The sequence below is a fragment of the Streptomyces sp. NPDC001848 genome (assembly GCF_042891915.1).
GTDB lineage: Bacteria > Actinomycetota > Actinomycetes > Streptomycetales > Streptomycetaceae > Streptomyces.
This window is the reverse complement of sequence record NZ_JBIATP010000031.1, coordinates 1-43,789: the sequence shown is the minus strand read 5'-3', so window position 1 is coordinate 43,789 and position 43,789 is coordinate 1. Positions and strand designations below refer to the sequence as shown.

Genomic DNA, 43,789 nt, shown 5'->3' with positions numbered 1-43,789 from the left:
CGCCCGCGGGGGCGTGGGGGGGCGCCTCGGTTTTCTGCCGGGTGGGCGGGGCGGGGGACGCCCCCCCCGGGGCTTTTGGGGGGGGGGGGGGGGGGCCGGGCGCCCCCCCCCCCCCCCACCACCGTGACGACATCCCCTCCGACTCACCCCGGGCGAGTGTGAGATGCGTCGCCGAACGAGCCCGCCAGGTGAACCAGGCGGGCGGCCCGGACGTGACCTGGGGCAGACCGTTCCAGCCGCCGACCGCGACAGGTCTAAACCATTTTTCGGTCGGCCCTTGTCACCGAGCCCTCCGGTCTGGTGAGCTGTGGCCTGGGACACAACGGACACCCTGGGAAAGGGAGATGTCGTGAGTAACGAAAGCCTGGCCAACCTGCTCAAGGAAGAGCGCAGGTTCCCGCCCCCCGCCGACCTGGCCGCGAACGCCAACGTCACGGCAGAGGCGTACGAACAGGCCAAGGCTGACAGGCTCGGCTTCTGGGCCGAGCAGGCCCGCAGGCTGACCTGGGCCAAGGAGCCTTCCGAGACGCTGGACTGGTCGAACCCGCCGTTCGCCAAGTGGTTCAAGGACGGCACACTCAACGTCGCGTACAACTGCGTCGACCGGCACGTCGAGGCGGGTCTGGGCGACCGCGTCGCCATCCACTTCGAGGGCGAGCCCGGCGACAGCCGCTCGATCACGTACGCCGAGCTCAAGGACGAGGTGTCCAAGGCCGCGAACGCCCTGCTGGAGCTGGGTGTCCGCAAGGGCGACCGGGTCGCCGTCTACATGCCCATGATCCCCGAGACCGCGATCGCGATGCTGGCCTGCGCCCGCATCGGCGCCGCCCACTCCGTCGTCTTCGGCGGCTTCTCGGCGGACGCGCTCGCCACCCGCATCCAGGACGCCGATGCGCGTGTCGTCATCACCGCCGACGGCGGCTACCGGCGCGGCAAGCCGTCCGCGCTCAAGCCTGCGGTCGACGAGGCCATCAGCAAGGTGGACAACGTCGAGCACGTGCTCGTGGTGCGCCGTACGGGCCAGGAGGTCGCCTGGAGCGAGGGCCGGGACCTCTGGTGGCACGAACTCGTGGACCGGCAGCCCGCCGAGCACACGCCCGAGGCGTTCGAGGCGGAGCACCCGCTGTTCATCCTGTACACGTCCGGTACGACGGGTAAGCCGAAGGGCATCCTGCACACCTCCGGCGGCTACCTCACCCAGGTGGCGTACACCCACCACGCCGTCTTCGACCTCAAGCCCGAGACCGACGTGTACTGGTGCACGGCGGACGTCGGCTGGGTCACCGGGCACTCGTACATCGTCTACGGCCCGCTGGCCAACAGCGCGACCCAGGTCATGTACGAGGGCACGCCCGACACGCCGCACCAGGGCCGCTTCTGGGAGATCGTGCAGAAGTACGGGGTCACCATCCTGTACACGGCGCCCACCGCCATCCGTACGTTCATGAAGTGGGGCGACGACATCCCCGCGAAGTTCGACCTGTCCTCGCTCAGGGTGCTGGGGTCCGTCGGCGAGCCGATCAACCCCGAGGCATGGATCTGGTACCGCAAGCACATCGGCGGGGACCGCACACCGGTCGTGGACACCTGGTGGCAGACCGAGACCGGCGGCATCATGATCTCCCCGCTGCCCGGTGTGACCGAGGCCAAGCCGGGTTCCGCGCAGCGGCCGCTGCCCGGGATCTCCGCGACCGTGGTCGACGACGAGGCGAACGAGGTGCCGAACGGAGGCGGCGGCTACCTGGTGCTCACCGAGCCGTGGCCGTCGATGCTGCGCACCATCTGGGGCGACGACCAGCGCTTCATCGACACCTATTGGTCCCGGTTCGAGGGCAGGTACTTCGCCGGCGACGGCGCCAAGAAGGACGACGACGGCGACATCTGGCTGCTCGGCCGCGTGGACGACGTGATGCTGGTGTCCGGCCACAACATCTCCACCACCGAGGTCGAGTCGGCCCTCGTCTCGCACCCGTCGGTCGCCGAGGCGGCCGTCGTCGGCGCCGCCGACGAGACGACGGGCCAGGCGATCGTCGCCTTCGTGATCCTGCGCGGTACGGCCGCGGAGACCGAGGACCTGGTGGCGGAGCTGCGCGACCACGTCGGCACCACGCTCGGCCCGATCGCCAAGCCCAAGCGGATCCTGCCGGTGGTGGAGCTGCCGAAGACCCGCTCGGGCAAGATCATGCGGCGTCTGCTGCGTGATGTCGCGGAGAACCGCCAGCTCGGCGACGTGACGACGCTGACCGACTCCACGGTCATGGACCTGATCCAGGCCAAGCTCCCGGCGGCACCGAGCGAGGACTGAGGATCCTGCCTCCATGGGGCGCCCGGCCGTACGCCGGGCGCCCTGTCATCACGCCCCCCTTTCACACACCCCCGAGTCCCGACTGTAATGATCAGGTAAAATGGTCGGCTCAAGGTGTGCCGGGAAGTCTGGTCGGCAAGCGGTCCGCACGTTCCGTGACGGCCGTCCGTCTGCCGTACCGACCCGGAGGTTCCCACTGTGGCCGCGTCCCGCACCCACACCTTCCTCGGACGTCTTTCCCTGCCCGAGCGCACCTTCGTCGCTGACGCGCTGCGCACCGAGACGGTCGGCGGCATGTTGCTCCTGCTCGCCGCGGTGGCCGCCCTGGTGTGGACGAACACACCCGCCCTCCACAGCAGCTACGAGAGCATCAGCCACCATCACCTCGGCCCCGCCGCCCTCGGCCTGAACCTGTCCGTCGAGCACTGGGCAGCGGACGGCCTCCTCGCGATCTTCTTCTTCGTCGCCGGGATCGAGCTCAAACGGGAGCTGGTCGCCGGCGATCTGCGCGACCCCCGGGCCGCCGTACTTCCGGTGGTCGCCGCACTGTGCGGCATGGCCGCGCCCGCGCTCGTCTACGCCCTGACCAACGCGGCAGGCGGCGGATCCCTCGCCGGCTGGGCCGTCCCCACCGCCACCGACATCGCCTTCGCGCTGGCGGTGCTCGCGGTCATCGGCACCTCCCTGCCCTCCGCCCTGCGCGCCTTCCTGCTCACCCTGGCCGTCGTCGACGACCTGTTCGCCATCCTGATCATCGCGGTCTTCTTCACGGACGGCCTGAACTTCGCGGCCCTCGGCGGCGCCGTCGCCGGCCTCGCCGTGTTCTGGGTGCTGCTGCGCAAGGGGGTGCGCGGCTGGTACGTGTATGTGCCGCTGGCGCTGGTCATCTGGGCACTGATGTACAACAGCGGCGTCCACGCCACCATCGCCGGTGTGGCCATGGGCCTGATGCTGCGCTGCCACCGCCGGGACGGCGAGGAGCGTTCCCCCGGCGAGCACATCGAACACCTTGTACGACCCCTGTCGGCAGGCCTCGCGGTGCCGCTGTTCGCCCTGTTCAGCGCGGGCGTCGCGGTCTCGGGCGGGGCGCTCGCGGACGTGTTCGCCCGGCCGGAGACCCTGGGCGTCGTGCTCGGCCTCGTCGTCGGCAAGGCGGTCGGCATCTTCGGGGGTACCTGGCTGACGGCCCGCTTCACCCGGGCTTCGCTGAGCGAGGGCCTCGCCTGGGCCGACGTGTTCGCGGTCGCCTCCCTGGCCGGTATCGGCTTCACCGTCTCGCTGCTCATCGGCGAACTGGCCTTCGACGGCGATCCGGCGCTCGGGGACGAGGTGAAGGCCGCCGTCCTCACCGGGTCGCTGATCGCGGCCTCCTGCGCGACGGTGCTGCTGAAGATACGCAACGCCAAGTACCGCGCCCTGTGCGCGGAGGAGGACCGCGACGACGACCTGGACGGCGTTCCGGACGTCTACGAGGAGGACGACCCGGCATACCACCTGCGCATGGCGGAGATCCACGAGCGCAAGGCCGCCGAGCATCGCAGGCTCGCCGCGCTGAAGTCGGCCGGGCGCGGCACGGGCGCCGGCCCGCGCGCCGAAGGCGCTGACGGAGCGCTTGCGGAAGTGGCGGGCAGGGCAGGCGAGGAGAACGAGCGTCCGGCATGATCTGACACATCACCACACTCCGCAGCGTCCGCGGAGCCCGTACGCAGAGAGCAGGGAGATCGCGATGAGCGCACCCGACGGCAGCCCGGTCGGCGCCGAACGCAGCATCGGCCAGCTGTTCGCCTCGGCGACGACCGAATTGTCCGCACTGGTGCACGACGAGATCGCGCTGGCCAAGGCCCAGCTCAAACGGGACGTCAAGCGCGGCGCGATGAGCGGCGGCGCCTTCTCGGCCGCCGGCGCGGTGCTGCTGTTCTCGCTGCCGATGCTGAACTTCGCGCTCGCGTACGGCATCCGCACGTGGAGCGGCTGGAACCTGGCCGTCTGCTTCCTGCTCTCTTTCGGCGCGAACGTGGTCGTCGCCGGTCTGCTCGGGCTCATCGGCCTGGTGTTCGCGAAGAAGGCGAAGAAGAGCAAGGGCCCGCAGAAGGTCGCCGCGTCGATGAAGGAGACCGCCGGCGTCCTGCAGAACGCCAAGCCGCACCCGCGTCAGCCCCAGCAGGCCGACAAGGCGGTCGAGCCTGTGGCACGCTCGTCCTCATGACGGACCCCGCCACCCCTTCGGCGCACTCCCCCTCGGTCGTACGGCTGGACGTGCCGGGCGGGAAAAAGGTGACACACCGGGACGTAGCGGCCAATGGCGCACGTTTCCATATCGCCGAACTGGGCGACGGGCCACTGGTGCTGCTGCTGCACGGCTTCCCGCAGTTCTGGTGGACCTGGCGGCACCAACTGGTGGCGCTGGCCGACGCGGGCTTCCGGGCCGTGGCGATGGACCTGCGCGGCGTGGGCGGCAGCGACCGTACGCCGCGCGGTTACGACCCGGCGAACCTGGCACTCGACATCACCGGGGTCGTACGGTCCCTGGGCGAGCCCGATGCCGCGCTCGTCGGCCACGACCTGGGCGGCTACCTGGCCTGGACGGCGGCCGCCATGCGCCCCAAGCTCGTACGGCGGCTCGCGGTCGCCTCGATGCCGCATCCGCGGCGCTGGCGCTCGGCGATGCTCAGCGACGTCAAGCAATCGTCCGCGAGTTCCCACATCTGGGGATTCCAGCGGCCCTGGATCCCCGAGCGCCGGCTCACCGCCGACGACGCCGCTCTGGTGGGGCAGCTGATCAGGGACTGGTCCGGGCCCCGGCTCCCGGACGACGAGGTCGTGGATGCGTACCGGCGCGCCATGCTCATCCCGTCGACGGCGCACTGCTCCATCGAGCCGTACCGCTGGATGGTGCGCTCCCTGGCCCGGCCCGACGGCATCCAGTTCAACCGGCGCATGAAGCGGCCCGTACGGGTCCCGACCCTCCATCTGCACGGCTCGCTGGACCCGGTGATGCGGACGCGGAGCGCGGCCGGGTCCGGCGAGTACGTCGAGGCGCCGTACCGCTGGCGGCTGTTCGACGGTCTCGGGCACTTCCCGCACGAGGAGGACCCCGTGGCGTTCTCCTCCGAGCTGATCAACTGGCTGAAGGACCCCGAACCCGACCGCTGACCCGCCACGCGGTCGGACGGAACCGGCCGGTCGGCCGGAAGGCGGACGGACTCGGCCGGTGACCCCGCGGATGCGCCCGGTATCCGGACGCGAACGTCTGTTCCACGAACGGCCACATGCCCGCCGCATAGGCCAATTGGGCGGCCCGGAGGCGGTTATCGACCTTGGGGCGGGGGCAGACGTCGGGGTATGGGCTGGACGCACGACTACAGTGACGTAGCACGCAACCGCCGCTCGGCCACCGCGCCGGGCTCCCACCAAAGGGGCACCCCGCAACTGGCGGGCACGGACACCCAGGTGGGGATCCCCCGCATCCTGCGCCGCCGGGCCCGCTGGGTCTCGGTACGTCTGCGTCACCCACGCGGCTAGGGCGAAGACAGGCTCCAAGGCCCGCGCCCGGCCTCGGCCGGTCCCGGACCGCCGGGCCTCACAGCGCGCAGCTGTCGCTGTCCACCTGCTGGTTCGCCGCACGCCCCTGGGCGATGTCCTCACGGACCTCGTCCGCCGTCAGCGCGTACCCGGTCTCGGCGTCGTCCAGGGACTTCGCGAACACCACCCCGTAGACCCTGCCGTCGGGAGTGAGCAGCGGGCCGCCGGAGTTGCCCTGGCGGACGGTCGCGTACAGCGAGTACACGTCGCGGCGGACCGTGCCGCGGTGGTAGATGTCGGGGCCGTTGGCCGTGATGCGGCCGCGGACGCGCGCGGGCTGGACGTTGTACGACCCGTTCTCCGGGAAGCCCGCCACGATCGCGCCGCTGCCTCCGCTCGCGTCCCTGGACGCGAACTTCAGCACCGGGGCGTCCAGGTCGGGCACGTCCAGTACGGCGATGTCACGACGCCAGTCGTACAGGACGACCTTCGCGTCGTACTTCCGTCCCTCGCCGCCTATCTGGACGGTGGGCTCGTCCACGCCGCCGACCACGTGCGCGTTGGTCATCACCCGGCGGTCGCCGAAGACGAAACCGGTGCCCTCAAGGACCTTCCCACAGCTCTGCGCGGTGCCCATCACCTTGACGATGGAGCGCTGCGCGCGCACGGCGACCGCGCTCCTGGCCAGGGCCGGGTCGGGCGGCTGGACCTGGTTGATGGGTTCGTTCGCGAACGGGCTGAAGACCTGCGGGAAGCCGTTCTGCGCGAGGACCGAGGAGAAGTCCGCGAACCAGGTGTCCGCCTGCGCGGGCAGGGCGCGGGAGACGCCGAGGAGCACCTTGGAGCCGCGGACCTCGCGGCCGAGCGTCGGCAGCGTCGTCCCGGCCAGGGCGGAGCCGATCAGCCAGGCGACCAGAAGCATCGCCACCACGTTGACAAGGGCGCCACCCGTGGCGTCCAGGGCGCGCGCCGGGGACCAGGTGATGTATCTGCGCAGCTTGTTGCCGAGGTGGGTGGTCAGGGCCTGGCCGACGGACGCGCAGACGATCACCACGACGACGGCCACCACCGCGGCGGTCGTACTCACCTTGGCGTCACCGGTCACGCCGTCCCAGATGACCGGGAGCAGGTACACCGCGACGAGACCGCCACCCAGGAAGCCGATCACCGAGAGGATGCCCACGACGAAGCCTTGGCGATAACCCACGACCGCGAACCACACGGCGGCGACCAGCAACAGGATGTCCAGCACATTCACGAAGGTCACCTTGTCATGCGCGCCAGTCGAGCGGGACCTGCTTGTCGCGGTCCCAGGGGCGCTCCCAGCCGGCGTAGTGCAGCAGGCGGTCGATGACTCCGGCCGTGAAGCCCCATACGAGGGCCGATTCGACCAGGAATGCCGGACCTCGGTGGCCGCTGGGATGGACCGTGGTGGCTCTGTTTGCCGGGTCCGTGAGATCCGCCACGGGCACGGTGAACACCCGCGCCGTCTCGTTCGGATCGACGACGCCCACCGGGCTCGGCTCGCGCCACCAGCCGAGGACCGGCGTCACGACGAAGCCGCTGACCGGGATGTACAGCTTGGGGAGCACACCGAAGAGCTGCACGCCGGCCGGGTCGAGTCCGGTCTCCTCCTCGGCCTCCCGCAGGGCCGCCCGCAACGGTCCCTCACCCTTCGGGTCGCCGTCCTCGGGGTCGAGGGCGCCCCCCGGGAACGACGGCTGCCCGGCGTGCGAGCGCAGCGAACCGGCGCGCTCCATCAGCAGCAGCTCGGGGCCGTGCTCGCCCTCGCCGAACAGGATCAGCACGGCCGACTGGCGCCCCGCGCCGTTCTCCGGCGGCAGGAAACGGCTGAGTTGGAGCGGCTCGACGGTCCGCGCCGCCCGTACGACCGGGTCGAGCCAGCCCGGCAGGCCCTCCGTGCTCAGCCGCAGGCGCCCGCCGTCCGTGTCGTGTCTGTGGCCCGTGTTGCTCGCGTGCGTCATCGCCACCCCCCTTCTGCCGATCCCAACGCCCGCGGTACCACGGATCGTTCCGCGCATCCCTCGTGTGGCTGTCGCAGTCCGCGAACCTGCGGGACACACCCCTCCCCGGGGAGGCGTGCCGCACCGCTCACGGCCGTCATCCGGCGGCCAGCGGCGGGGCGGGCTTTCCGCCCGCGTCCAGGTACGCCTGCGGAGGCTTGAGCCGCTGGCCCGGGAAGCCGCCCTTCTCGTACTTCAGCAGCTTCCTCGCCTTCTCCGGATCGGTCTCGCCCTCGCCGTAGGCCGGGCAGAGCGGGGCGATCGGGCAGGCGCCACAGGCCGGCTTGCGGGCGTGGCAGATACGGCGGCCATGCCAGATCACATGGTGGGACAGGTCGGTCCAGTCGCTCTTCGGGAAGAGCACGCCGACGGCCGCCTCGATCTTGTCGGGGTCGGTCTCGTCGGTCCACTGCCAGCGTCGCACCAGCCGCTGGAAGTGCGTGTCGACGGTGATGCCGGGCCGGCCGAAGGCGTTGCCCAGTACCACGAAGGCGGTCTTGCGGCCGACGCCGGGCAGTTTGACGAGGTCTTCGAGGCGGTCGGGGACCTCGCCGCCGAACTGCTCCACCAGGGCCTTGGAGAGCCCTATCACCGACTTGGTCTTGGCCCGGAAGAACCCGGTCGGGCGCAGGATCTCCTCCACCTCCTCCGGGTTGGCCGCCGCGAGGTCCTCCGGGGTCGGGTACTTGGCGAACAGCCCCGGGGTGGTCTGGTTCACCCGGAGGTCGGTGGTCTGCGCGGACAGGACCGTGGCGACGACGAGCTGGAAGGGGTTCTCGAAGTCCAGCTCCGGGTGGGCGTACGGGTACACCTCGGCGAGCTCGCGGTTGATACGGCGGGCACGGCGGACGAGGGCGGTGCGGGACTCGCTGGTGGGGGGCTTGGCGGCGACGGTCTTCGCGGAAGCGTTCCTGACCGCCACGGTGCCGTTGGTGGCGACGACCTCGGCGTGGGCGGGTTTCCTGGGGGCCCTCTTGACGGGAGCCTTCTTCGCCGCGGCGGCCCTCTTGGCCGGAGCCTTCTTCGCCGTGGCTGCCTTCTTCGCCGTGGCTGCCTTTTCGGCGGGGGCGACCTTCTTCGCCGGGGCGGCCTTCGCCGTCGCCGCCTTCTTTGTCGAAGCGGCCTTCTTGGTGGCGGCCGTGCTCTTCTTGGTGGCGGCCGTGCGCTTCTTGGTGGTCGGCCTGGCGGCAGGGCGCTGCTCCGGCGCCTCCTCGGGCGCCGTCTTCGCCGTCTTTGCCGTTTTTCTTCCGCCGCCAGGACCCTGTTCGCCCATAGCGGAATCGCGACGTGCAACCACCCGTCCAGCCCCCTTGGCCTGTGCTCTCACCGGCGATTTGGACACCCGGCCAGCCTAAGGCCCGGCACCGACATCCGCCCTGCACCCGGAAGATCAGCGTCCAATTGAGCCCCTGCCGCGTACCCGGGCCCATCGGTGCGGCATCCTTGTGACAGATCACACTGTTTGGACCGTCCGGCAAAATGGGGAACACGGTCCCCTGGTATCCGGGGGAGCAAGATCCCCTGAGCAGGTCGACAAGGAGAGAACTCGTGGACGACGTTCTGCGGCGCGCCCCGCTCTTCGCGGCGCTCGATGACGAGCAGGCCGCGGAGCTCCGCGCCTCCATGAGTGAGGTGACCCTCGCCCGCGGCGACTCGCTGTTCCACGAGGGCGACCCCGGTGACCGCCTTTACGTGGTCATGGAAGGCAAGGTCAAGCTCCACCGCACGTCCCCCGACGGCCGCGAGAACATGCTGGCGGTGCTCGGCCCCGGTGAGCTGATCGGCGAGCTGTCGCTGTTCGACCCGGGCCCGCGCACGGCGACGGCCACCGCGCTGACCGAGGTGAAGCTGCTGGGCCTGGGCCACGGCGACCTCCAGCCGTGGCTGAACGCACGGCCCGAGGTGGCCGCAGCCCTGCTGCGTGCCGTCGCACGACGGCTGCGCAAGACCAACGACCAGATGTCCGACCTGGTCTTCTCGGACGTGCCGGGCCGTGTCGCGCGTGCCCTGCTGGACCTGTCGCGCCGGTTCGGCGTGCAGTCCGAGGAGGGCATCCACGTCGTGCACGACCTCACGCAGGAGGAGCTGGCCCAGCTGGTCGGCGCGTCCCGCGAGACCGTGAACAAGGCGCTGGCGGACTTCGCTCAGCGCGGATGGCTCCGCCTTGAGGCGCGCGCCGTGATCCTGCTGGACGTGGAGCGGCTGGCGAAGCGGTCACGCTGACGCTCGGTCTCGGCTGTACGGCCTCGGGCCCCGTTCCTCGGTGAGACGGGGCCCGTGGTCGGTCCCGAGGCTCAGTGGTCGGTCCCGAGGTTCAGTGGTCGGTCCCGAGGCTCAGTGGTCGGTCCCGAGGCTCAGTGGTCGGTCCCGAGGCTCAGATGAGGCCGTGCTCCCTGAGGTAGTCCAGCTGTGCCCGCACCGACAGCTCGGCTGCCGGCCACAGGGAGCGGTCCACGTCCGCGTACACATGGGCGACGACCTCGCCCGGGGTGCGGTGGCCGTTCTCGACCGCCGTCTCGACCTGGGCGAGGCGGTGGGCGCGGTGGGCGAGGTAGTACTCGACGGCGCCCTGTGCGTCCTCCAGGACGGGCCCGTGCCCCGGGAGCACCGTGTGGACGCCGTCGTCGACCGTGAGCGACCTGAGGCGGCGCAGGGAGTCCAGATAGTCCCCCAGGCGGCCGTCGGGGTGCGCCACCACCGTCGTACCGCGGCCGAGGACGGTGTCACCCGTCAGCACGGCCCGGTCGGCCGGGAGATGGAAGCACAGGGAGTCGGAGGTGTGGCCCGGCGTCGGCACGACCCTCAGCTCCAGGCCGCCGACCGTGATCACGTCCCCGGGGCCCAGCCCCTCGTCGCCCAGGCGCAGCGCCGGGTCCAGGGCGCGCACCTTGGTGCCCGTCAGCTCCGCGAACCGGGCGGCGCCCTCCGCGTGGTCCGGGTGGCCGTGGGTGAGCAGGGTGAGCGCGACCCGCTTCCCGGCCTTGTCCGCCGTGTCGATCACGGTGCGCAGGTGTCCCTCGTCGAGCGGTCCGGGGTCGATCACCACCGCCTGCTCGGAGTCCGGCTCGGAGACGATCCAGGTGTTGGTGCCGTCCAGGGTCATCGCCGACGCGTTGGGCGCGAGGACGTTCACCGCGCGCGTGGTGGCCGGGCCGGAGAGAACCGCGCCGCGCGGCTGGCCGGGGAGGGCTGCGGCTTCCGTCATGCCAGGGCACCTTCCGTCGCATGGCTCATGCGGGCGCTCCGCCCGTCGGGATGTGCTTGGTGAACTCGTCGTGCCCCGGCCAGGACAGCACGATCCGGCCGTCCTCCAGGCGGGCGGTGGCCAGGACGGGGGTCAGGTCGCGGCCCGGCGCGGCCTTCAGCGCCTCGGCGGCCGACGCGCAGGGGATCAGCTGGCGCAGGGTCGCGATGGTGGGCGGCATCATCAGCAGCTCGCCCCTGTCGTACGCGGCCGCCGCCTCGGCCGGGCGGATCCAGACCGTGCTCTCGGCCTCCGTGGAGGCGTTGCGGGTGCGCTGCCCCTCGGGGAGCGCGGCCACGAAGAACCACGTGTCGTAGCGGCGGGGCTCGAACTCGGGGGTGATCCAGCGGGTCCACGCGCCGAGCAGGTCGGAGCGCAGGACCAGCCCCCGGCGCTCGAGGAACTCCGCGAACGACAGGTCGCGGGCGACCAGGGCCGCGCGGTCCGCCTCCCAGTCCGCCCCCGTGGTGTCGCCGACGACGGTGTCCGGGGCGGGGCCGGCGAGCAGCACGCCCGCCTCCTCGTACGTCTCCCGTACGGCGGCGCAGACGATGGCCTGGGCGGACGTCTCGTCGACGCCGAGGCGCTGTGCCCACCACGCGCGCGTGGGGCCCGCCCAGCCGATCCTCAGGTCGTGGTCGCGCGGGTCGACGCCGCCGCCCGGGTAGGCGTACGCGCCCCCGGCGAAGGCCATGGAGGCGCGTCTGCGCAACATGTGGACGGCGGGGGCGCCCCCGTCGTCCCGAAGGAGCATGACGGTGGCCGCGCGCTTCGGGGTGACCGGAGTGAGCGTGCCCTCCGCGAGCGCGCGGATCCGCTCGGGCCACTCCGGGGGAAACCACTGCCCATTCGCCATGGGCGGAGGCTATCCCGTAGTGAGCGGATGTTCGAGAGGCAACGATCGGCGCACACCGAAGCACGTCGTCCTCGCCTCTCCACGACGTCACCGCCCACGCATGGTCGGCGAGCGGCTCACGCGTGGTCGGCGAGGGCCGGTCACGCCTGCGTCAGCTCCACCTGGATCTCCACCTCGACCGGTGCGTCCAGCGGGAGCACCGCGACGCCGACCGCGCTGCGGGCGTGCACGCCCTTGTCGCCGAGGACCTCGCCGAGCAGTTCGCTGGCGCCGTTGACGACGCCGGGCTGGCCCGTGAAGTCCGAGGCCGACGCCACGAAGCCGACGACCTTCACCACGCGCGCGATGCGGTCCAGGTCACCCGTCACGGACTTGACCGCGGCGAGCGCGTTCAGCGCGCACGTACGGGCCAGCTCCTTGGCCTCCTCGGCGGTGACCTCGGCGCCCACCTTGCCGGTCACCGGCAGCTTGCCGTCCACCATCGGGAGCTGCCCGGAGGTGTACACGTACGGCCCCGACTGCACGGCGGGCTGGTAGGCGGCGAGCGGCGGCACGACCTCCGGCAGGTTCAGACCCAGTTCCGCCAGCCGGGACTCGACCGCGCTCACGCCTGCTTCTCCCGCTTCAGGTAGGCCACCAGCTGCTCGGGGTTGTTCGGCCCGGGCACGACCTGGACGAGCTCCCAGCCGTCCTCGCCCCAGGTGTCCAGGATCTGCTTCGTGGCGTGGACGAGCAGCGGCACGGTGACGTATTCCCACTTGGTCATGGGGCCGACTGTAGCCGCTGCGGCCCGAGGGCCACTCGCTCGCCCACGACCGTGACGACGACCTGGAACGAAACCGGGCAGAACGGCCCCCGCGCCCCGCTCACGTGCCTCGCCGGGTCGGCGAAGACGACCGGGCCGGAGGCCGACCGGGACCGCGGTTGTCCACAGCCTCCCGCGTAGCCCGCGCGGGAACTGGTTAGGCTCGAGGACGTGAGTAGGCTCCAGGTCGTCAGCGGTAAGGGCGGGACCGGAAAGACCACGGTCGCCGCGGCACTCGCGCTCGCCCTCGCGACCGAGGGCAAACGCACCCTTCTGGTCGAGGTCGAGGGCAGACAGGGCATCGCACAGCTCTTCGAGACGGAGGCGCTTCCGTACGAGGAGCGGAAGATCGCCGTCGCCCCGGGCGGCGGCGAGGTGTACGCGCTCGCCATCGACCCCGAACTGGCCCTGCTGGACTACCTCCAGATGTTCTACAAACTGGGCGGTGCGGGGCGGGCCCTGAAGAAGCTCGGCGCCATCGACTTCGCCACCACCATCGCGCCCGGCCTCAGGGACGTGCTCCTGACCGGCAAGGCGTGCGAGGCCGTCCGCAGGAAGGACAGGACCGGCCGGTTCGCCTACGACTACGTGGTGATGGACGCACCTCCCACCGGCCGCATCACCCGCTTCCTGAACGTGAACGACGAAGTGGCCGGCCTCGCCAAGATCGGCCCGATACACAACCAGGCCCAGGCCGTGATGCGGGTCCTGAAGTCCCCCGAGACGGCGGTGCACCTGGTGACGCTCCTGGAGGAGATGCCCGTCCAGGAGACCGCGGACGGGATCGCGGAACTGCGCGCCGCGCAGCTGCCGGTGGGCCGGATCATCGTGAACATGGTGCGGCCCACGGTCCTGGACCAGGCGGACCTCGACCTCGCGCACGCGGTGCCGCGGACGGCCATCGCCCATACCCTCTCGGACGCCGGGCTCGGCGGCGCGCGGCGCGGCGGACTCGCGGAGCGGCTGGTGGACCCGCTGCTGAAGCAGGCCGACGAGTACGCGGAGCGGTTCGGCCTGGAGCGCGAGCAGCGTGCCGTCCTCACGCAGCTGGGCCTGCCGCTGCACGAACTGCCGCTGCTCGCCGAGGGAATGGACCTGGCGGGCCTGTACGAACTGGCCACGGAACTGCGTCAGCAAGGGATCTCATGAGCTCGGACCCGGCCCCCACGCACGACGACGAGGCCTCCACACCGGCCGACACGGCATCCACGCACGACGACACGGCATCCACGCACGACGACCGGGCCCACCGGCGCGCCGGGGCGGCCCACCATGCGCCGCACGCCCACGACGCGGGCCCCACGCGCGCGTTGAACCCGGTGCCCGTGCTGGAGATCGATCCGCTGCTCGACGATCCGCAGACCCGCATCATCGTGTGCTGCGGCTCCGGCGGCGTCGGCAAGACGACCACGGCGGCAGCCCTCGGGCTGCGCGCCGCCGAGCGCGGCCGCAAGGTGGTGGTGCTCACCATCGACCCGGCCCGCCGGCTCGCCCAGTCGATGGGCATCGACGCGCTGGACAACACCCCGCGGCGGGTGAAGGGCATCGACGACGACGCCGGCGGCGAACTGCACGCCATGATGCTCGACATGAAGCGCACCTTCGACGAGATCGTCGAGGCGCACGCGGACACCGACCGGGCGGCCGCCATCCTGGGCAACCCCTTCTACCAGTCGCTGTCGGCGGGCTTCGCGGGCACGCAGGAGTACATGGCGATGGAGAAGCTGGGGCAGCTGCGGGCGCGGGACGAGTGGGACCTCATCGTCGTCGACACGCCGCCCTCGCGCTCGGCCCTGGACTTCCTGGACGCTCCCAAGAGGCTCGGGTCCTTCCTGGACGGCAGGCTGATCCGGGTGCTGATGGCCCCGGCGAAGATGGGCGGCCGCGCCGGGATGAAGTTCCTGAACGTCGGCATGTCGATGATGACGGGCGCCCTGGGGAAGCTGCTGGGCGGTCAGCTCCTGAAGGACGTCCAGACGTTCGTGGCCGCCATGGACACCATGTTCGGCGGGTTCCGCACGCGCGCGGACGCCACCTACAAGCTGCTGCAGGCGCCCGGTACGGCGTTCCTGGTGGTGGCGGCCCCGGAGCGGGACGCGTTGCGGGAGGCCGCGTACTTCGTGGAGCGCCTGGCCGCCGAGGACATGCCGCTGGCGGGTCTGGTGCTCAACCGGGTCCACGGCAGCGACGCCGCCCAACTGTCGGCCGAGCGGGCGCTCGCCGCCGCGGAAAATCTTGACGAGTCCCGCATTGTGGATCAGCCGGGCGGGAAAGCTGGACTTCGTAACGCTCCCGACACGTACGGCAGTTCAGAATCCCCCTCATCCGGAGCACCTGGTCCCGGCGCGGACTCCCCCACCGCCACGGACCAGGACCGGAGCGTCGAGCACCTGGCCGTGGGGCTGTTGCGCCTGCATGCCGAACGTATGCAGCTGCTCTCCCGCGAGCAGCGCACGCGTGACCGTTTCACCGCGCTCCACCCCGAGGTGGCCGTGGCGGAAGTGGCCGCACTGCCCGGCGACGTCCACGACCTCGCGGGGCTACGGGACATCGGTGACCGCCTCGCGGCCAACCAGCCCGAGGAGCGCGAGGCATACGCGTGAGGGCCCGTCGCAGTCGCCCGGACGCAGCGAAGGCCGGCACATGACCGCCGGGCGCCCGGGGAGCTCGTAGGGCCGGGGCCGCCGGCATGCGGCCGTGCGCGAGCCCTTGGCGCGGCAAGCAGCTCCGCAGCGCCCCGCAGCACGGCTGCTGACGCCTGCTCGCCGACCGTGTGGGCACGCCCAGCTGGTCGTAGCGCACCAACCGCGGCGCCAGTGGCCCAAGTACGCGACAAAGACACAAAGGCACGCCGAACGCGCCACGGAGGCACCTCTGCCCGCGGGCGGCGAGCGGCCGCCCCGGACGGTGGCCGCCTCGGAGAGGCGACGGCCCCGGACGGGTGCGCCCTCAGCTCACCGCCGCGTAGTTCTCGTACGTCTCTTCCTCACCGAGGGGCAGCAGGCCCGCCCCGCGCTCGTACTCCGTACGCGCGGTCTCCAACAGGCGACGCCACGAGGTGACGGTCGGCCGCCTGCGCAGCAGTGCGCGGCGCTCCCGCTCCGTCATGCCACCCCACACGCCGAACTCGACGCGGTTGTCCAGCGCGTCAGCCAGACATTCCGTGCGTACCGGACATCCGGTGCACACCGCCTTGGCCCTGTTCTGCGCTGCTCCCTGCACGAACAGTTCATCCGGATCGGTAGTGCGGCAGGCCGCCTGCGCACTCCAGTCGGTTACCCAGCCCATACCGGCGCCGTCCTCTCCCGAATCGAGGCTCCCCCACGGCGGCAGCGGCATATTCACCGCCGCCAGTTGAGGACGTTACGGAAGGAGGGGACAGCGCAACACCCCCTGCGGGCCCAATCTTGAATGGCCCGAACGGACTATGGGTAAACGACAGATCACCCGTGGGAGTGAGCTGGTAACGTACGCGACTTTCCGGACAGACCAGGGCAATTCAGGGGTGTCACAACGGGCGCCCGGTGACACACAAGGCGAATCCGGGCACGTATCCACCAAAAAAGTTCGGTGAACACCGGAACGATTCGGGGTCGCCGGACGTACTTGATACATGGCCCTACTGCTGTGACAGTTGGGAGCAGCTTAGGCCAAGGCCTATACGCATGTCCGGCGAATGAGAACGTAGGCTGCCCTCATGCCAAAAAAGCGCTCGGGCGGGGGGCGGTCCCCCGTGCAGCAGGCCGCCAAGTTCCTCGGAGTGAGTGTGCTCGCGGGAGCCGTGATGGCCGGCATCGCGCTGCCCGCCGCAGGTGCGCTCGGACTCGTGGCCAAGGGGTCGGTCCAGGGATTCGACGACATCCCGGCCAATCTGAAGAGCCCCCAGCTCAGCCAGCGCACCACCATCCTGGACAGCCAGGGCGGCCAGATCGCCACGGTCTACTCGCGCGACCGCACGGTGGTGGACCTGAAGAACATCTCGCCGTACATGCAGAAGGCGATCGTCGCCATCGAGGACTCGCGCTTCTACCAGCACGGCGCGATCGACCTGAAGGGCGTGCTGCGCGCGCTGAACAAGAACGCGCAGAGCGGCGGAGTGGCCCAGGGCGCCTCCACGCTCACCCAGCAACTGGTGAAGAACTACTTCATCGAGGAGGCCGGCGACGACCCGACCAAGGTCGCCCAGGCCACCCAGCAGACCCTCGGCCGCAAGATCCGCGAGCTGAAGTACGCGATCCAGATCGAGGAGAAGCTCGGCAAGAAGAAGATCCTCGAGAACTACCTGAACATCACGTTCTTCGGCCAGCAGGCCTACGGGGTCGAGGCCGCCTCCGAGCGCTACTTCTCCAAGCACGCCAAGGACCTGAACCTCCAGGAGTCCGCGCTCCTCGCGGGCCTCGTCCAGTCGCCGACGCGCTACGACCCCGTGAACGACGCCGCGGAGGCCAAGCAGCGGCGCAACGTGGTGCTGCAGCGCATGGCCGACCTGCACGACATCTCGCAGGCGGAGGCCGACAAGGCCAAGGCGACCGACCTCGGCCTGCACGTGAGCCAGCCGAGGAACGGCTGCATCACGGCGGTCAAGGGCGCCGGGTTCTTCTGCGACTACGTCCGCGAGGTGTTCCTGAACGACCCGATCTTCGGCAGGACGCAGGCGCAGCGGGCGAAGATCTGGAACCAGGGCGGTCTGACGATCCGCACGACGCTCGACCCGCAGGCGCAGGACTCGGTGCAGAAGTCCATCAAGGACCACGTCAACAAGAGCGACGAGGTGGCCACGGCCGCGACCATCGTCGAGCCCGGCACCGGCAAGATCCTCGCGATGGGCCAGTCCCGTCCCTACGGCTTCGGCAAGGACGAGACGCAGATCAACCTGTCCGTGGACAAGGACATGGGCGGCGGCGCGGGCTACCAGGGTGGTTCGACCTTCAAGCCGATCGTGGCCGCGGCCGCTCTGGAGGGCGGCAAGCCGGCGACCCAGGAGTACTCGTCGCCGTACCAGATGGAGTACCCGAGCCCGGTCGCCGCCTGCGGCGGCAAGCAGTGGAAGAACACGGACGGCACCAAGCTCACGAACGAGAACGAGTCGGAGCACGGCCCGTACCGCATGAAGGAGGCGACCGCCAAGTCGGTCAACACCTACTACGTGCAGCTGATCAGCGACATCGGCATCTGCCCGGTCGTAGACATGGCCAAGAAGGTGGGCTTCCACCGCGCTGACGGCGTGCCCATCGCCCAGGCCCCGTCGATCGCGCTCGGCACCCAGGAGGTGTCGCCGCTGACGATGGCGAGCGCGTACGCGACCTTCGCCGACCGCGGCACGTACTGCACGCCGGTCGCGATCGAGTCGATCACGCAGACCATCGGCAACGAGAAGAAGTCCCTCCCGGTCCCGACGTCGACCTGCTCGCGCGCGATGTCGGAGACCACCGCGGACACGGTCAACACGCTCCTGAAGGGCGTCGTCGAGGACGGTACGGGTACGGAGGCCGGCCTCGGCAGCCGTCCCAGCGCCGGCAAGACCGGTACGACGGACTTCCGGTACGCGGCCTGGTTCGTCGGCTACACGCCGAACATGGCGGGCGCGGTCTGGGTCGGCGACCCGGCGCACAAGCGGCAGATGGTCGACATCACCATCGGCGGCACCACCTATGCCAAGGTCTTCGGCGGCCAGGTCCCGGGCCCGATCTGGCGCGACATGATGACGGGCGCGCTGGCGGGCAAGCCGGCCCCGGGCTTCAACCTCGTCAACATCCCGGACGACCACGGCCGGGACAAGGGGAACGGGAACGGGAACGGGAACGGCAATGGAAACGGCAACGCCAACGGCGGGCAGACGATCGGCGGACTGTTCGGCGGCCTGACCACCGGCGGGGCGGCCGACACCGGCGGAGCCACCGGCGGGCAGGTCCCGACGCCCACCTTCTCCTTCCCCGCCGGCTTCATCCAGGGCAACGGAAACGGCGGCAACGGGAACGGCAACGGCGGCCGGAGGGGATAGCCCTCCACGTCGGCGGGGCGCCCCTCGGACCGAGGGACGCCCCGCCGACGTATTCCGGCTGGCCGGTTCAGCCGCCCGCGAGGAGCTGCTTGACCACGGAGGCGACGCGACCGCCCTCCGCCTGGCCGGCCACCTTCGGGTTCACGATCTTCATGACCTGGCCCATGGCGCGGGGGCCCTCGGCGCCCGCGGCCCTGGCCTCCTCAACGGCCTGGGCGACGATCTGCCGCAGCTCGTCGTCGGACAACTGCTTGGGCAGGTACGTGGCAAGCACCTCGCCCTCCGCCTTCTCCCGCTCGGCCTGTGCGGCGCGACCGCCCTGAGCGAAGGCCTCGGCGGCCTCCCGCCGCTTCTTCGCCTCGCGGGTGATCACCTTGGTGACCTCCTCGTCGGAGAGCTCGCGCTTCTCCTTGCCCGCGACCTCCTCCTTGGTGATCGCGGCGAGCGTCAGCCGGAGCGTCGAGGAGCGGAGCTCATCGCGCTCCTTGATCGCGGCGTTGAGGTCTTCCTGCAGCTTCGACTTGAGCGTGGTCATGCCTCTGATTGTCGCAGGTGCGGTGGACCGACTGCCCGTACATTTCCGGGGCGCGGCGGGCCGGCGGTGACGGCGGGGCCGTCGGTGCCGATCAGGATGGTCCTCGGTCAGGGGTTGTCCACAGGTGAACGCGGGGCGGCCGCCGGTTCTGACACGATGGTCGTATGCGCGCGCGATACGGAGTACCCCTGGGAATCACGGCGGTTGCCGCCGCCGGACTGCTGTACTCGGCCGGGTTCGAGGTCCGTTCCTTCCGGCTGCGCCGGGTGACGGTCCCGGTGCTGCCCCCGGGGGCGCACCCGTTGCGCGTCCTTCAGGTCTCCGACATCCACATGGTGGGCGGACAGCGCAAGAAGCAGCGCTGGCTGCGCTCCCTGGCGGGTCTGCGCCCCGACTTCGTGATCAACACCGGGGACAACCTCTCCGACCCCGAGGGGGTGCCGGAGGTGCTGGACGCACTGGGCCCGCTGATGGAGTTCCCCGGGGCATACGTCTTCGGTTCGAACGACTACTACGGCCCCAGGCTCCGCAACCCGGCCCGCTACCTGGTGGAGAAGGCACGGGGCCGCCACGGGCTGAACGGCAACCCGCCGGTGGTCGGCGCGATCCACAACCCGTGGGAGGAGCTGCGCGACGGCTTCGACGCGGCGGGCTGGCTGAACCTGACGAACACCCGGGGCACCCTGAAGATCGAGGGCCTGGAGATCGAGCTGACGGGCCTGGACGACCCGCACATCAAGCGCGACCGGTACGCGCGTGTGGCGGGCGGCCCGTCCTCCTCGGCGGACTTCTCGATGGGCGTGGTCCACGCGCCGTATCTGCGCACCTTGGACGCGTTCACGGCGGACGGCTACCCCCTGATCCTGGCCGGCCACACCCACGGCGGCCAGCTGTGCATCCCCTTCCACGGCGCCCTGGTCACCAACTGCGATCTGGACACGGACCGGGTGAAGGGCCTGTCACGGCACACGGCGGAGGGCCGGACGTCGTACCTGCACGTGTCGGCGGGCTGCGGCACGAACCGCTACACACCGGTACGGTTCGCCTGCCCGCCGGAGGCGACGCTGCTGACGCTGGTGGAGAGGGAGGCGCAGCCCGAGCCGTAACCGGACCATACCCCACTCGGGCCACCCCATATCGCCCGTTATGCCCCACCCGCTTAGCGTGAGGGCATGATCGCGCCGATACCCAAGGAGATCCCGGACCTCCCCCCGGTGCCGGGCAAGCCGACGCTGGCGCCGTCCATCGTCCCCACCGCGGCCGTGGTCGCTCCCGCGCCCCGCCCGGGAGCAGCCCGCTACCGCCTGCTGGTGGCGCTGACGGCCGCGGCTGCGGTGGCCCTGGACCTGGCCCTCGGCAGCCCCGCCCGGGTCCTCAGCTACTTCACGATCCAGGTCAACGTGCTGTTGGCCCTGACCTTCGCCCTGTCGGCCTGGCGGTCCCGAGCGGCCCGCCACCCGCTTCCGCCACTGGTCACCGGGGGCGCGCTGTTCTACGCCCTGGTCGCCTGCCTGGTCTACCACGTGCTCCTGGTGAACGAGCCGGGCCCCTTCTCGATGACGGACCGGCCCACCATCTGGTCCACACTCGCCAACCACGTACTGCACACGGTCACACCGATCATGGCCCTCGTGGACTGGCTGCTCCTGACCCGCCCGGCCCCCCTCGGCCTACGGCACGCGACGCGCTGGCTCCTCTACCCCCTGGCGTACCTGATCTTCTCCCTGGCCCGCGGCACACTGCTCCCACCGACCGCGGACGCGCGCTACCTGTACCCGTTCCTGGACGTGGCCCACCTCGGCTACAAGAGCACCCTCGCCAACGCGCTCCTGCTCGGCCTGACCTTCTTCGGCCTGGCCCTCCTCCTGATCATCACCGACCACATCCGCCCGGACCCGACGCGCCACCGCCGCCGCCGGAAAACCGGATTTCGTCTCCGGCCACCGGTGGGCTAAAGTAAACGTCGTCGCCGCGACAGCAGCGACACCGGGGTGTAGCGCAGCTTGGCAGCGCGCTTCGTTCGGGACGAAGAGGTCGTGGGTTCAAATCCCGCCACCCCGACGCTGTAGTACCAGGTCAGGGGCCTGATCCACAGAGTGGATCAGGCCCCTGAGTGGTTCCTGGAGATCGTTTGGGAGAAATCTGGGAGAAGATCTTGGTCGGCTTCTCCCAGGGGGTGTCCAGTGAGGCTGCATGGAGTGCGAGAGCGGAGGACACTCGGACCTGCGCGTTCGCGAATCCGGCCCGGCAACTGACCGGGAACACCATGCCCGCCCGCCTCAACCGCCATTAGGATCACGACACATGGCAGGCCATCACTCAGCGCGTCCTCACGACCACGCTCGCGCGCTCGCCCAGCGAGTGCGGGCGCTGCGCGAAGCCCGTGGGTGGTCGCGGGAGCGGCTCGCCAAGGAAGCCTGCATCAATACCAGGACGTTGACCCGCCTGGAGGGCGAGGGAGCGATCCAGCCAGGTTTCTTCACCGTCGGCGCGGTCGCAGAGGCTCTTGAGGTCTCCCTGGATGATCTGTTCCGGGAGGCCCACGTCACGCCCGGCCTGTGGTCCGCCGGATACGAAGGGCGGGACATCGACTCGTTCGTCGCCTCGCTCCTCGACAGCCGTATCGATGTGGTGGCGGACGTGCGACTGACGCCGATCAGCCGCAAGAAGGGCTTCAGCAAGACCCGCCTCGGGCAGGCGCTCGCCGAGGCCGGCATCGAGTACGCCCACCTGCGTGGCCTGGGGAATCCCAAGGAGAACCGGGCGCCGTTCTGGGACGGCCGCCTGGACGTGGGCCGGGCCCGCTTCCGTGATGTGTTGCGGTCCGAGGAGGCGCAGGCCGATCTCGACCGCCTGGCAGAGCACGCCCAGCAGTCGCGCGTCGCGGTGCTGTGCTTCGAGAAAGACGCGCAAGGACCTCCCCCGGGACATCGGTGGTGAAGTAGGCCGACCACTGGGCGAGCGGACTGCTCGGGTCCGTACGGGCGGAGACCTGCCAGGCGATCGGCAGGTTCCCCAGGTGGAACGGCTCATCCGGCAGGACCCACTGCGCCCACCGCTTGGAGTCGGGGCTGATGTGCAGGACGGTGCTGCGCAGGACCTGACGGTCCTCCGGCGCCTCATCCGGCTCCTGACGCCCCCGGACGATCGTCAGGCTCGTCCAACCCAGGCTGGCGAGCGTGTCAGCGACGGCGTCGTGCAGGCGTCCGTCGTCACCGGCCAGATGCCGGGGACCGACCCAGTACGCGGACGGGACACAGGCCGGAGCGGGTGGATCGATCGGGAGATCGGGATGCAGGTGCGCCTCCAAGGGGCTGGGGGGCTGGGGCTTGATGCCGCCAGCGGTGCGTGCGACTGGATGGAGGTGCCGGGCCCACTTCGCGGCGGCCTCGGGTGGCAGATGCCGGGCTACCCCGTCTCGCTCTCACCAGGCAGACGACAGGTTCCCCCAGGGCGCCGACTCGAGTTTCTGGCTGTCACACGCCCTGGGAGGTCTCCAGCACGCGAGCGACTGCGGCGGCGACGACATCGGCCGGCGTCTCGGTGTCGAAGGAGATCTGGTAGCCGCGCACCTTGGCCGTACCGGTGACGGCGATCTTCCAGCCCTCGCCGTCGGTACCAGGGCGGCCGGACGGAAACCATCCGAGATAGAAGGATCCATCCTTCGAGTTGACGTGTACGTCCGCGCGGTCGTCGACGACGAGGTGGAAGTCGTCGGCGGAGAATTGATCCATCACGAGTGTGGCCTGGCCCGGGCCGAGCAGCCACTCACGCAGCCGCAGGGTCTCGATGCTGGTGGAGAATCCGGGGCCCTGGGGTGCCGCAGTCGCGGGCAATCACCTGTTTGACCTGGTATTTTGCGAGAAGGTCGTCCAGGTTCACATGCCGCTGCGGCGTTGGCCAGTCATTCGTGGATCTTTGCTGTCTGCCCCCGGCGAACTGCGACGCAGAGCGCGAGACATCGCGGTGCAGCCGCGGAAAACGGCGTGCGCGCGGTGGGGGCAGTGCTGATAGTTGCCGCATGGATGCGATCGAGGCCGCACGCGCCGTCGTGGACGAACAGCACCCCGAAGCGCGCGCCGCGTTCCTGGGCGGCAGCGTCGTGACGGGCCGTCGAACGGCAACGTCGGACCTCGACGTCGTGGTCCTGCTCCACGGAGCCCCAGGCCCATACCGCGCGAGCCTCCAGTACGCCGGCTGGCCGGTGGAGATGTTCGTGCACACCGAGGCGACGTGGCACGCCTACGTCGAACGGGAGCTGCGCAAGCGCCGGTCACCGCTGCTGTGGATGTGTGCCGACGGGCTGCTGCTCTTCGACACCGACGGACTCGGAGCCCGCCTCGCCGCACAGGCCCGGAAGCTGACCACCGCCGGACCACCCCCGGTGTCGTCGGAAGAGATCGACGACCGCCGCTACGCGATCACCGACCTCCTGGACGACCTCGCGGGAAGCAACGACCAGAGCGAGCGTCTGTTCATCGCGACCGAACTGGTCAGACGCACCGGTGAGCTGGCACTGGCCGTTGGCGGTTCGTGGGGTGGCGGTGGGAAGTGGCTGGCACGCCGTCTTGAGACGACCGCGCCAGGGCTCAGCACACGCCTCCACCACGGCCTACAGGAGGTACTGGCCGGGAGAGTCGAGACCCTCGTGGCCGTCGTGGACGAGGTGCTCGGGCAGACCGGTGGCCGGTTGTGGGTCGGCTACAAGCGTGTCGGGGCGCCCTGAGCGATCCCGCGCTGCGGACGTCTCAACGTCTGTTCCTCCACGTGCAGATCACTTGACGGAGAGCAACGCCCGAACCTCCTCGGCGCACCCCCACGACAGCGTGACGCCAGCACCTCCGTGCCCGTAGTTGTGCACGACCACGGTGCCGTCCTCCCCCACCTCTTCCTCCACACGGACCGTGGCACGGGTCGGTCGAACGCCGACCCTGTGCTCCAGGACACGGGCCTCGGCGAGGCGGGGCTCGACCTCGACACAGCGGGCGAGGATGCCGGCCGCCACCTTGTCGTCGGGGGCCAGATCGCCCTCGCCGTCGATCGCCGTGCCGCCCAGGACCACGGTGTCGCCGTGGGGGTAGAAGCACAGGAGGTCCGGAGAGAGGCCGGTGTCCTCGGAGAAGAACTCGGTCAGCCCGGGGTTGGTGACGACGACGTGCTGACCGCGGATGGGCCGAAGGTCAGGATCCGGAACCAGGTCGCGCGCCCCGAGGCCCGCGCAATTGACGATCACCGAAGCCGGACCGGCGTCCGTGAACGAAGTCAACCATCGCCGCTCGACCACACCGCCGGCATCGCGGAGCCGGCGCAGGAGGTAGTCGAGGTAGGTGGGTATGTCGATCAGTGGCACGGTGAACCGATAGCCCGCCATGAACCCGGCCGGAAGTTCGGCCCGCTCGCACGGCCGGAAACCCGGCAAAGTGGTGGCCCAGTCCGGCGCGGCCTCGGCCGTGCGGGACGCCTCGATGCCACTGGTGAGCCGAACGCCCGTCGCCGGGTCCTGGGCCAACTCCCGGAAGATCTCCAGGGACCGTTGTCCCCACTGGTCGACCTTGTCCTTCGGCTCGACCAGGTAAGGCCCCCACATCGCCCCGGCCGCCAGCGACGTGACCCCCGGCACCTGCTCGGCGATCACGTGCACCGAAGCCCCGGCCTCGGCGAGAACAACGGCCGTGGTGAGCCCAGCCACCCCAGCCCCGACAACGACAACGCGCTCCCCTGCGGCCATGAACCTGACCCTAACGGCCGGGTTGCGTCGATGGGGCGTGTTGGGCAAGGGCGTCCTCCAGAGCTGGCAGGAAGCCACGCACGTGAGGGTTGCGCTGTCGGCGACGGAGGTCGGCGGCAAGCGGGTGGAGCAGCGCCGCGCTGCGAGGCGAGCGGACGACATCAAGGCGGTCGGCGGCGATCTGGCCGATCTCGCAGGCTGCCTCCAGGTCTCCATGCGCGCTGTGTCCCAGGGCCAGCCAGGCTCCCTCGAACATGGCTCGGCGCTGGCTTGGGTCGCTGTCATGCCCGGCGTGGGGCTGCTGCTGGCGGTAGGTGTTCGGGCCGTGCGCCCCCGTCAGGCGGGTGGGTTGTCTGCGGTGTAGCTGACGGGGTAGGTCGTGGTGTACTCCTCCACTGGAATGCCCATCTGTGCGGCGTACTCGGCCCGGGCCTGCCGGTCGGCGTCAGTGAGCTCCGGGTGCACGCCGGGCGCCTGGGGTGCGCGCCAGAGTTGGACCAGGTGGCGCTCCCCACGGTCGCCGATGCCTGGTTCGGAATTGTCAGCGTGGCAGTACAGGCGCATACGCACCCATTCCTCGCCATTGGCGGAGGGCGGGATCTCAAGGGGCGGTTCCTGGTCGGGCCAGGCGTCCCAGAAGTCGCTCTGCCGGATGACGGCGAGACATAGGACAGGGAAGTCGGCACGCAGGCTGATCTCTTCCGCCGGCTCCCAGCCTCCACCGGCCTCCGGTGCTGGCGGTCCGTCGTGGACCTGAATGGTCATCTGCATGGGGCCGGTGTCGGTGGTGGGCAGCACCACGGCGTTGGTGTCGGTGGCTGGACCGCATCGCCAGCCGAAGGGCATCTCCTTCGGCCAGTCATAGTCGTCGTCGAATCCGATGAGGTAGCCATTCTCTCCGAGGTTGACGGTGAACGTCGCTTCACGGACCAGCATGAGCAAGCCTCCTTCAGCGGACAAAGGGTGTCCCCTGCCCCTATCAAGCGGGACAGGGGACACCCCTATCTGGTGGCGAGTGTATCGGCGCTCAGACGATCACGTAGAACGGGTCGCCGTCCATGACGTGCATCTTGTTGCGCCAGGCGGTGATGGTGCCGCCCTGGCTGCGATTCTCCTGGACGTTTACCCAGGTGATCTCCCGCTGGTTCTCGGGCAGGTGGGTGCCGCCTTCATAGGTTGAGGCGAAGGGGTATTCGTCGCAGGAGGTACGGCCGGCGCTCTGCATGTCCGGCGGGACAGGCACGGAGCAGACGGCCTTGCGGTTCTTGTCCTCCTGCGTCGGATTGATCATCCAGTGCAGGGGTTGGCCGCCGTTGGGATCCCCGTAGTGGCCGCCGTTGGCGCGCAACTTGCGGATCCCGTCGTTGATGTAGGGGATCCCGACCATGCTCACTGCGGTGGGAGCTTCTGGAATGGCGCATCCGGACCGGCTGGCGCGGCTGCTGCCGTAGTAGTTGTCGCACCGGTAGACGGCTGAGTCGTAAGAGACACTGCCGGAGATGATGCCGGGCTTGGTGAAGGTGTACGTGTAGTGCGTCTTCGCTTTGGGGTTGACGGTCCCCTTGGGGATAGCGGCGGTCGTGTAGTCGATGCTGCCGTTGGCAGTTCCGCTGTCGAGGATGTGACCCTGCGAGAAGTGGACGGTGGCCTTGGTGCCGCCGCCGGAGGTAGCGGCGATGTTGACGTGGACGTCGTTGCCTTCGCGGGTGACTCGTGCCTTGGAGACGGTGAACGTCTCTGACCAGTTCGCAGAGTTCGCAAGCAGGGTCATTTGGTGCTTGACGTCGTAGTCGACGGTGCCCACGACGGTGGGAGTGCCGTTGACTTCCCTCATGACATCGACATGAACGGCGACCCATTCACACTCGCTGTACCGGTTGACCATGATCTGGTTGATGGTGCACGTGGCATCGGACGCTGAATCAGTGAGTCCGTGCACTTGGGGCTGGGCCGAGTTGACGGTGACGCGCAGATGTTCGGTACCGGGTTGATCGGCCAGAGCTGACGGCGTAGCCGCTCCGAGGAGTCCGAGTGCTGCAGCCCCCGTTATGAGCGGCGCTTTCAATCGCAACTTGTGTCCCCTGTGTTGAAACGCGGTCGGCAGGATGGTGGTCAACTCCACGCTGCCTCTTGTCACATTGGGGCATACAAGCACGCCTTTCACGCAGGCTGCATCTCGATTTGATCAGTTTCGGTCAAGTGTGAGCTGTAGTGCGAAAGTCGAGTCGGGGCTGTGCCCAGCAGGCAGCCCCCGCATCACGGAGGGGCACCAAGCGGCATCGAGGACGCCGTGGTCGGCTCGGAACCGCTGGGCGGGACACCGGCCCTGGGGACGCCGTGGGTGTCGGTCACTTCTTCCTCCGTGCTGCGCGCGCGGCCGCGCGCCGGGTGGCCCGATCTGGACGGGGCGGGGTTGGCTCGTTGTGGTCGTCCGGCGAGGTGGTGGGGAGGTCGCGGTCGACGAACACGGGCGTCTCGCCGCTGGTGTCGATGATGATCTCGCCGTGGAGGATGAGCTGCGTCTGCCAGTTGGTGCCGGGCCGAGGCGTGTGCTCGCCTCTGGGGGTGCTGGATGGCCCGGTCACAGGTAGCTCTCTGCCGGTTGCTGCGCCGAGGGCGTCCGTGAGGATCTGCGCCGGGGGCACCCCGGTACCGGAGGCGAGTGCGCCGGAGTAGGACTGGATGGCGTAGGTGAAGCCGAACAGCAGGATGAAGCCGGCGGCGAGGGAGACGAGGATCGAGCGGACGATGCCCTTGGGGCCGGGGTGGATGTGTCGACGATGTCCTGGCACAGCTCCAGCACCCGGCGGATCAGGTCATCCCCCAGCGCCCACGCGATCTGAACGGCCGACGACATCCGGAACACCAGATCCATGGCCAGCCAGGGCGACCGCTCCTTCGCCATCTCAGTCTTGGGCGACTTGGCCCGTAACACGTTCGGCGAGAGCCGCTGAGAGGTTGACGCTGTCGTAGATCTTGAGTGCGCGTGTTTCAGATCTTGGCTGGAAGGTCGCCGAAACGAGGCGGGGCCGAGAAGCCATGGCGGCTTCCCCGCCCCGCCGGGTAGTGCTGTGATGCTGGGTCAGGCGCCGATTGCTGCGCCGTAGCGGGCGGTGACGTCTTCCCAGTTGACCAGGTCCCAGAGCTTGGTGACGTAGTCGGGGCGGACGTTCTTGTATTGCAGGTAGTAGGCGTGCTCCCAGGCGTCGAAGACCAGCAGCGGGGTGCTGCCCTGACCGACGTTGCCGTGGTGGTCGTAGACCTGCTCCACGATCAGGCGCCGACCGAGGGGCTCCCATGCCAGGACGCCCCAGCCGGATCCCTGGACGCTGCTGGTGGCGACGGTGAGCTGCTTCTTGAACTGCTCGAAGCCGCCGAAGTGTTCGTCGATGGCGTCGGCCAGCGCCCCGTCGGGGCGGTCGCCGCCGTCCGGGGACAGGTTCTGCCAGAAGATCGAGTGCAGGACGTGGCCGGAGAGGTTGAAGGCGAAGGTCTTCTCCAAGCCGACCAGGCTGGTGGGGGTGATCTGGTCCTTGTCGCGGGCCTCGGCGATCTGCTCGAGGGTGTCGTTGGCGCCCTTGACGTAGGCGGCGTGGTGCTTGGCGTGGTGCAGCTCCAGGATCTGCCCGGTGATGGCCGGCTCCAGCGCGGCGTAGTCGTAGGGCAGGTCGGGAAGCGTGTAGGTGCCCATCAGGCACGTCCCCTTTCACATGGGTGATCGTCCGGGGACACCCTACGGCTCTACTGCGAATTACTTGCAACAACGACAGTGGTGCATCAACATGGTCCGCGACGGGGTCGGCCCGTCAGCTTTCGGCAGTGCGGTATCGCGTGATGCTGTCCTCCCCGACAGGTGATCGTCATCTCACCCGGCGTCCGCCGGACCCGGCCGACCCCGCTCGCACGCATCCGGTCTACGCCAGGCCCTGGGAGGTAGCTGGCTTGAACCGGATTCCTACCGTTTCATCCAGAGTCGCAATCGTTGAAGAAGGCGAGGCCCTGCCTCCCCTCCAGGTGGGGGCTGCACCCGCGCTCTGGTGCAGCCCCCACTGCGCTGTTCGGGCGTATCCACAGCCCTCGTGCCTGACTGATCACAGTCGGTCTCGTTGGTTCCCGCGGGAGGCAAGACGTGGGGCACTGGGTGTACAAGTTCGTGGGCTGTCCCGATACCGGGAACTACTGACCTTTGCGGCGTGTTGTCGTTGGGGGCTGACGATGTGTGATCGTCGCGGTATGCCGGTTGTGTGAGATATCCGCAGGGTGGTGGGCTGACGCCTGAACGGCAGGCGTTTCGCGAGCGGATCCGGCTGGAGGCCGCGGAGCGATTCGCTGCGGGTGCCTCCAGCGCCGAGGTCGCCAAGGACTTACGGGTGAGTGTGCGCTCGGTGCAGCGCTGGCGCCGAGCCTGGCACGACGCCGGGACCGAGGGGCTGCGGTCTGCCGGGCCCGTGTCACGGCCCAAGCTGAGTGAGGCCCTGTTCGCCGTGCTCGAGCAGGAACTCGCCAAGGGACCGGTCGCGCACGGCTGGCCGGACCAGACCTGGACGCTGGCGCGGATCAAGACGCTGATCGGGCGCCGGTTCCACAAGAGCATGACGCTGTCGGCGATCGCGCGGATGCTGCACCGGCACGGCTTCAGCCACCAGGTCCCGGCCCGCCGGGCCATCGAACGTGACGAGGAGGCCGTGGCGGACTGGGTGAAGGAGACGTGGCCGCAGGTGGAAGGTCCGTGGCGGCGCTCGAGGCCTGGCTGTGCTTCGAGGACGAAGCCGGCTTCTCGATGACGCCGCCCACCGCACGGACCTGGGCCCGGCGTGGGCGCACACCCCTCATCCGGGTCCGGGGACGCTCCCAGCGCCGCTTCTCCATCGCCGCTCTGGCCTGCTACAAGCAGGGGGAACGCTCACGGCTGATCTACCGGCCCAAGCGGCATGTCGATCACAAGCGGGGCGGCAGACGCAGTTTCGCCTGGACCGACTACCGCGACCTGCTCATCGCCGCACACCAGCAGCTCGGCGCACCCATCGTGCTCGTGTGGGACAACCTCAACGTCCACAAGGACCGCCACTTACGGGAGTTCATCGACACCCAGGACTGGATCACCTGCTACTTCCTGCCGGCCTACGCACCGGACCTAATTCGGTGTTAAGAGCGGTCCGGACTGGGGCTACGAGCCCCGGGGCTGTTCGAGTACATGGCACGCAGCCTCGACTCTCATCCGGTCATCAGGTCTGGCCGAAGACGGGCGCGCGCGTCTTGTGCTCGGTGGTGGCGGTCGCCTGGCCTTCGTGCGTATGCCTTCACCCGACCCGGCCTTGACGCCTCGGTTGAGATCGGCAGCGTTCGGCGTGTTCGTGGCCGCCGCCACCTGCTTCTGCGCTGGCTCGTTGGCATTCGTGGTGCGAGCCCGTTGCACGGTGATCTCTCGATACACCCGGGCCTCCGAGCTCCAGGTCAGGCCGAGACCCGTGGGGCGTGCTGGTGCCGCGAACGGCTGGTGAGGTGTCGGACCGTCCCGAGAGGTCGAGTCCTGGAATTAGGTCGCTGCGTGGCCCGCGTGTGCTCGTGACCAGCGCAAATAACCGCGCTTAGGGGAGGTATCACGTGATCTACTGCGGAATCGACTGGGCGGAGAAGACGCACGACGTCGCCCTGGTCGACGACTCCGGGCAGTTGCTGGCCAAGCGCCATATCACCGATGATGCGGCTGGCTATCAGCTGCTGCTGGAGCTGCTCGCCGAGTACGGCGACGGCGAAGACAACCCGATCCCGGTGGCCATCGAGACCTCCCGGGGGCTGCTGGTGGCCATGCTGCGGACCGGCAAGCGCAAGGTGTTCGCGATCAATCCCCTGGCCGCCGCCCGCTACCGTGACCGCCACAGCGTCTCGCGCAAGAAATCCGACCCGGGCGACGCCCTGGTGCTGGCGAACATTCTGCGCACCGACATGCACGCTCACCGTCCCCTGCCCAACGACTCCGACCTCGGTCGTGCAATCGCTGTCCTGGCCCGCGCACAGCAGGACGCGCTCTGGAACCGGCAGCAGATTGCCAACCAGCTCCGTTCTCTCCTTCGGGAGTACTACCCGGCCGCCTTGGACGCCGTCGCCAAGTGGGAGAACGGCCTGTGCCGTCCTGAGGCGCGCGAACTCCTGAAAGCAGCCCCGACACCTTCCAAGGCCGCGCGGCTGACCCGCACCCAGCTGCATGCCGCCCTCAAGAGGGCTGGCCGCAGGCGCAGCATCGATGCGGAGGCCGACCGTCTCCGTGACATCTTCCGCGCGGAGTGGACCCACCAGCCGACGCTGATCGAGGAGGCGCTCGGCAAACAAATGCTCGCCCTCCTCGTCCAACTGGAGGCCGCCTGCACCGCCGCCGACAACCTCGCGAAGGCAGTGGAAGAGGTATTCCCTCAACACCCGGACGCAGAAATCCTGTTGAGCTTCCCCGGGCTTGGCATCCAGCTCGCCGCCCGGGTCCTGGCTGAGATCGGGGACGACCGCACACGCTTCGCTGACGCCCGCGGCCTCAAGGCATACGCCGGCTCCTCACCGATCACCAGGGCCTCCGGCAAGAAGTCGTCCATCACACGGCGGTGGGTGAAGAACGACCGGCTCAACCACGCCGGCTATCTCTGGGCTTTCGCCTCACTGCGGGCGTCCGCTGGAGCTAACGCCCACTACCGGCGACGACGTGAGCACGGTGACTGGCACGCAGCCGCCCAGAGGAACCTCTTCAACCGCGTGATCGGCCAGCTCTACCACTGCCTCCAGCACCGCAAGCTGTTCGACGAAAAAACCGCGTTTCCCACCGAGCTGGAAGCCGCGGCTTGACGGCATAGCACCGTGAGGTGTCTCAACCCCGTCGAGGGCATCTGGTCCCTGCTGCGGCGCAGCAGCCAGGTCAACACCGCCTTCACCGATCCCGAGCACCTCATCAGCACGCTCCGACACGGTCTCCGCCAGATCCAGTACCGCAGCAACCTCATCGACGGATGCCTTGCCGAAACCGGTCTCACCTCGACGACATCACGCCGACAACGTCAGTATCAGCAGATCGCCGACGAGGAGGAGCCGGGCGAGGTCGTGTTCCGCGAACGCCCTGGCAGCCTCATCGTGGACGGGTTCGTGCGGGACAGCGTCGACGAGGTGATGATGGTGGCCCGCTTCCGCTGGGTGGCCAGCGGTGACCCGTCGGCGGTGGCACCGAGGGTGCTCGAAGCGGCCGCAGAACAACGTCCACCAGCGGCTGATGAGGCAGGCAGCCAGTGAGTACGCACGGCGGGCCGGACGCCAGCGGAGACGAACAGACAGAGCCTGAGATCTGCGATCTGTGCGGGGCCGTGATCCCGACCGGCAGTATCGATTGGTATGCACTGGTGCGGGACTCCTCCGCGGTCCACGCGGTGGAGTCGAAATACGATGGCAAGCGCACGTTGGTCGCATGCTCACGCGAGCACCTCGCGGAACTACTCGAGCAGTACAAACGCCGCCCGTTCGTAGACGCCGAACTATGGGCCGGGAAGATCGCCCGGGTACTGCGGCGGCACCCCGAAGGCGTCAGCGAGGAAGACCTGGCCCGGGACAGCGGCCTGACCCACGTGCAGATCCAGCGCGGCGTGATGTGGCAGAACACCGAGGCCCAGCGCTGGCTCGAGCAACACGCCCAGGAGGAAGACGACGGTCAGTAGGGCGACTGCCGGAGTGGGGGTGGGGCGGGGGGAGGGCCCCGGATTGAGTGAGGGCCATGACGGCTCGGGGCCTTCCGTGGGCCAACCCGGTTCCAGCACGCATGCTGGAACGCCGTATCGCGCTATGACGACCTGGTGACGGCCGCCGACTTGTCGCTGGCGCTGACGCCGACGACCGGTCTCCGTTCGCCTACTTGGGCAGTCGCTTCCCGCCCTGCCGGAGGAGTACGCGGCTCGTGATCAGTTCACCTGGATCCTCGACTGCAAGGCTGGAATCGCAGCGATCTTGGACGCCTCAAGGTGGTCCCAAAGGATGCCTGGCGGCCGGTGCGGGGTGCTGCAAGTGATGACCTCGTCGGGCGTGACGATCACGTCGACGTTCACATCGTGTGCCGTGGATGGAATGGGGGTTTCGATCACCTGGAGGGAGTGCACGGTGGTGACGACGAGCGTCTCGGGCCCGACGAGTCCAGCCTCGGTGAGCAACGCAAACTCCAGGTCGGAGTACCCGGCCCCCTTGCCGATCCGCACTCCGGTGCGGTTGACCGCCACACTGCCGAGGACGACGACGCTGACGGGACGGAGGGCATCGACTTCTACCGTCGGTGCGATCGTTGCCGCGACGCGGCTGCTCGCGGCCTCATGCGGTGGTACTTCCAGGACGGCCGGGTCGAGGAGGTAAAAGGGCTTGATCGTGGCCAGCTTCGGGACGGCCATGTAGAGGAGTTTGCCATCCTCCAAAGCGCGTGCACGCACAGGTAGTTGGGCTTTGTCCGGTACTGCCTTGATGACCGTGGCGTTTTTCCACGCCTCAAGCCCGGCGAGTCGTGCAGCGGCTTCTTCAGAGCCTTTGAAGTTGGGTATGCGGCCGTGAGCCGTGTCGTCGTGCACCGCGCCAGCCGCGTCGAGGGCATCCCAGACTTGAGTCCGTACGAGCTTCTTTGCGTCATCGTGTGTCGCGGACACAACAAGTACTCCTTAAGCTTACGTCGTTGCCATGAGCGCGAACAGCCGGTCATGGACGTCGGCGACGATCGGGTCCTGTCGCCAGGGCCGCAGCTCTTTTGCCGCGCTGAAGACCACGTTCAGTCCTCCCCCGCCCCGGGTCTCCTCCAGTTCCGTGATGGCCTCGGCGAGCGTGATCACCGCGGCGTCGACCTCGCGTTGGCGAATATAGGCGAGCGTAAGGTTGCCCAGCACGATCGCGCGAGATTTTCGCCGATCTTGCAGTTCCGCGGCCGTTGTCTCCAGTAATTGCTGGGCGCGTCGGTGCTGGCCGAGGGAGAGGTAGCACGATCCGGCGAGGCGGCCGAACTGGGTGGGGGAAACGAGATTGGCTGCGGCATCAACGCCGTCGGATCTCTCCAGATGTCGTTGGGCTGCGTCGAGTGCTCGCTCACAGTCCTGTGCTTCTCCGAGCATGGCGTGAGCTTCGCCGGCGTGGAGGAGAGCCATGCCGGTCAGGGCCGGGCTGATCGAACGGGCCGTGGCCGCTGCCTGGAGTGCGAGGTCCAGTCCCGTCCGGGGGTCTTGGGCTCCGTAGAGCGCGACGTAGCAGGTCCGCAGAAGGGCATGGCCTTCGAGAGCGTGATCACGCAGGCGTCGGGCGACCGCAACGCTCTGGTCGTAGTAGCCGCGTGCCGTGGCGTGGTCGCGTCGCTGTGAGGCGTCCCAGACGAGCTGCCCCATGAGCGTGAAGGCGTCGCCTCGGAGGGAAAGCAACTCGCGTTCTGTTCGTCCGCGAGGAGCCTTCCGTGCCAAGAAGGTAATCAGGCTGAGTTGTTCTCCGCCCTTGGCAAGGAGGCTGGCCGATGGCGTGCGGTCGTACCGTGCTGCGAGCTCCTCGAATTCGCTCCGCAGCTCCGCCACCGTGGTCAGGTCTGTCTGTGCCGGATCGAGAGCCCGCTGCCGGACTTCCGCTGCCGGGCCTCCCGGCTCTGATTCCCGCGTGAGCAGATCGTCCAGTTCGTCGACTGTCACCTTGAGTACAGTCGCCAGACGTGGGCGCATCCACGGCTGTGGCGATGCCGTCCCCGCTTCCCAGCGCACGATCGTGGAACGGTCCACGCCCAGCCGCTCGGCGAGTACTTCCTGTGTCAGGCCCACGGATTGGCGTCGCTCGGCGAGGCGCTGCCGCCTGCGTGCCATGACTCGGACCCCCAATTTCCTAGCCGCCTCGTACGAAGGACACCCAGGTCATGCCCGCTGGTGCCACACGGATGCATCACCAGTGCATCAATTCTGCTCTGGGAGCACGGGAGTTGGCTCGGTTGAGTGGAGTTCTGCACTCCCCACGCAGAAGGGCCATGACCGATGCTGCAGGACGCGTTCGTTTCCGCCGCTCCACGAGTTGAGCGAGTAGGCCGCCATCTCTCGCTACGCGTCCGGCCCAGGGCCTGAACGGCAGGCAGATTGTCCCGGCGCTTCGCATGAGGCGTCGAGGTTGGCGAAGCGGCTGACCACGTGACAGCACCGCGCCAAGAAATGAGAGGCCACCTTGCACGACACGACAGAGCACTTCTCGGACCAACCCGACTGGTCTCAGCGCCAGATCGCCTACTACCGCGCAAGGGCCGCTGAGTATGACAGGGCATACGACGAACGCATGCCCATGCCCCAGTTCGTGAAGGTCCTCGATGAGCTGCCCATCAGCGGCGACGTCCTTGAGTTCGCGTGCGGAACGGGCCAGTGGACCCAGCTGCTCGCCGACCGCGCGCGCAGCCTGACCGCGCTGGACGCTGCACCGGAGATGCTCCGTATCGCACGCGCCCGGATGCGGGGCAGGGCGACTCACTTCATTGAAGCGGACATCTTCAGCTGGGAACCGAACCGCCAGTACGACACCGTCTTCTTCGCCTTCTGGCTCAGCCACGTTCCGCCCATGGAGATGGAAGCTTTCTGGGCCCTGCTGAGATGGACGCTGGCTCCTGGTGGCTGCGTTGTGTTCCTCGACGACTCGATCGCGAAAGCCGAGTTCGAAGAACTGGTCGCCGAGGCCCAGGTACCGACCGTGCGACGTCGCCTCTCTGACGGGGCCCAGCATCTCACCGTGAAGGTGCTGCACGACGCTCCCAGTCTCACCTCGCAGCTGAACGACCTGGGCTGGGAAGCCCACATCGAACCGCTCGACGCCTATCACCTCACTGGCATCGCACGCCCCCGGAGGAGCGGATGACCAGTATCAATGGCTATCCCGCTCGCCCGAGCGTCCGTGCTGGCGAGGTGATCCGACTGCACATCGCCACGTCAGCCCCTCGGTTCCGCGTCGACTTCTACCGCTGGGGGGCGACTCCTCAGCACGCAGGGCACACCGAGTGGCCGGGCCGCACCGCCGATCCCGGCACGTTCGACAGGGACTGGCAGTGGCCCGCGTACGAATTCCCCGTACCGGCCGACTGGAGGTCCGGGGTCTATATCGCGGTCCTGAGCACGGAGCCGAGCTCCTGCACGCCGCCGATGGATTCTCGCGAGTCGAGTGATGACGTTGCGGGTGATGGAGGCGACCTGGGGGTCGGTGGCCAACAACTGATCATCGCGCTCGCGCTCGCAGTACTGGCCGCATTCCGGCCATCACCCGAGCCCGCCCCGCTGCACTCGTTCGTCATCACCGTGATCGTTTTGCTTAGGAGCGGGGCAAGGCGCGAGTCCGGGATGTCCTCGCACCGTAGACGGAGGACGAGGAGGCGGCGATCACGTGCAGGTTGCCGGCTCGACGGGCTGCTTCGAGGACCTGGAGGGTCCCGGTTGCGTTGGCGTGGTGGCTGGCCAGGGGGTCTTTGACGGAGCGGGGCACGGACGGCAGGGCGGCGAGGTGCATGCGGATCGGCGGCACGGCGGGCGCTCTAAGATGGGAGGTGCCTCGGCCGTACGGGCCGCGACTCCCTCGTCCAGGCGGGTGGCGACCGGGAACAGCTCCGCGCGCTCAAGCAGACGTACGGCCATGTACAGGCCGACGAGCAACAGGCCCGCGAGCACATCACCTTCCTCACCAGGATGTTCACCCAACTCAACGCAGGCGCTCGAAAGAGCCCCTTGCCCCGATCTCTGCGCCACCTCAAGGCCCCGGGCGGGCGGCAGGCTCAGCCAGCGCGGGAGCGCCGACATCGGCAAGGTCGGCGAGACTGGCTGCGGGCAGGCTCTCCAGATAGGAGGCGATCCGTTCCCGCGGATCGGCCAGGAGGTGCTCGTCCCGGGGCGACGCCATACGCGCCAACATCTGGCAGGTGTCCAGGCAGACGCCGGGCCATGATGCGAAGAGCCCTCACCGGCTTTCACCAGCCATGCCACCATTATCCGCAGGAGGTGTTGGTTGAACTCATCACACGGCAAAGGCCGTTCCGGCACGAAGCAGACCCACAAAGCCGAGGAGGCGATCGACCGGATCCTGGCCAAAGCACCTGCCGAGCAGAGACGGCTCGCGGACGGCCGCAACACAAAGACCGTCCTCATCGGCATGGTCTCCGAGTGGAAGGAGATCCGCGGAGGCAGTTTCGAGTGCCGACCCACCGGCACCAGATGGGCCCACCTCTCCGACGACTCCTTGGCAATCGGCGACTTCCGCCCCCTCGGCCTGAGTACAGACCTCTGTGCTGTGAGCGACCACGCGATGGCGCGCACCTTCGCCGCCGGCTACCGAGAAGCAATCTTCGGAAACGCGCCACCGGTGTCCTACTGGAGCACCGTCACCATGGTGGAGGACACCATTCCCGTCATGCTGGCGGTCCTCGATCGTGAGCTGACCGGTGCGGTCGGATGCCTCGACTGGTACCTGCGGACTCCCTGCTGGTCCGTGCTCTGCCAGCAGCACCCAGGCGACGGCGACACGACCTTCTGCGGCTCCCCGAGCTGTGCGTTGGCCGCGCCTGAAGCACCGTGCGACTGCTCCTGCGGCGGCGTGAACCACGGGATGGGAGAGGAGGTCCTCAAGGCACTACGGCCGGGGCCCCCCGACTGGTCCGCCGTGCCAGCACCTGTGTGGAAGCCGGGTTCGGGCACTGTGGAAGTCGACCGCGCGCACCGACGAATAGCTGGCCGGGACCCTTTCGGTCGGCACGGTGCTCGCGTGCGGCCCCCTTCATCGGCGTGGACGTCGCCAGCCGCTACCACTCCGCGCGATCCGCGCCACCTGGCCACCGAAACACGAAAGGCCGACCCGTGATGCACGAACTGGTCGCACTCAGGCCGTCGGCGTGCTGATCTCGTCAGCCGGCACCAGGGCCGCATCACTGGAGTGGTTCGTCTCCACCACCGCACGCTCAGCCGCGGCGCGCGAACAGACCGAAGGACTGGCCGACGGACGCGCCAGCCTCCTGCACCGCAGCACACGTGCCTACGTGCATCACGCACTCACCGGCATCCTCCAGGAGCTGGGCTACTCCGTCGCCCACACGACCTCCGGCCTGCGTATCGAGGGCCTACCCGGCGCCTCGGCCGGAGCGGAGACCGCCAGCGCTCTCGCGGACTTCCTCCGCGGAAGCCTCGACAGCCTGGATGGAGCACGCGATCGCAAGCATCGCGCCGCAGACGGCGAGGACGGTGACGACGGCTTGGCCAGCGTACCCGCCCGCGTGTGACCGCGCCGCCATCGACGAGCAATATCGGCACAACCTGAGACCACGCTGCGAACGTCCTGCAAGATCCGGCCTCGCGCACCCGCGGGGCCGGTGTACCGACGCCGGACCTACGCGCCGGGCCACTCGCCCTGCCCCCACACCGACGTTTTTCGGCCGTCCTCGCTTCTGCTCGCAGGTCTCCCTCCACCGCTCCGATACCGACGGGCGGCTACCCTCGAGCCGTTCACCGCGCCAAGCGGCAATGAGGCACCGATGTCCCGGCGCGCCAGGTGAACAAAATGGATGGCGAGGACGCCGTTCTCCGTGACGAACCTCTCAGCGTCGTGGACCTTCGCATGCACAGCGTCGATGAACACCACCGGATGGAGCGGATGGAGCGGCCTGGCCCGCCACTCGGCCATGGAGTCCAAAGCCTTGTCCCTGCTCGGGAAGACCGTCTACTCCGAGGTCTCCATGCCGTACGACTCAGCGAGATGCGGCAACGATCTCGTCGGAGGTCAGCCCTTCGCGGTCAGCGAGAGCACCAGATCGTCCAACCCACCCGTGCGCTGCGCCTACTTCGGCTTCGTGATTGCGGGCTTGCCAGGTCAGCCTCAAGGCCGCATAAATTGGCTCCAGTTGACCGCCAGGGGGAACGGTGACAGGACGGGACCTTCGAACGCTGTTCAGTTCAAACGACCGGAGTATCGCCGCCAGTGAGGCGTTCACGAACCGGCAGGCGCAGTGGCAGGCGGTGACAGCCGGCCTTGCTGATCACATACGGCGTCTGACCAGTTCTGACTTCGACGTGGAGGACCTGGAAAGCCCCCGCACCAACATCATCGTGTTCCACGGTGTGGGCGGGATCGGCAAGTCAACGCTCTCCCGCAAGATCGAGGCGTCGCTCGCCCACAGTGAGCACCGCCCAGTGCAGTGGGAAGCGTCAGCCCACGAGGAACGGATCCTGCCGGTCCGCATCGACCTCGCGCAGGCCGCGGGCATGGACTTCGAACGGGTCATCCTCACCATCCGCCTTGCAGTCGCCACGCTCGGTCGACCGATGCCCGCCTTCGACCTCGCCCTGCGCCGCTACTGGGAGCACAACCACCCAGGTGAACCGATCGAGGATTATCTGCGCAGGGGCGGGCTGCTGAGCCGCTTCAGCGCCGCTGCCGCTCTACCGCAGCAGGTCCAGTCCGCCCTCAGCGACGTCGCCCAGGCCCTGCTCCTGCCCGGCACCGTCGGGAGCGCGCTCGGCCACGGGGGCGGGGCACTCATCAAAGCGTTACGCGAGCGGCGCCAGTCCGTACGCGCGCTCGCCGACTGCTCCCGCCTGGCCGACCTGCTGGAAGCCGAGCCCGACCTGGAAACCCTCAGCTTCTACCCGCACCTGCTCGCCTGGGACCTGGCCCAACTCTCAGCCGACAAGAGCGCACTACTTGTGGTCCTGATGGACACCTTCGAGGACACCGGCGACCGAACCCACCGTGACTTCGAGCGTCTACTCCAGCGCATCGTGTGGCTGATGCCCAACGCGTTCTTCGTCGTCACCGGACGCAACCGCCTCCAGTGGGCAGAGAGCAGCTTGGAAGGGCAACTCGACTGGACCGGTCCGAATGCGTGGCCCGGGCTCGCCTCCGACACGGCCCATACCCGGTCAGGCGTATCCGGCGGCCACATCCTGATCGGCGACTTCTCCCCGGAAGACTGCGAGGACTACCTGTCCCGCAGGCTCAGCCGCAACGGGCAGCCGCTGATCGACGAACCGGTCCGCCGGATCATCGCCGAGCGCTCCCACGGGCTTCCTCTGTATCTGGACCTGTCGGTCATGCGGTACCTGGAGCTTCGGCGCAGCGGCAGACAGCCGCAGGTCACGGATTTCGACCACGACTTTCCCGCCCTGATCGCCCGTACTCTCAGAGACCTGACCGCCGAGGAACGCCACGTACTCCGCTCGGTCAGCCTGCTCAGCGCGTTCTCCGTGCCCCTGGCCACCCAGGCCGCCGGCATGCAGCACGATGCGCCTGCCCTGCGGTTGACCGAGCGCCCCTTCATCCGGGAGTCCCCCTCCGGTGTGTGGCCCTTCCATGTCCACGACCTCATCCGCGCCGCCATTCGCAATACGGACGACGCCAGTGACGACCGCTGGTCGGAGCGCGACTGGCAGCGTGCGGCCCAACGCGCCTTCCACGCGCTGGAATCGCAGTGGCGCCAGGACCTACGACGCGACCGTGCCGTCCTGGTCGGATGCCTCCAACAAGGGCTGCTCCTCGCACGGGACTTCCGTCTCGATCTCGGCTGGCTCGCCGATGCCGCATTCCAGTACGTAGGGGACTCCATCTGGGAACCGCTGGTGCTCCCCGCCGCCGACGCCGCGTCGTCGGGGGGCGTGCGAACTGCTGCGGATGCCCTGGTGGAAACGCTCAGTGCCATCGCCCGGCGCCAGCACGAACACCGTGAACGCACAGTCAGTCGGCTCTCCGCCGTCCTCGCATCGGGGTTGCTCCCTGATGAACTGGTCGAACTGGCCACGTATTACCAGGCGAAGGCCCAGCGGGACCTCGGGCTGACCGACGATTCCCGCCGGGGTATGCAGCGTGTCGCGTCCGCCGGCGGTCGGCTCGCTTCCGCCGCTCGACGGGGTCTGGCGCACCTGAGCCGAGTGTCCGGAGATTTCCCAGCGGCGGTAGAGGCCGCCGGGAGGCTGGGCTGGGCTGGGCGGCACCATCGGGTGCTGGGGGACGTCTGGTGGGTGCAGGGAGACATGGAGCGGGCGGCAGCCGCGTATCTGGCAGCCCGGAGTGAGGCCGAGGAAAACGGTGTGGTCGGCGAGACCGCCGTGGCCCAGGCCCATCTCGCCTTCGCCGTATCCTTCGTCGACCCGCTTCGGGCCGATGACGAACTCGACCTCGCGGACCGGCTGCTGTCGCCCCTGAGTCTGCGCTCCAACGAGATGACCGCTCACATCGCCACACTCGTGCGCGACGCAGGATTCGCCGTAGACCTGCCCGACCGGGCGGCTGTCCAGCTCGCAGAAATCGGCGTCTCCGGCATCTCCTACGCCGCGGCCAAACTGCAACTGGCCCTGTGCTTCCACCACGCGGTCCTTGATGCCCAGGACAACCTCGCGGCTGACATCGACCGCTTGCGCGGGCTCACACAAAACGGCTACTACGCCTACTACGTCGAAATCGCGCACTTCATGGGCAACCTCCCACTCCCCCTGAACACCGTACGAGCACGGTGGATCGACGGGGAACGACAGACCCGGGAACGATGGCGCAACATAGTACTGGGACGCCGCGATCAGGTCGGTAGGGTTCGTTGAGCAGCAGTACACGATCTGCTGCTGCCAGGAGATTGCCCAGCTCTCCACAAAGCACCCGCACCCCGCGTCTCCATCCATGAGCGGGCGATCTTTGTCCGTGGGTACTTCCGGGCGGAGCACCACCATGCCGGCGGCACTACCCGACCGACCAAGCGCAAATTCGCCGACGCAACGCGTCATGCGGACTCGGCAGGCGCTCCGCCACACCACCCCCTTGGGAGAAATCTGGGAGATGATCTTCCCCCAGAGACCACGCGAGCCCGTGCCACACCAACCCATACCAAGGCTCTGACCTGCACGTTTACCCGCACGCGCAGGCGTCGATCTTGCCCGAACCTCATTCGGGACGAAGGGGTCGTGGGTTCAAATCCCGCCACCCCGACGCTGGTCAGAGGCCCATTCGCATGATCGCGGATGGGCCTCTGAGCGTTTGTACAGCAGCGGGGTACAGCAACCTCTATGGCTCTTGCCGGCCGTCCTTGTCCGGCGGCTCTTCCTGCTTGCGCTTGCCCTTCTTCTTGCCGTCCTTCTGCTTGCTGCCGCCCAGAGCCTTCCCCAGCTTCCGGAGCGCCCGGCGGGTCTCCGCCGAGGGCACGTGGGTGTAGACCTCCATGGTCACGGCGATCTCGGAGTGGCGGAGGATCTGCATGGCGATCCGGGGGTGGACGTCGAGGGCGGCCAGGAGCGAGGCGCACGTGTGGCGGGTGTCGTGCACGCGGATCCGACGGACGCCGGCACGCTCGCAGCGGCGGTCGAACTCCCGGGTGAAGTTCCGCGGCTCCACCGGGGTGCCGTGCCCGGGTGGTGAAGACGAGGTCCGATTCCGTCCAGAGATCCTTGGCCCGCTCCCTCACCGCTTCCTGCTCCTTCTTGCGGAGCCGGAGCACCGCCAGGCAGATGTCCGGCAGCGGAAGCACCGCCTCGGACGCCTCGGTCTTGGCCGTGTCGGTGTGCAGGAGGCGCCGGCGGACCCTCTGAAGCTGGTGGCGAATGTGCAGCTCCCCCGTGTCCAGGTTCACGTCGGACCAGGTCAGGCCCAGGACCTCACCCTTGCGAAAGACCCAGGACAAGGATCAGCACGTAAGCGGCGTACAGGTGTCGCGCCACGTCTGCGCGTTCTCCAGGAAGGAGCACGCCTCCTCGACCGACCACGGATCCGGCCGCTTGCGCCGGGCCCGCTGCACCTTCACGAGCTGGGCGACGTTCTTCGAGATGCGCTCTTCGACCATGGCGTTGGTCAGCGCGCTGCGGAGGATCGTCCGGGCGTCGTTGACCGAGCGCTTCGAGGGCGTCTGTCGGCAGCACTCCCCCTTGGCGCAGCATCGCTGCTTTTCCTCGGGCCGCTTCGCGTCCTTGCCCTGCGCACGGCACTGGCAAGTCTCGGCAAGCTTGTTGAGCCAGCTCCGCATGTCCTGAACGGTCAGCCGGTCGAGCCGCTTCGCGCCGAGGAACGGGACGATGTACAGGCGCACGGTCGTCTCGTACGTGGCGGCGGTGAGCGGCCGGAGGTTGGGTTCCACGACCTCCTTGAGCCAGTACGCCAGGTACCGGGACTCCCACCCGCTCACCGTCTGCCGCGACACCCCGAGCGAAGCCGCGACCTCGGTCACCGACGCACCCGCCAACACGGCCAGGACAGCCCGATATCTCTGCTCGACAACCGACAACTCCACCAGCGCCAATCCCGGCCTCCCCACACGCACCGCAACGACGCGCACAGAAAAGCCGATCACGGCCACTGTCAACCATCAGCTGGGACCGAACTGTCAAGCATCTACCGGGATCGGACACACCAGCAGGCCCCAACGTGATTCAACTTTTCCCTACGGGTTCAAGCACCCGTCGTCGCTTCGCTCCTCCGGGCGGGCGCGGGCGGTCGGCGGCGCCCGCGCTCATGTCTCCGCCCCGCTCGGCACCGCCGACCGCCCGCTCCCGCCCAAGAGGCAGGCACTTAGGGCATGAGGTCAGGACACGTCGTGGCCGGGGCCGGTCGGCTCCGCGACTTAGCCAGCCACTTTGGCGCGAGCCTCGAAGATCATGGCCCCAACGTCGTGCTTTACCGGGCAGGTCCACAGACTGCCCGACGGCCGGAAGCTTACGGGGCCGTGATCACTCGCGCCAAAGCAGCTCCGTAAGTTGTTCGGTGGCCCGGGAGGGCCGGATGTGGCTTCAAAGCAGCTTGCCGACCGTGGCTTGCCTGG

Annotated in this window: 38 protein-coding genes, 1 tRNA gene and 6 pseudogenes; 22 read left to right on the top strand and 23 right to left on the bottom strand. The window is 68.9% G+C overall.

The window, feature by feature from the left end:
* Window positions 1-349: 349 nt before the first annotated feature.
* The 5 genes from acs to ACFYZJ_RS38325 all read left to right on the top strand — a co-directional run bounded on the left by acs (window position 350) and on the right by ACFYZJ_RS38325 (window position 5,827).
* Window positions 350-2,305 carry an acetate--CoA ligase gene (acs, locus tag ACFYZJ_RS38345; protein ID WP_388576730.1) on the top strand — a complete coding sequence of 652 codons (1,956 nt, stop codon included), beginning with the start codon at window positions 350-352 and terminating at the stop codon, window positions 2,303-2,305.
* 198 nt (window positions 2,306-2,503) lie between these two features.
* Window positions 2,504-3,967, top strand: a complete 1,464-nt coding sequence (gene nhaA / locus ACFYZJ_RS38340) for a Na+/H+ antiporter NhaA (RefSeq protein ID WP_388576728.1) — start codon at window positions 2,504-2,506, stop codon at window positions 3,965-3,967.
* A gap of 64 nt (window positions 3,968-4,031) precedes the next feature.
* A complete protein-coding gene (locus ACFYZJ_RS38335) occupies window positions 4,032-4,511 on the top strand; it encodes a phage holin family protein (RefSeq protein ID WP_388576725.1) in 480 nt (159 codons plus the stop codon).
* Window positions 4,508-5,458, top strand: coding sequence for an alpha/beta fold hydrolase (locus tag ACFYZJ_RS38330; RefSeq protein WP_388576723.1), 951 nt, complete (start codon window positions 4,508-4,510; stop codon window positions 5,456-5,458). Before ACFYZJ_RS38335 ends, ACFYZJ_RS38330 begins: the two co-directional genes overlap by 4 nt.
* 189 nt (window positions 5,459-5,647) lie before the next feature.
* Complete coding sequence (locus tag ACFYZJ_RS38325; RefSeq protein WP_103837946.1) at window positions 5,648-5,827, top strand: hypothetical protein; 180 nt, start codon at window positions 5,648-5,650, stop codon at window positions 5,825-5,827.
* Between the two features lie 58 nt (window positions 5,828-5,885).
* On the opposite strand, the gene ACFYZJ_RS38320 is transcribed toward ACFYZJ_RS38325, so the two are convergent.
* The 3 genes from ACFYZJ_RS38320 to nth form a co-directional block, all read right to left on the bottom strand.
* Complete coding sequence (locus ACFYZJ_RS38320) at window positions 5,886-7,085, bottom strand: MarP family serine protease (RefSeq protein WP_388576720.1); 1,200 nt, start codon at window positions 7,083-7,085, stop codon at window positions 5,886-5,888.
* Window positions 7,086-7,098: 13 nt separating this feature from the next.
* Entirely contained in the window at window positions 7,099-7,812 is a 714-nt protein-coding gene (locus ACFYZJ_RS38315; protein ID WP_388576718.1) for an NUDIX hydrolase, read from the bottom strand.
* A 136-nt stretch (window positions 7,813-7,948) separates the two neighbouring features.
* Window positions 7,949-9,124: an endonuclease III gene (nth, locus tag ACFYZJ_RS38310; RefSeq protein ID WP_388576715.1), complete on the bottom strand. Its 1,176-nt coding sequence runs from the start codon at window positions 9,122-9,124 to the stop codon at window positions 7,949-7,951.
* A 275-nt stretch (window positions 9,125-9,399) separates the two neighbouring features.
* Between nth and ACFYZJ_RS38305 the strand changes: the two genes are divergently transcribed.
* The gene (locus ACFYZJ_RS38305) at window positions 9,400-10,074 is read left to right on the top strand and encodes a Crp/Fnr family transcriptional regulator (RefSeq protein WP_103837943.1); all 675 of its coding nucleotides are present in this window, start codon (window positions 9,400-9,402) and stop codon (window positions 10,072-10,074) included.
* A gap of 151 nt (window positions 10,075-10,225) precedes the next feature.
* Here the strand turns inward: ACFYZJ_RS38305 and ACFYZJ_RS38300 are convergent, their stop codons facing one another.
* From ACFYZJ_RS38300 to ACFYZJ_RS38285, 4 genes are all read right to left on the bottom strand, one after another.
* Complete coding sequence (locus tag ACFYZJ_RS38300; protein WP_388576712.1) at window positions 10,226-11,056, bottom strand: MBL fold metallo-hydrolase; 831 nt, start codon at window positions 11,054-11,056, stop codon at window positions 10,226-10,228.
* Window positions 11,057-11,081: 25 nt separating this feature from the next.
* Window positions 11,082-11,951, bottom strand: coding sequence for an NUDIX hydrolase (locus ACFYZJ_RS38295; protein WP_388576709.1), 870 nt, complete (start codon window positions 11,949-11,951; stop codon window positions 11,082-11,084).
* Between the two features lie 140 nt (window positions 11,952-12,091).
* The gene (locus tag ACFYZJ_RS38290; RefSeq protein WP_388576707.1) at window positions 12,092-12,559 is read right to left on the bottom strand and encodes a RidA family protein; all 468 of its coding nucleotides are present in this window, start codon (window positions 12,557-12,559) and stop codon (window positions 12,092-12,094) included.
* On the bottom strand, window positions 12,556-12,717 hold the full coding sequence (locus ACFYZJ_RS38285; RefSeq protein ID WP_003981536.1) for a DUF4177 domain-containing protein: 162 nt from the start codon (window positions 12,715-12,717) through the stop codon (window positions 12,556-12,558). Before ACFYZJ_RS38285 ends, ACFYZJ_RS38290 begins: the two co-directional genes overlap by 4 nt.
* A gap of 210 nt (window positions 12,718-12,927) precedes the next feature.
* On the opposite strand from ACFYZJ_RS38285, the gene ACFYZJ_RS38280 reads away from it, so the two are divergent.
* Together ACFYZJ_RS38280 and ACFYZJ_RS38275 are read left to right on the top strand one after the other, a co-directional pair.
* Window positions 12,928-13,905 carry an ArsA family ATPase gene (locus tag ACFYZJ_RS38280; RefSeq protein ID WP_388576704.1) on the top strand — a complete coding sequence of 326 codons (978 nt, stop codon included), beginning with the start codon at window positions 12,928-12,930 and terminating at the stop codon, window positions 13,903-13,905.
* Window positions 13,902-15,359: an ArsA family ATPase gene (locus tag ACFYZJ_RS38275; protein WP_388576701.1), complete on the top strand. Its 1,458-nt coding sequence runs from the start codon at window positions 13,902-13,904 to the stop codon at window positions 15,357-15,359. The genes ACFYZJ_RS38280 and ACFYZJ_RS38275 overlap by 4 nt, the downstream gene beginning before the upstream one ends.
* Before the next feature lie 346 nt (window positions 15,360-15,705).
* On the opposite strand, the gene ACFYZJ_RS38270 is transcribed toward ACFYZJ_RS38275, so the two are convergent.
* The gene (locus ACFYZJ_RS38270) at window positions 15,706-16,044 is read right to left on the bottom strand and encodes a WhiB family transcriptional regulator (RefSeq protein ID WP_181138869.1); all 339 of its coding nucleotides are present in this window, start codon (window positions 16,042-16,044) and stop codon (window positions 15,706-15,708) included.
* 409 nt (window positions 16,045-16,453) lie between these two features.
* On the opposite strand from ACFYZJ_RS38270, the gene ACFYZJ_RS38265 reads away from it, so the two are divergent.
* A complete protein-coding gene (locus tag ACFYZJ_RS38265; RefSeq protein WP_388576699.1) occupies window positions 16,454-18,757 on the top strand; it encodes a transglycosylase domain-containing protein in 2,304 nt (767 codons plus the stop codon).
* A 67-nt stretch (window positions 18,758-18,824) separates the two neighbouring features.
* Here ACFYZJ_RS38265 and ACFYZJ_RS38260 read toward each other — a convergent pair whose 3' ends face one another.
* Window positions 18,825-19,292 (bottom strand): GatB/YqeY domain-containing protein, encoded by a 468-nt coding sequence (locus ACFYZJ_RS38260; protein ID WP_388576696.1) that lies wholly within the window; start codon window positions 19,290-19,292, stop codon window positions 18,825-18,827.
* A gap of 164 nt (window positions 19,293-19,456) precedes the next feature.
* Between ACFYZJ_RS38260 and ACFYZJ_RS38255 the strand changes: the two genes are divergently transcribed.
* The 4 genes from ACFYZJ_RS38255 to ACFYZJ_RS38240 all read left to right on the top strand — a co-directional run bounded on the left by ACFYZJ_RS38255 (window position 19,457) and on the right by ACFYZJ_RS38240 (window position 22,232).
* Window positions 19,457-20,398, top strand: a complete 942-nt coding sequence (locus ACFYZJ_RS38255; RefSeq protein ID WP_388576694.1) for a metallophosphoesterase — start codon at window positions 19,457-19,459, stop codon at window positions 20,396-20,398.
* A gap of 66 nt (window positions 20,399-20,464) precedes the next feature.
* Complete coding sequence (locus ACFYZJ_RS38250) at window positions 20,465-21,247, top strand: Pr6Pr family membrane protein (protein WP_388576692.1); 783 nt, start codon at window positions 20,465-20,467, stop codon at window positions 21,245-21,247.
* Between the two features lie 32 nt (window positions 21,248-21,279).
* Window positions 21,280-21,353 (top strand) — tRNA-Pro (locus tag ACFYZJ_RS38245).
* Window positions 21,354-21,596: 243 nt separating this feature from the next.
* Window positions 21,597-22,232: a DUF488 family protein gene (locus ACFYZJ_RS38240; protein WP_388576690.1), complete on the top strand. Its 636-nt coding sequence runs from the start codon at window positions 21,597-21,599 to the stop codon at window positions 22,230-22,232.
* Here the strand turns inward: ACFYZJ_RS38240 and ACFYZJ_RS38235 are convergent.
* Together ACFYZJ_RS38235 and ACFYZJ_RS38230 are read right to left on the bottom strand one after the other, a co-directional pair.
* Window positions 22,201-22,602, bottom strand: a pseudogene (locus ACFYZJ_RS38235) (DUF317 domain-containing protein); the annotation flags it as partial. The gene ACFYZJ_RS38240 and the pseudogene ACFYZJ_RS38235 sit on opposite strands and share 32 nt — an antisense overlap.
* A 166-nt stretch (window positions 22,603-22,768) precedes the next feature.
* Window positions 22,769-23,128, bottom strand: coding sequence for a DUF317 domain-containing protein (locus tag ACFYZJ_RS38230; protein ID WP_388576687.1), 360 nt, complete (start codon window positions 23,126-23,128; stop codon window positions 22,769-22,771).
* 185 nt (window positions 23,129-23,313) lie between these two features.
* Here ACFYZJ_RS38230 and ACFYZJ_RS38225 point away from each other — a divergent pair, with 185 nt between their 5' ends.
* Window positions 23,314-24,018, top strand: coding sequence for a nucleotidyltransferase domain-containing protein (locus ACFYZJ_RS38225; protein ID WP_388576685.1), 705 nt, complete (start codon window positions 23,314-23,316; stop codon window positions 24,016-24,018).
* A gap of 48 nt (window positions 24,019-24,066) precedes the next feature.
* Here the strand turns inward: ACFYZJ_RS38225 and ACFYZJ_RS38220 are convergent, their stop codons facing one another.
* From ACFYZJ_RS38220 to ACFYZJ_RS38195, 6 genes and pseudogenes are all read right to left on the bottom strand, one after another.
* On the bottom strand, window positions 24,067-25,020 hold the full coding sequence (locus tag ACFYZJ_RS38220; protein WP_388576682.1) for an FAD-dependent oxidoreductase: 954 nt from the start codon (window positions 25,018-25,020) through the stop codon (window positions 24,067-24,069).
* Window positions 25,021-25,030: 10 nt separating this feature from the next.
* A pseudogene (locus ACFYZJ_RS38215) lies at window positions 25,031-25,297 on the bottom strand (transcriptional regulator); the annotation flags it as partial.
* A 59-nt stretch (window positions 25,298-25,356) separates the two neighbouring features.
* Window positions 25,357-25,956 (bottom strand): hypothetical protein, encoded by a 600-nt coding sequence (locus ACFYZJ_RS38210; protein WP_388576680.1) that lies wholly within the window; start codon window positions 25,954-25,956, stop codon window positions 25,357-25,359.
* 91 nt (window positions 25,957-26,047) lie between these two features.
* Window positions 26,048-27,142 carry a NucA/NucB deoxyribonuclease domain-containing protein gene (locus ACFYZJ_RS38205; RefSeq protein WP_388576677.1) on the bottom strand — a complete coding sequence of 365 codons (1,095 nt, stop codon included), beginning with the start codon at window positions 27,140-27,142 and terminating at the stop codon, window positions 26,048-26,050.
* 466 nt (window positions 27,143-27,608) lie between these two features.
* Window positions 27,609-27,782, bottom strand: a pseudogene (locus ACFYZJ_RS38200) (amino acid permease); the annotation flags it as partial.
* Between the two features lie 320 nt (window positions 27,783-28,102).
* Window positions 28,103-28,711: a superoxide dismutase gene (locus tag ACFYZJ_RS38195; protein WP_388576674.1), complete on the bottom strand. Its 609-nt coding sequence runs from the start codon at window positions 28,709-28,711 to the stop codon at window positions 28,103-28,105.
* Between the two features lie 553 nt (window positions 28,712-29,264).
* On the opposite strand from ACFYZJ_RS38195, the gene ACFYZJ_RS38190 reads away from it, so the two are divergent.
* From ACFYZJ_RS38190 to ACFYZJ_RS38170, 5 genes and pseudogenes are all read left to right on the top strand, one after another.
* Entirely contained in the window at window positions 29,265-29,804 is a 540-nt protein-coding gene (locus ACFYZJ_RS38190) for a winged helix-turn-helix domain-containing protein (RefSeq protein ID WP_388576672.1), read from the top strand.
* Window positions 29,801-30,157: pseudogene (locus ACFYZJ_RS38185) on the top strand (transposase); the annotation flags it as partial. The gene ACFYZJ_RS38190 and the pseudogene ACFYZJ_RS38185, both read left to right, overlap by 4 nt.
* 467 nt (window positions 30,158-30,624) lie before the next feature.
* A complete protein-coding gene (locus ACFYZJ_RS38180) occupies window positions 30,625-31,851 on the top strand; it encodes an IS110 family transposase (RefSeq protein ID WP_388576669.1) in 1,227 nt (408 codons plus the stop codon).
* Window positions 31,852-31,872: 21 nt separating this feature from the next.
* A pseudogene (locus tag ACFYZJ_RS38175) lies at window positions 31,873-32,037 on the top strand (IS630 family transposase); the annotation flags it as partial.
* 248 nt (window positions 32,038-32,285) lie between these two features.
* Window positions 32,286-32,708, top strand: coding sequence for a hypothetical protein (locus ACFYZJ_RS38170; RefSeq protein WP_388576667.1), 423 nt, complete (start codon window positions 32,286-32,288; stop codon window positions 32,706-32,708).
* A gap of 240 nt (window positions 32,709-32,948) precedes the next feature.
* Here ACFYZJ_RS38170 and ACFYZJ_RS38165 read toward each other — a convergent pair whose 3' ends face one another.
* Window positions 32,949-33,674 (bottom strand): 5-formyltetrahydrofolate cyclo-ligase, encoded by a 726-nt coding sequence (locus tag ACFYZJ_RS38165; protein ID WP_388576665.1) that lies wholly within the window; start codon window positions 33,672-33,674, stop codon window positions 32,949-32,951.
* Window positions 33,675-33,692: 18 nt separating this feature from the next.
* Complete coding sequence (locus ACFYZJ_RS38160) at window positions 33,693-34,856, bottom strand: helix-turn-helix transcriptional regulator (protein ID WP_388576663.1); 1,164 nt, start codon at window positions 34,854-34,856, stop codon at window positions 33,693-33,695.
* A gap of 457 nt (window positions 34,857-35,313) precedes the next feature.
* Here ACFYZJ_RS38160 and ACFYZJ_RS38155 point away from each other — a divergent pair, with 457 nt between their 5' ends.
* Window positions 35,314-35,883, top strand: coding sequence for a class I SAM-dependent methyltransferase (locus ACFYZJ_RS38155; RefSeq protein ID WP_388576749.1), 570 nt, complete (start codon window positions 35,314-35,316; stop codon window positions 35,881-35,883).
* Window positions 35,884-36,366: 483 nt separating this feature from the next.
* Here the strand turns inward: ACFYZJ_RS38155 and ACFYZJ_RS38150 are convergent.
* Window positions 36,367-36,525, bottom strand: a pseudogene (locus ACFYZJ_RS38150) (GDP-mannose 4,6-dehydratase); the annotation flags it as partial.
* 237 nt (window positions 36,526-36,762) lie between these two features.
* Window positions 36,763-36,912, bottom strand: a complete 150-nt coding sequence (locus ACFYZJ_RS38145) for a hypothetical protein (protein WP_388576659.1) — start codon at window positions 36,910-36,912, stop codon at window positions 36,763-36,765.
* A gap of 985 nt (window positions 36,913-37,897) precedes the next feature.
* Here ACFYZJ_RS38145 and ACFYZJ_RS38140 point away from each other — a divergent pair.
* Window positions 37,898-38,281, top strand: coding sequence for a hypothetical protein (locus ACFYZJ_RS38140; protein WP_388576657.1), 384 nt, complete (start codon window positions 37,898-37,900; stop codon window positions 38,279-38,281).
* Window positions 38,282-38,918: 637 nt separating this feature from the next.
* Window positions 38,919-41,588: an ATP/GTP-binding protein gene (locus ACFYZJ_RS38135; protein ID WP_388576655.1), complete on the top strand. Its 2,670-nt coding sequence runs from the start codon at window positions 38,919-38,921 to the stop codon at window positions 41,586-41,588.
* 457 nt (window positions 41,589-42,045) lie between these two features.
* Here ACFYZJ_RS38135 and ACFYZJ_RS38130 read toward each other — a convergent pair whose 3' ends face one another.
* Together ACFYZJ_RS38130 and ACFYZJ_RS38125 are read right to left on the bottom strand one after the other, a co-directional pair.
* A complete protein-coding gene (locus ACFYZJ_RS38130) occupies window positions 42,046-42,372 on the bottom strand; it encodes a tyrosine-type recombinase/integrase (RefSeq protein ID WP_388576652.1) in 327 nt (108 codons plus the stop codon).
* A 289-nt stretch (window positions 42,373-42,661) separates the two neighbouring features.
* Window positions 42,662-43,255 (bottom strand): helix-turn-helix domain-containing protein, encoded by a 594-nt coding sequence (locus tag ACFYZJ_RS38125; RefSeq protein ID WP_388576746.1) that lies wholly within the window; start codon window positions 43,253-43,255, stop codon window positions 42,662-42,664.
* Between the last annotated feature and the right edge of the window lie 534 nt (window positions 43,256-43,789).

What these genes read in the sequence shown, in the direction of transcription:
- ACFYZJ_RS38285 (WP_003981536.1), bottom strand. Translation starts at nt 12,717, where the DNA reads ATGACCAAGTGGGAATACGTCACCGTGCCGCTGCTCGTCCACGCCACG.
- ACFYZJ_RS38160 (WP_388576663.1), bottom strand. Translation starts at nt 34,856, where the DNA reads ATGGCACGCAGGCGGCAGCGCCTCGCCGAGCGACGCCAATCCGTGGGC.
- ACFYZJ_RS38210 (WP_388576680.1), bottom strand. Translation starts at nt 25,956, where the DNA reads ATGCTGGTCCGTGAAGCGACGTTCACCGTCAACCTCGGAGAGAATGGC.
- ACFYZJ_RS38315 (WP_388576718.1), bottom strand. Translation starts at nt 7,812, where the DNA reads ATGACGCACGCGAGCAACACGGGCCACAGACACGACACGGACGGCGGG.
- ACFYZJ_RS38240 (WP_388576690.1), top strand. Translation starts at nt 21,597, where the DNA reads ATGGCAGGCCATCACTCAGCGCGTCCTCACGACCACGCTCGCGCGCTC.
- ACFYZJ_RS38270 (WP_181138869.1), bottom strand. Translation starts at nt 16,044, where the DNA reads ATGGGCTGGGTAACCGACTGGAGTGCGCAGGCGGCCTGCCGCACTACC.
- nth (WP_388576715.1), bottom strand. Translation starts at nt 9,124, where the DNA reads ATGGGCGAACAGGGTCCTGGCGGCGGAAGAAAAACGGCAAAGACGGCG.
- ACFYZJ_RS38260 (WP_388576696.1), bottom strand. Translation starts at nt 19,292, where the DNA reads ATGACCACGCTCAAGTCGAAGCTGCAGGAAGACCTCAACGCCGCGATC.
- ACFYZJ_RS38225 (WP_388576685.1), top strand. Translation starts at nt 23,314, where the DNA reads ATGGATGCGATCGAGGCCGCACGCGCCGTCGTGGACGAACAGCACCCC.
- ACFYZJ_RS38220 (WP_388576682.1), bottom strand. Translation starts at nt 25,020, where the DNA reads ATGGCCGCAGGGGAGCGCGTTGTCGTTGTCGGGGCTGGGGTGGCTGGG.
- ACFYZJ_RS38195 (WP_388576674.1), bottom strand. Translation starts at nt 28,711, where the DNA reads ATGGGCACCTACACGCTTCCCGACCTGCCCTACGACTACGCCGCGCTG.
- ACFYZJ_RS38300 (WP_388576712.1), bottom strand. Translation starts at nt 11,056, where the DNA reads ATGACGGAAGCCGCAGCCCTCCCCGGCCAGCCGCGCGGCGCGGTTCTC.
- ACFYZJ_RS38265 (WP_388576699.1), top strand. Translation starts at nt 16,454, where the DNA reads ATGCCAAAAAAGCGCTCGGGCGGGGGGCGGTCCCCCGTGCAGCAGGCC.
- ACFYZJ_RS38155 (WP_388576749.1), top strand. Translation starts at nt 35,314, where the DNA reads ATGCCCATGCCCCAGTTCGTGAAGGTCCTCGATGAGCTGCCCATCAGC.
- ACFYZJ_RS38335 (WP_388576725.1), top strand. Translation starts at nt 4,032, where the DNA reads ATGAGCGCACCCGACGGCAGCCCGGTCGGCGCCGAACGCAGCATCGGC.
- ACFYZJ_RS38275 (WP_388576701.1), top strand. Translation starts at nt 13,902, where the DNA reads ATGAGCTCGGACCCGGCCCCCACGCACGACGACGAGGCCTCCACACCG.
- ACFYZJ_RS38255 (WP_388576694.1), top strand. Translation starts at nt 19,457, where the DNA reads ATGCGCGCGCGATACGGAGTACCCCTGGGAATCACGGCGGTTGCCGCC.
- ACFYZJ_RS38330 (WP_388576723.1), top strand. Translation starts at nt 4,508, where the DNA reads ATGACGGACCCCGCCACCCCTTCGGCGCACTCCCCCTCGGTCGTACGG.
- ACFYZJ_RS38295 (WP_388576709.1), bottom strand. Translation starts at nt 11,951, where the DNA reads ATGGCGAATGGGCAGTGGTTTCCCCCGGAGTGGCCCGAGCGGATCCGC.
- ACFYZJ_RS38325 (WP_103837946.1), top strand. Translation starts at nt 5,648, where the DNA reads ATGGGCTGGACGCACGACTACAGTGACGTAGCACGCAACCGCCGCTCG.
- ACFYZJ_RS38145 (WP_388576659.1), bottom strand. Translation starts at nt 36,912, where the DNA reads ATGGCGTCGCCCCGGGACGAGCACCTCCTGGCCGATCCGCGGGAACGG.
- ACFYZJ_RS38250 (WP_388576692.1), top strand. Translation starts at nt 20,465, where the DNA reads ATGATCGCGCCGATACCCAAGGAGATCCCGGACCTCCCCCCGGTGCCG.